At 70.4% G+C, this 56,477-nt stretch carries 51 protein-coding genes, 1 pseudogene and 1 riboswitch (2 of these 53 cut by a window edge); of the genes and pseudogenes, 26 read left to right on the forward strand and 26 right to left on the reverse strand.

Annotated elements, in window-relative coordinates:
• Window positions 1-426 carry the 3' end of a 1-aminocyclopropane-1-carboxylate deaminase/D-cysteine desulfhydrase gene (locus CP983_RS14405; RefSeq protein WP_150499821.1) on the forward strand. It extends 489 nt beyond the left edge of the window, so 426 of the gene's 915 nt are visible here — the last part of the coding sequence; its start codon lies beyond the left edge, outside the window; its stop codon occupies window positions 424-426.
• 7 nt (window positions 427-433) lie between these two features.
• Here CP983_RS14405 and CP983_RS14410 read toward each other — a convergent pair whose 3' ends face one another.
• On the reverse strand, window positions 434-2,029 hold the full coding sequence (locus CP983_RS14410) for a Na+/H+ antiporter (RefSeq protein ID WP_107902946.1): 1,596 nt from the start codon (window positions 2,027-2,029) through the stop codon (window positions 434-436).
• Between the two features lie 202 nt (window positions 2,030-2,231).
• Here CP983_RS14410 and CP983_RS14415 point away from each other — a divergent pair, with 202 nt between their 5' ends.
• From CP983_RS14415 to CP983_RS14425, 3 genes are all read left to right on the forward strand, one after another.
• A complete protein-coding gene (locus CP983_RS14415) occupies window positions 2,232-2,492 on the forward strand; it encodes a UBP-type zinc finger domain-containing protein (protein ID WP_030949271.1) in 261 nt (86 codons plus the stop codon).
• Window positions 2,493-2,762: 270 nt separating this feature from the next.
• Window positions 2,763-3,176, forward strand: coding sequence for an ATP-binding protein (locus CP983_RS14420; protein ID WP_019058277.1), 414 nt, complete (start codon window positions 2,763-2,765; stop codon window positions 3,174-3,176).
• Window positions 3,177-3,193: 17 nt separating this feature from the next.
• Window positions 3,194-4,354, forward strand: a complete 1,161-nt coding sequence (locus tag CP983_RS14425) for an RNA polymerase sigma factor SigF (protein WP_163016887.1) — start codon at window positions 3,194-3,196, stop codon at window positions 4,352-4,354.
• Between the two features lie 27 nt (window positions 4,355-4,381).
• Here the strand turns inward: CP983_RS14425 and CP983_RS14430 are convergent, their stop codons facing one another.
• On the reverse strand, window positions 4,382-4,822 hold the full coding sequence (locus CP983_RS14430) for a hypothetical protein (protein ID WP_150499822.1): 441 nt from the start codon (window positions 4,820-4,822) through the stop codon (window positions 4,382-4,384).
• A 156-nt stretch (window positions 4,823-4,978) separates the two neighbouring features.
• Here CP983_RS14430 and CP983_RS14435 point away from each other — a divergent pair, with 156 nt between their 5' ends.
• Both CP983_RS14435 and CP983_RS14440 read left to right on the forward strand, forming a co-directional pair.
• Complete coding sequence (locus CP983_RS14435) at window positions 4,979-5,947, forward strand: diacylglycerol/lipid kinase family protein (protein WP_107902953.1); 969 nt, start codon at window positions 4,979-4,981, stop codon at window positions 5,945-5,947.
• 319 nt (window positions 5,948-6,266) lie between these two features.
• Window positions 6,267-6,524 carry a WhiB family transcriptional regulator gene (locus CP983_RS14440; protein WP_006142322.1) on the forward strand — a complete coding sequence of 86 codons (258 nt, stop codon included), beginning with the start codon at window positions 6,267-6,269 and terminating at the stop codon, window positions 6,522-6,524.
• Window positions 6,525-6,729: 205 nt separating this feature from the next.
• Here CP983_RS14440 and CP983_RS14445 read toward each other — a convergent pair whose 3' ends face one another.
• Window positions 6,730-8,196 carry a sensor histidine kinase gene (locus tag CP983_RS14445; RefSeq protein WP_107902955.1) on the reverse strand — a complete coding sequence of 489 codons (1,467 nt, stop codon included), beginning with the start codon at window positions 8,194-8,196 and terminating at the stop codon, window positions 6,730-6,732.
• Window positions 8,197-8,619: 423 nt separating this feature from the next.
• Window positions 8,620-9,309, reverse strand: coding sequence for a TetR/AcrR family transcriptional regulator (locus CP983_RS14450; RefSeq protein ID WP_150499823.1), 690 nt, complete (start codon window positions 9,307-9,309; stop codon window positions 8,620-8,622).
• A gap of 95 nt (window positions 9,310-9,404) precedes the next feature.
• On the opposite strand from CP983_RS14450, the gene CP983_RS14455 reads away from it, so the two are divergent.
• On the forward strand, window positions 9,405-10,157 hold the full coding sequence (locus CP983_RS14455) for an SDR family oxidoreductase (protein WP_150499824.1): 753 nt from the start codon (window positions 9,405-9,407) through the stop codon (window positions 10,155-10,157).
• A gap of 195 nt (window positions 10,158-10,352) precedes the next feature.
• On the opposite strand, the gene CP983_RS14460 is transcribed toward CP983_RS14455, so the two are convergent.
• Entirely contained in the window at window positions 10,353-11,441 is a 1,089-nt protein-coding gene (locus CP983_RS14460) for an SIS domain-containing protein (protein ID WP_150499825.1), read from the reverse strand.
• Window positions 11,442-11,823: 382 nt separating this feature from the next.
• On the opposite strand from CP983_RS14460, the gene nagB reads away from it, so the two are divergent.
• Window positions 11,824-12,609, forward strand: a complete 786-nt coding sequence (gene nagB / locus CP983_RS14465; protein WP_030949248.1) for a glucosamine-6-phosphate deaminase — start codon at window positions 11,824-11,826, stop codon at window positions 12,607-12,609.
• 201 nt (window positions 12,610-12,810) lie between these two features.
• Here the strand turns inward: nagB and CP983_RS14470 are convergent, their stop codons facing one another.
• The 6 genes from CP983_RS14470 to CP983_RS14495 all read right to left on the reverse strand — a co-directional run bounded on the left by CP983_RS14470 (window position 12,811) and on the right by CP983_RS14495 (window position 18,320).
• Window positions 12,811-13,341, reverse strand: coding sequence for a hypothetical protein (locus CP983_RS14470; RefSeq protein ID WP_107902964.1), 531 nt, complete (start codon window positions 13,339-13,341; stop codon window positions 12,811-12,813).
• Entirely contained in the window at window positions 13,338-13,586 is a 249-nt protein-coding gene (locus tag CP983_RS14475) for a helix-turn-helix transcriptional regulator (RefSeq protein WP_030949243.1), read from the reverse strand. Before CP983_RS14475 ends, CP983_RS14470 begins: the two co-directional genes overlap by 4 nt.
• Before the next feature lie 56 nt (window positions 13,587-13,642).
• Window positions 13,643-15,127 (reverse strand): glycoside hydrolase family 3 protein, encoded by a 1,485-nt coding sequence (locus tag CP983_RS14480; RefSeq protein ID WP_150499826.1) that lies wholly within the window; start codon window positions 15,125-15,127, stop codon window positions 13,643-13,645.
• Window positions 15,128-15,137: 10 nt separating this feature from the next.
• Window positions 15,138-15,968: a carbohydrate ABC transporter permease gene (locus tag CP983_RS14485; protein WP_107902972.1), complete on the reverse strand. Its 831-nt coding sequence runs from the start codon at window positions 15,966-15,968 to the stop codon at window positions 15,138-15,140.
• The gene (locus CP983_RS14490; RefSeq protein ID WP_107902974.1) at window positions 15,965-16,963 is read right to left on the reverse strand and encodes a carbohydrate ABC transporter permease; all 999 of its coding nucleotides are present in this window, start codon (window positions 16,961-16,963) and stop codon (window positions 15,965-15,967) included. Before CP983_RS14490 ends, CP983_RS14485 begins: the two co-directional genes overlap by 4 nt.
• Window positions 16,964-17,042: 79 nt before the next feature.
• Window positions 17,043-18,320, reverse strand: a complete 1,278-nt coding sequence (locus CP983_RS14495) for an extracellular solute-binding protein (RefSeq protein ID WP_107902976.1) — start codon at window positions 18,318-18,320, stop codon at window positions 17,043-17,045.
• Window positions 18,321-18,641: 321 nt separating this feature from the next.
• Between CP983_RS14495 and CP983_RS14500 the strand changes: the two genes are divergently transcribed.
• From CP983_RS14500 to mctP, 5 genes and pseudogenes are all read left to right on the forward strand, one after another.
• The gene (locus CP983_RS14500) at window positions 18,642-19,406 is read left to right on the forward strand and encodes a GntR family transcriptional regulator (RefSeq protein ID WP_030947772.1); all 765 of its coding nucleotides are present in this window, start codon (window positions 18,642-18,644) and stop codon (window positions 19,404-19,406) included.
• A 176-nt stretch (window positions 19,407-19,582) separates the two neighbouring features.
• A pseudogene (locus CP983_RS14505) lies at window positions 19,583-21,722 on the forward strand (carbon starvation CstA family protein).
• Window positions 21,694-21,891 (forward strand): YbdD/YjiX family protein, encoded by a 198-nt coding sequence (locus tag CP983_RS14510; protein ID WP_107902981.1) that lies wholly within the window; start codon window positions 21,694-21,696, stop codon window positions 21,889-21,891. The pseudogene CP983_RS14505 and the gene CP983_RS14510 overlap by 29 nt, the downstream one beginning before the upstream one ends.
• Before the next feature lie 139 nt (window positions 21,892-22,030).
• Window positions 22,031-22,297, forward strand: coding sequence for a DUF3311 domain-containing protein (locus tag CP983_RS14515; RefSeq protein ID WP_093747244.1), 267 nt, complete (start codon window positions 22,031-22,033; stop codon window positions 22,295-22,297).
• Window positions 22,294-23,922, forward strand: coding sequence for a monocarboxylate uptake permease MctP (gene mctP / locus CP983_RS14520; RefSeq protein ID WP_150499827.1), 1,629 nt, complete (start codon window positions 22,294-22,296; stop codon window positions 23,920-23,922). The genes CP983_RS14515 and mctP overlap by 4 nt, the downstream gene beginning before the upstream one ends.
• A 36-nt stretch (window positions 23,923-23,958) precedes the next feature.
• On the opposite strand, the gene CP983_RS14525 is transcribed toward mctP, so the two are convergent.
• On the reverse strand, window positions 23,959-27,576 hold the full coding sequence (locus tag CP983_RS14525; protein ID WP_150499828.1) for an NACHT domain-containing protein: 3,618 nt from the start codon (window positions 27,574-27,576) through the stop codon (window positions 23,959-23,961).
• A gap of 156 nt (window positions 27,577-27,732) precedes the next feature.
• Here CP983_RS14525 and CP983_RS14530 point away from each other — a divergent pair, with 156 nt between their 5' ends.
• The 4 genes from CP983_RS14530 to CP983_RS14550 all read left to right on the forward strand — a co-directional run bounded on the left by CP983_RS14530 (window position 27,733) and on the right by CP983_RS14550 (window position 33,158).
• The gene (locus CP983_RS14530; protein WP_150499829.1) at window positions 27,733-28,239 is read left to right on the forward strand and encodes a GNAT family N-acetyltransferase; all 507 of its coding nucleotides are present in this window, start codon (window positions 27,733-27,735) and stop codon (window positions 28,237-28,239) included.
• Between the two features lie 52 nt (window positions 28,240-28,291).
• Window positions 28,292-28,428, forward strand: a riboswitch (cobalamin riboswitch).
• 125 nt (window positions 28,429-28,553) lie between these two features.
• Window positions 28,554-30,935, forward strand: a complete 2,382-nt coding sequence (locus CP983_RS14535; RefSeq protein ID WP_150499830.1) for a ribonucleoside-diphosphate reductase subunit alpha — start codon at window positions 28,554-28,556, stop codon at window positions 30,933-30,935.
• A complete protein-coding gene (locus CP983_RS14540; RefSeq protein ID WP_125525012.1) occupies window positions 30,935-31,948 on the forward strand; it encodes a ribonucleotide-diphosphate reductase subunit beta in 1,014 nt (337 codons plus the stop codon). The genes CP983_RS14535 and CP983_RS14540 overlap by 1 nt, the downstream gene beginning before the upstream one ends.
• Before the next feature lie 244 nt (window positions 31,949-32,192).
• Complete coding sequence (locus CP983_RS14550; protein ID WP_125525011.1) at window positions 32,193-33,158, forward strand: helix-turn-helix domain-containing protein; 966 nt, start codon at window positions 32,193-32,195, stop codon at window positions 33,156-33,158.
• Here the strand turns inward: CP983_RS14550 and CP983_RS14555 are convergent.
• The 12 genes from CP983_RS14555 to CP983_RS14610 all read right to left on the reverse strand — a co-directional run bounded on the left by CP983_RS14555 (window position 33,094) and on the right by CP983_RS14610 (window position 44,638).
• Entirely contained in the window at window positions 33,094-34,521 is a 1,428-nt protein-coding gene (locus CP983_RS14555) for a bifunctional albaflavenone monooxygenase/terpene synthase (protein ID WP_125525010.1), read from the reverse strand. The genes CP983_RS14550 and CP983_RS14555 overlap by 65 nt on opposite strands.
• Entirely contained in the window at window positions 34,518-35,603 is a 1,086-nt protein-coding gene (gene cyc1, locus CP983_RS14560; protein WP_150499831.1) for an epi-isozizaene synthase, read from the reverse strand. Before cyc1 ends, CP983_RS14555 begins: the two co-directional genes overlap by 4 nt.
• Window positions 35,604-35,901: 298 nt before the next feature.
• Window positions 35,902-36,552: a peptide deformylase gene (def, locus tag CP983_RS14565; protein WP_107902997.1), complete on the reverse strand. Its 651-nt coding sequence runs from the start codon at window positions 36,550-36,552 to the stop codon at window positions 35,902-35,904.
• 127 nt (window positions 36,553-36,679) lie between these two features.
• On the reverse strand, window positions 36,680-37,660 hold the full coding sequence (locus CP983_RS14570) for a tetratricopeptide repeat protein (RefSeq protein WP_030960437.1): 981 nt from the start codon (window positions 37,658-37,660) through the stop codon (window positions 36,680-36,682).
• Window positions 37,661-37,769: 109 nt separating this feature from the next.
• Window positions 37,770-39,011: an HD-GYP domain-containing protein gene (locus CP983_RS14575; protein WP_150499832.1), complete on the reverse strand. Its 1,242-nt coding sequence runs from the start codon at window positions 39,009-39,011 to the stop codon at window positions 37,770-37,772.
• Window positions 39,008-40,297: an HD-GYP domain-containing protein gene (locus CP983_RS14580; RefSeq protein ID WP_150499833.1), complete on the reverse strand. Its 1,290-nt coding sequence runs from the start codon at window positions 40,295-40,297 to the stop codon at window positions 39,008-39,010. Before CP983_RS14580 ends, CP983_RS14575 begins: the two co-directional genes overlap by 4 nt.
• Before the next feature lie 105 nt (window positions 40,298-40,402).
• Window positions 40,403-40,705 carry a mycothiol system anti-sigma-R factor gene (gene rsrA / locus CP983_RS14585; RefSeq protein WP_107903001.1) on the reverse strand — a complete coding sequence of 101 codons (303 nt, stop codon included), beginning with the start codon at window positions 40,703-40,705 and terminating at the stop codon, window positions 40,403-40,405.
• On the reverse strand, window positions 40,702-41,397 hold the full coding sequence (gene sigR, locus CP983_RS14590) for an RNA polymerase sigma factor SigR (protein ID WP_107903004.1): 696 nt from the start codon (window positions 41,395-41,397) through the stop codon (window positions 40,702-40,704). Before sigR ends, rsrA begins: the two co-directional genes overlap by 4 nt.
• A gap of 257 nt (window positions 41,398-41,654) precedes the next feature.
• Window positions 41,655-42,284 (reverse strand): alpha/beta hydrolase family protein, encoded by a 630-nt coding sequence (locus tag CP983_RS14595; protein ID WP_107905204.1) that lies wholly within the window; start codon window positions 42,282-42,284, stop codon window positions 41,655-41,657.
• Between the two features lie 19 nt (window positions 42,285-42,303).
• Window positions 42,304-43,119, reverse strand: a complete 816-nt coding sequence (locus tag CP983_RS14600; RefSeq protein WP_107903006.1) for an SOS response-associated peptidase — start codon at window positions 43,117-43,119, stop codon at window positions 42,304-42,306.
• A gap of 75 nt (window positions 43,120-43,194) precedes the next feature.
• Window positions 43,195-43,950 (reverse strand): dienelactone hydrolase family protein, encoded by a 756-nt coding sequence (locus CP983_RS14605; protein WP_150499834.1) that lies wholly within the window; start codon window positions 43,948-43,950, stop codon window positions 43,195-43,197.
• A 46-nt stretch (window positions 43,951-43,996) separates the two neighbouring features.
• Window positions 43,997-44,638, reverse strand: coding sequence for a hypothetical protein (locus CP983_RS14610; RefSeq protein ID WP_150499835.1), 642 nt, complete (start codon window positions 44,636-44,638; stop codon window positions 43,997-43,999).
• 248 nt (window positions 44,639-44,886) lie between these two features.
• Here CP983_RS14610 and CP983_RS14615 point away from each other — a divergent pair, with 248 nt between their 5' ends.
• The 5 genes from CP983_RS14615 (at window position 44,887) to CP983_RS14635 (ending at window position 51,666) form a co-directional block, all read left to right on the forward strand.
• Window positions 44,887-47,877 (forward strand): helix-turn-helix transcriptional regulator, encoded by a 2,991-nt coding sequence (locus CP983_RS14615; protein ID WP_229914876.1) that lies wholly within the window; start codon window positions 44,887-44,889, stop codon window positions 47,875-47,877.
• 154 nt (window positions 47,878-48,031) lie between these two features.
• Entirely contained in the window at window positions 48,032-48,754 is a 723-nt protein-coding gene (locus CP983_RS14620) for a M50 family metallopeptidase (RefSeq protein WP_107903015.1), read from the forward strand.
• Between the two features lie 125 nt (window positions 48,755-48,879).
• On the forward strand, window positions 48,880-50,199 hold the full coding sequence (aroA, locus tag CP983_RS14625; protein ID WP_107903017.1) for a 3-phosphoshikimate 1-carboxyvinyltransferase: 1,320 nt from the start codon (window positions 48,880-48,882) through the stop codon (window positions 50,197-50,199).
• 10 nt (window positions 50,200-50,209) lie between these two features.
• Entirely contained in the window at window positions 50,210-51,220 is a 1,011-nt protein-coding gene (rsgA, locus tag CP983_RS14630; protein ID WP_126898283.1) for a ribosome small subunit-dependent GTPase A, read from the forward strand.
• A gap of 122 nt (window positions 51,221-51,342) precedes the next feature.
• Window positions 51,343-51,666, forward strand: coding sequence for a DMT family transporter (locus tag CP983_RS14635; RefSeq protein ID WP_107903021.1), 324 nt, complete (start codon window positions 51,343-51,345; stop codon window positions 51,664-51,666).
• Window positions 51,667-51,688: 22 nt separating this feature from the next.
• Here the strand turns inward: CP983_RS14635 and CP983_RS14640 are convergent, their stop codons facing one another.
• Window positions 51,689-52,297, reverse strand: coding sequence for a TetR/AcrR family transcriptional regulator (locus CP983_RS14640; RefSeq protein WP_107905206.1), 609 nt, complete (start codon window positions 52,295-52,297; stop codon window positions 51,689-51,691).
• Between the two features lie 248 nt (window positions 52,298-52,545).
• On the opposite strand from CP983_RS14640, the gene hisN reads away from it, so the two are divergent.
• Window positions 52,546-53,346, forward strand: a complete 801-nt coding sequence (gene hisN, locus CP983_RS14645; protein WP_107903023.1) for a histidinol-phosphatase — start codon at window positions 52,546-52,548, stop codon at window positions 53,344-53,346.
• Between the two features lie 112 nt (window positions 53,347-53,458).
• Window positions 53,459-53,851 (forward strand): CBS domain-containing protein, encoded by a 393-nt coding sequence (locus CP983_RS14650; RefSeq protein ID WP_107903025.1) that lies wholly within the window; start codon window positions 53,459-53,461, stop codon window positions 53,849-53,851.
• 70 nt (window positions 53,852-53,921) lie between these two features.
• On the opposite strand, the gene CP983_RS14655 is transcribed toward CP983_RS14650, so the two are convergent.
• Window positions 53,922-55,376, reverse strand: coding sequence for a catalase (locus CP983_RS14655; protein ID WP_150499837.1), 1,455 nt, complete (start codon window positions 55,374-55,376; stop codon window positions 53,922-53,924).
• A gap of 151 nt (window positions 55,377-55,527) precedes the next feature.
• Here CP983_RS14655 and CP983_RS14660 point away from each other — a divergent pair, with 151 nt between their 5' ends.
• On the forward strand, window positions 55,528-55,944 hold the full coding sequence (locus CP983_RS14660) for a Fur family transcriptional regulator (RefSeq protein ID WP_030949880.1): 417 nt from the start codon (window positions 55,528-55,530) through the stop codon (window positions 55,942-55,944).
• Between the two features lie 172 nt (window positions 55,945-56,116).
• On the forward strand, window positions 56,117-56,477 hold the 5' end (the start) of the coding sequence (locus tag CP983_RS14665; RefSeq protein ID WP_125529842.1) for an ABC transporter ATP-binding protein. It continues 407 nt past the right edge of the window; only the first 361 of its 768 coding nucleotides appear in the window; its start codon is at window positions 56,117-56,119; its stop codon lies beyond the right edge, outside the window.

Consider the following 56,477-nt stretch of genomic DNA (forward strand, 5'->3'; position numbering starts at 1 on the left):
CGGGGGTGCCGGGCGCTCGGCGAGGAGCTGCGCGGGCAGGCCGACGTGGTCGCGGTCGCCTGCGGCACCGGCGGGACACTGGCCGGCCTGGCCGCCGGCCTCGACCCCGGTCAGCGTGCCCTCGGCGTGCCCGTCCTCAAGGGCGGCTTCCTGGAGGACGACGTACGGCGCTTGCAGGCCGAGGCTTTCGGCGGGCCCCGGGGCGACTGGCGGCTGGACGACCGGTTCCACTTCGGCGGTTACGCCCGTACGACTCCCGAACTGGACGCCTTCGCGCGGGACTTCGAACAGCGGCATTCGGTACCCGTCGAGGGTCTCTATGTCGCCAAGTTGCTGTATGGACTCGTCGCGCTCGCCGAGGAGGGCGCCTTCCCGCGCGGGACGGCGATCGCGGCGGTCGTGACCGGATCGCCGTTCCCCGCGTGACCGGCCCTCACTCGGCCTCCCGGTAGGCCGCCGCCTCCTCCAGGTCCAGCCTGCGCAGCATCGTGCGCAGCATCTCGTCGTCGATGTATCGACCGTCGCGCAGCCTCACGAAGACCGCGCGCTCGGCGCCGATCACGTCGCGGGACAGCCTGCGGTAGGTGTCGTCGACGGACTCGCCGGTGACGGGGTTGGCCTGGCCGAGGCGTTCCCAGACGGAGTTGCGGCGGCGCTCCAGGACGGCTCGCAGCCGGTCGGCCAGGGGCTCGGGCAGGGCGTTGCGCTCGTCGGAGAGGAGTTCCTCCAGACGCTGTTCGGCGATACGGGACGCCTGCGCCTGGGCGTTCGCCTCGGCGAGGGTCTCGGCCTGCGAGTCGCGGCCCGGCAGCTTCAGCATGCGGATCAGCGGGGGCAGCGTCACGCCCTGGACCACCAGGGTGCCGATGACGGTCGTGAAGGTCAGGAACAGGATGAGGTTGCGCTCGGGGAACTCCTCGCCGCCGTGCACGGTGAGCGGGATCGAGAAGGCGATCGCCAGCGACACGACCCCTCGCATGCCGGCCCAGGCGATGACGAACGCGCCCCGCCACGTCGGATTCGCCTCACGCTCCCGGATCCGCGCCGACATCATGCGCGGCAGGAACGTCGCCGGATACACCCACACGAACCGCGAGACGACGACCACGAGGAAGACGGCGGTCGCGTACCAGGCGGCACGGGTGCCCTCGTACTCGCCGAGGCCCTTGAGGACCACCGGCAGCTGCAACCCGATCAGCGCGAACACGGCCGACTCCAGTACGAAGGCGACCATCTTCCACACCGCCTCCTCCTGGAGCCGCGTGGCGAAGTCGACCTCCCACGCGCGGTGCCCCAGGTAGAGCGCGACGACCACGACTGCCAGCACTCCGGAGGCGTGCACCTGCTCGGCCGCGGCGTACGCGACGAACGGGATCAGCAGCGAGAGCGTGTTCTGCAGCAGCGCCTCCTTCACATGGGTGCGCAGCCAGTGGATCGGCACCATCAGCACGAGCCCCACGCCGATGCCGCCGAACGCCGCGAGCAGGAACTCCCCGATGCCGCCGGCCCAGGTGGCGCCCTCGCCGACGGCGGCCGCGAGGGCCACCCGGTAGGCGGTGATCGCGGTGGCGTCGTTCACCAGGGACTCGCCCTGGAGGATCGTCGTGATCCGGGACGGCAGCCCCACACGGCGGGCGACCGCGGTCGCGGCGACCGCGTCCGGCGGCGCCACCACCGCGCCCAGCACCAGTGCCGCGGTCAGCGGCAGCTCCGGGATGACGAGATAGACGACCCAGCCGACGGCGAAGGTCGCGAAGAGCACGTATCCGACCGACAGCAGCATCACGGGCCGCAACTGCGCCCGCAGATCGAGATACGAGCTGTCCGTCGCGGCGCTGTGCAGCAGCGGCGGCAGCACCAGCGGCAGCACGATGTGCGGGTCGAGGGTGTACTCGGGCACCCCCGGCACGTACGACACGGCCAGCCCGGCCGCGACCAGCAGCAGCGGCGCCGGCACCGGCGAGCGCCGAGCGGCCGCGGCCACGGCGGCACTCCCCGCCACCAGCAACAGCAGCGGCATCACATCCATACGACTCGCCCACCCTCACCCGCACCGTCACCGGCGCCACCGCGCCGCTGCCCACCACTCAACACGGCACGACACCCGCGCCCGCGCGCGGCCCTGCCGACGCGCCCGTCCATGGTCCTCGCCCGTCCTCGCTCGTCGCCGCCGCCCGCCCGCCCTCGATTTTCCGCGCGGGTGTGCGCGTGGCCGTCGTAACCTGGCAATCATGAAACAGTGCACGCACGCCGACGCGCTGCCGCACCCGGAACCAGGTCCGCTCGGCGAGACCTGTCCCGAGTGCCTGGCGGAGGGCTGGCACCCGGTGCAGCTGCGGCTGTGCCTCACCTGCGGTCACGTCGGCTGCTGCGACTCCTCGCCGGGCCGGCACGCCACGGAGCACCACAAGGAGTCCGGGCACCCGATCATGCGGACCTTCGAGCCCGGCGAGGAATGGCGCTGGTGCTTTGTCGACCACGTACTGGTGTGACACCGACGTACGCTGGACGACTGGGGATCCGGACGGTTCGACCCTCTGACGTCTGGGTACGTCAAACCGGCGCGCGCTCTTCCCAATTGGGCCCGCAGACCCCCTAGCCACGGAGCGTATCCGTGTGTTTACTATGAGTGACAGCAAGGGGTTGGGGTCCTGGGGACAGGAAAGTTCAGAGCGCGATAGCGTCACCGCTGAACCACACATCGCGTTACCCCGGGGGGCGACCCTCGGCCCCGAAAAGCTTGTACCACCTTGGAGGTGAGGGTGTCCCAGATCGCAGGCGAGCCCGCGACCCAGGACTTCGTGGAAGTCCGGCTGCCGGCCGCGGGTGCCTACCTGTCGGTGCTGCGTACGGCGACCGCCGGCCTCGCCGCCCGTTTGGACTTCACCCTCGACGAGATCGAGGACCTGCGGATCGCGGTGGACGAGGCCTGCGCGATCCTGCTCCAGCAGGCCGTGCCCGGCTCCGTGCTCAGTTGCGTCTTCCGGCTCGTCGACGACTCGCTCGAAGTCACCGTCTCGGCCCCGACCACGGACGGCCACGCCCCCGCCAGGGACACCTTCGCCTGGACCGTGCTGTCGGCCCTCGCGGGCAAGGTCTCCTCCGCCGTGGACGAGGACAAAACCGTTTCGATCAGCCTCTACAAACAGCGCGGCGCGGGACCCGGGCCGGCGTGAGGAACGGGGACGGGCCGGTGCGGGACGAAGAGCGCGGCACACGAGAGCTGCCGGACACTCCCCCCAGCTCGGGCGGGACCGGGAGTGCGGGAGCGGGCCCTGACGGCCCGAGCGTCTCCCGACGCATGGCGGACGGCATCGACGGCATCCCCGAGCAGGCCCGGCCGCACCCGGAGGACGACTCCGTGGTGACCGGCCTCCAGGGCGGCCCGGGGGACGACGGTGCTGTGCAGGGCGCGCCTCTGGGCGGGCGAATCGGGGTCTCCCCAGTCCCCGGGGGTCCTCCCGCTCGACCGAAGTCGAGAGTGAGGACGGAGGCGAGGGCTCGGGAGAGGGCGACGGGCGGGACGATGAGCGAGCACCAGCGAGACGCCGACCACGAGGCGACGGCCGCGCGCAGCGCGCAGGCCACGCAGCACGACCCACAGGACCGCAGCGGGGCTCGCGCCCTGTTCGTCGAGCTGCGCAAGCTGCAGGACGGCAGCCCGGAGTACGCGGAGCTGCGCAACCGGCTGGTCCGTATGCACCTGCCGCTCGTCGAGCACCTCGCACGCCGCTTCCGCAACCGCGGTGAGCCGCTGGACGACCTGACCCAGGTCGCCACCATCGGTCTGATCAAGTCGGTCGACCGCTTCGACCCGGACCGCGGCGTCGAGTTCTCGACCTACGCGACCCCGACGGTCGTCGGTGAGATCAAGCGCCACTTCCGCGACAAGGGCTGGGCGGTGCGCGTCCCGCGGCGCCTCCAGGAGCTGCGCCTCGCGCTCACCACGGCCACCGCCGAACTGTCCCAGCAGCACGGCCGCTCCCCGACCGTCCACGAACTCGCCGAGAAGCTGGCGATCTCGGAGGAGGAGGTCCTGGAGGGCCTGGAGTCCGCGAACGCGTACTCCACGCTGTCCCTGGACGTCCCCGACACCGACGACGAGTCCCCGGCGGTCGCGGACACCCTGGGCGCGGAGGACGAGGCGCTGGAGGGCGTCGAGTACCGCGAGTCCCTCAAGCCACTCCTTGAGGACCTCCCGCCGCGCGAGAAGCGGATCCTGCTGCTGCGCTTCTTCGGCAACATGACCCAGTCGCAGATCGCGCAGGAGGTCGGCATCTCCCAGATGCACGTCTCCCGCCTGCTGGCCCGCACTCTGGCCCAGCTGCGGGAGAAGCTGCTGGTGGAGGAGTAGCGGCCAGCGAGGAACGGCGGCCGTCGGCTACTTCTGATCCGGCGCGTTGCCGGGCCCGCGGATCCCGAGGGCCTCGGTCGTCGCCGGATTGACCAGGAACACGAGCGTGGCGATCGCCATCGCAGCGATCGCGATGCCCGCCGGGATGGCGATGCTGTCGGCCTGCAACAGGCTGTAGGCCACCGGCAGCGCCAGGATCTGCGTGATGATGGACGGCCCCCGGCTCCAGCTGCGCAGCGCGAACAGCCCTCGCGCGGCGAGCAGCGGCAGCAGCGCGAGCGCGACCAGGGTCACGCCGAGGGTGACGGCCTGCTGGCGGTCGTCCGGATCGCCGGTCAGCCCCAGCACCCAGACTCCCCCGACGGCGAGGCCGACGCCTTCCAGCGCGGTCAGCACGGCCGCGTACGTCAGCCGCCGCGGGCGCGGGCCGGCGGTTTCCGGGGTGGTGGGGTTCTGCTCCTTGGTCACCCCTGAAGGGTAGCTGTCCCCTTTACGGCCACCTCGGCGGAGGCTCCCGCATGAACCGGCCGTCGCGATCACCCGTGTCGAGGCTCACGCTCCTTCTCTTACTTGATCCCTACCTCGGCCTGTGCCCGGTACCCCCCAGTAGGTACGCTGCAACCCATGCGTGCACTTCTCGTGGTCAATCCGGCAGCAACCACCACAAGCGCACGTACGCGCGATGTCCTGATCCATGCGCTCGCCAGCGAGATGAAGCTGGAGGCGGTCACCACCGAGTACCGCGGCCACGCCCGGGACCTCGGCCGGCAGGCGGCGGAGAGCGACGACGTCGACCTGGTGGTCGCCCTCGGCGGCGACGGCACCGTGAACGAGGTCGTGAACGGACTGCTGCACAACGGCCCCGACCCGGAGGGCCTCCCCGGCCTCGCCGTGGTCCCCGGCGGCTCGACCAATGTCTTCGCCCGCGCACTCGGTCTGCCGAACGACGCCGTGGAGGCGACCGGCGCCCTGCTCGACGCGCTGCGCGAGGGCAGCGAACGCACGGTCGGCATGGGTATCGCGGCGGGCACCCCGGGCACCGAGGACGAGGGCGTCCCGGAGAGATGGTTCACCTTCTGCGCGGGGCTCGGCTTCGACGCGGGCGTGGTCGGCCGGGTCGAGCAGCAGCGCGAGCGCGGAAAGAAATCCACGCACGCCCTTTATCTGCGCCAGGTGGTACGTCAGTTCATCCAGGAGCCCAACCGCCGGCACGGCACCATCACACTGGAGCGGCCGGGCGAGGACCCGGTGACCGATTTGGTGCTGTCCATAGTCTGCAACACCGCTCCGTGGACGTATCTGGGTAATCGTCCGGTGTACGCGGCACCTAAGGCTTCGTTCGATACGGGCCTCGACGTACTCGGTCTCAGCCGGATGTCCACGGTCGCGGTTGCCCGGTATGCGACCCAGTTGCTCACTTCGTCCCCCGAGCGGGGGGCGCACGGGAAGCATGCGGTCACGCTTCACGACCTTGACCAGTTCACCTTGCATTCGAAGGTGCCGTTGCCCCTTCAGATGGACGGCGACCACCTCGGGCTGCGTACGAGCGTGACGTTCACAGGCGTACGCCGTGCACTGCGTGTGATTGTGTGAGCGGAACGGGCTAAAGTCCTTTCACTCGAACGTTTAGGCCAGGATCCACCCCATGGAAGTACGGCTGTGACCTAGTCGACACCGAGGAATCAAAAAAAACTTTCCGGAAGGGGTTGTATCCGTCGCTGAGGTTTGCGAGTCTCTACGTGGCGATCGGGACGGCCCGCAAGACCGGCCTCCACTGATCACCGGAACCCCTCTTCAAATCACAGGACCTCGCCAGGGAACCTGGCGGTCGGCCCTTCACTTGTTGAGGGATTCGTGAAAGCGTTCACATTCACAAGCAATCAGCACGTAATACCAAGGAGAGGTAGCAGCCATGGACTGGCGTCACAACGCCGTTTGCCGCGAGGAAGACCCCGAGCTCTTCTTCCCCATCGGCAACACCGGTCCTGCGCTGCTGCAGATCGAGGAAGCCAAGGCCGTCTGCCGCCGCTGCCCCGTTATGGATCAGTGTCTGCAGTGGGCGCTCGAGTCCGGCCAGGACTCCGGCGTCTGGGGTGGTCTCAGCGAGGACGAGCGCCGCGCCATGAAGCGCCGCGCCGCCCGCAACCGGGCCCGTCAGGCCTCCGCCTGACACACCCGCCCCGCTAAAACAGCCTGAGCTTGGCGGCGCGTACAGCGAGTACGCATCTCCCGCCCCCGAGCCGCAGCGCGCAGTACCCCCGATGCGCAGCGAATGCTGGCAACGAGCATGTTGAGCCCCAGCCCCCGAACGGGCTGGGGCTCTTTGCTGTCCGCACACCCCGGACCCGCGGTGTGCGCACACTCCGGCCCCGGACCTACTTCTGCGCCCGCACCGGGATGTCGAGTATCACCCTGGTCCCCCGCTCCGGCGCCGGGACCATGTCGAACGTGCCGCCCAACTCCCCCTCGACCAGGGTCCGTACGATCTGGAGGCCGAGGTTGCCCGCGGTGTGCGGGTCGAATCCCTCGGGCAGGCCCACGCCGTCGTCCTGGACCGTGACCAGGAGGCGCACCTGCTTCGTGGTGCCGCCGCGGACCGCCGCGACCTCGACCGTGCCGGTCTCGCCCTCGCGGAAGCCGTGCTCCAGGGCGTTCTGAAGGATCTCGGTCAGGACCATCGACAGCGGGGTGGCGACCTCGGCGTCCAGGATGCCGAACCGGCCGGTGCGCCGGCCGTTGACCTTGCCGGGCGAGATCTCGGCGACCATCGCCAGCACCCGGTCGGCGATCTCGTCGAACTCCACACGCTCGTCGAGGTTCTGGGAGAGCGTCTCGTGCACGATCGCGATCGAACCGACGCGCCGGACCGCCTCCTCCAGTGCCTCGCGACCGCGTTCGGACTCGATGCGCCGGGCCTGGAGACGGAGCAGGGCCGCGACCGTCTGGAGGTTGTTCTTCACCCGGTGGTGGATCTCCCGGATGGTCGCGTCCTTGGTGATCAACTCCTGCTCGCGGCGGCGCAGTTCGGTGACGTCCCGGAGCAGGACCAGCGAACCGATGCGGGTGCCCTTGGGCTTGAGCGGGATCGCGCGGAACTGGATGACCCCGTCGTTCGCCTCGATCTCGAACTCGCGGGGCGCCCATCCGCTGGCGACCTTGGCGAGCGCCTCGTCCACCGGCCCGTGGGTCGGGGCGAGTTCGGCGGTGGTCATGCCCAGGTGCTGGCCGACGAGGTCGGAGGCGAGGCCGAGGCGGTGGTAGGCCGACAGCGCGTTCGGCGAGGCGTACTGGACGAGGCCGTCGGCGTCCAGGCGGATCAGGCCGTCGCCGACGCGCGGCGAGGCGTCCATGTCGACCTGCTGATTGGCGAACGGGAACGATCCGGCCGCGATCATCTGCGCGAGGTCCGAGGCGCTCTGGAGGTACGTGAGCTCCAGCCGGCTCGGGGTGCGCACGGTCAGCAGGTTGGTGTTGCGCGCGATGACACCCAGGACGCGCCCGTCCCGTCGTACCGGAATCGACTCGACGCGGACCGGCACCTCCTCGCGCCACTCGGGGTCGCCCTCCCGCACGATCCGGCCCTCGTCGAGCGCGGCGTCCAGCATCGGGCGCCGGCCGCGCGGGACGAGGTGGCCGACCATGTCGTCCTGGTACGAGGTCGGGCCGGTGTTGGGCCGCATCTGCGCCACGGAGACATAGCGGGTGCCGTCACTGGTGGGGACCCACAGCACGAGGTCGGCGAAGGAGAGGTCGGAGAGCAACTGCCACTCCGAGACCAGCAGGTGGAGCCACTCGAGGTCGGAGTCGTCGAGGGCCGTGTGCTGGCGTACGAGTTCGTTCATGGAGGGCACGGGGCCGAGCGTACCTGGCGGTACGGACATCGCTGGAAACCAGCCACCGGGGGAGGGATCAGGCCCTGAAAACACCCGCGGGCCGCGGCGCCTGGGAGGGACCCTCAACCCTCCCGGCACCGCAGCCCGGAGCAATATCGGCCGTGGGGTGTGCGGTCCCGGTCGGCCGAGGATGAGGACCCGGGGCAGTCAGGGCAGAGAGCTCCGGTTCCTCGGTCCGCCTTCCTGTGCGGGGAAGACGGAAGTCGGTGCGTTCTCGTAGCCACGCACTCCTTCGCATTGTGGACTAGACCACTCTGGTGTGTCCATGCGTTGGAGCGTGTTTGCTGTTGACGTTTTCTTCGCGGGCTCCGGACCAGTTGGAGAACTGGTAGGACGCCCTGGCATACACCACGCAGCCTAACCCGTGTGGGTTCATGTGCGGGGCCAGATGGCCATGGCAATTTCCACGAGTGCCTCCAGTTCCTCCCGGCTCGCCCCGTCGCGCGCCTGTTGTGACATGCCCTGGATCATCGCGCCGGTGTGCCGGGCCAGTGCGCCGGCGTCGGCGCCGGCAGGGAGGGCACCCGCGGCGATGTCCTCTTCGATACGGCCCTCGAAGGCGGCGATGGTGGCGTTGCGACGGTCACGCAGGGAGGTCGCGACCTCCGGGGTGGTGCAGTTGATGGCCGCGTGGGCGATCAGGCAGCCGTGCGGACGGCCGGGTTCGGTGTACGCGCCGGCGGCTTCCCGCAGGGTGCGCTCGACGGCGTCGCGCGAGGTGGGCGCATCGGCGAGAGCGTGGTCGGCGAACGCTGCGTAGCGCGAGGAGTAGACGCGGACGACCTCTTCGAAGAGGGAGCGCTTGTCGCCGAACGCGGCATAGAGGCTCGGTGCGCCGATGTCCATGGCGCGCGTGAGGTCGGAGACGGAGGTCGCCTCGTAGCCCCGCTCCCAGAAGGCCAGGATCGCCTTCTCCAGGGCGGTCTCGCGATCGAAGGACCGGGGGCGGCCACGGGTCTTGGCCGCGCCGAGGGGGCGGTCGCTCGTCGGCGCCGCGGCGCGAGCCTTGCCGCCCCCCGCCTCCCCCTGCTCCGTCAGCTTCGTTTCCTTGCCGCTCACCATGGAGTGCATTTTATAGCGGGCACTAGAGAAACGTCGGTGGGCTGTTGTACGTTCTTTCTGTAGCGACTGCTAGATAATGACGAGGGGGCGTCGACATGGGCGTGCTTACGGGCAGGACGGCACTGGTCACGGGGGCGAGCAGGGGGATCGGACGGGCGATCGCCGAGCGGCTGGCGCATGACGGGGCACGGGTCGCCGTGCACTACGGCAGCAATGAGGCGGCGGCGAAGGAGACGGTCGCCTCGATCGAGGCCGGGGGCGGCAGCGCGTTCGCGATCCGCGCCGAACTGGGCGTGCCCGGTGACGCCGAGACCTTGTGGCAGGCCTTCGATCGACATGCGCAGGGCGTGGACGTCCTGATCAACAACGCGGGGATGGCTCTCTTCGCCTCCATCGGCGAGACGGACGAGGAGGCCTACGACCGCACGCACGCGGTCAACGCGAAGGCACCGTTCTTCATCATCAAGCACGGCCTACGACGGCTGCGCGACGAGGGCCGGATCATCAACGTCACGGCGGCCACGGACGCCGCCATCGCGCCGATCGCCGCCACTCACATGGCCAAGGGCGCGGTCACGACCCTGACCCGCTCACTCGCGGCCGAGCTGGCGCCTCGCGGCATCACGGCCAACTCCGTCGGGCCCGGCTTCATAGACACGGACCTGACGAGCGGGGCGCTCGCCGATCCCGGCATACGTGCGCACGCCAAGGGCGTCTCGGTCTTCGGCCGGGTCGGCACCACGTCCGACGTCGCGGACGTGGTGGCGTTCCTGGCGTCACCCGACTCCCGCTGGGTCACGGGGCAGCACATCGACGCGACGGGGGGATCGCTGCTGAGCCTGCATTAGGGGTGGCGACAGCTTGGTCCGTCCCGCCTGCCTCTACCGCTGGCCCTGGCCTGCCCTGCCCTGCCTGCCCTGCCCTGGCCTGCTGTGCCGCGCCCGTTCCGTGGGTCGCGCTGCCGGTGGCCGTCGGCGCGACCCGGCGTCCCGCTGCCGGCTTCCGGCCCCCGGCTTCCGGCTCCCGGTTCCCGGCTCCCGGCGTCAGCGAGTCTCCGTCACCTTCGCCAGAGCCCGCGGCGCGTCCGGGTCCTGGCCGCGGGCGATGGTGACCTCGTAGGCCAGGAGCTGGAGCGGGAGGATCTCCAGGATCGGCTGGAGTTCCTCGGCGACGTCCTCGGTGGGCAGGGTGAAGCCGGCCGAGGCCTGCTCGACCTGCTGCCGGGGGCCGATGACGACCAGGTCGGCTCCGCGGCCGCGGAGCCGGTCGAGGACGGGCCGGAGGGCCTCGCCGCCCTTGCCGTCGGGGACGACCGCGATGACCGGGGAGACGTTGTCGACCATGGCGAGCGGGCCGTGCAGGAGGTCGGCGCCGGAGTAGGAGAGCGCGGGGATGTAGCTGGTCTCCATGAGCTTGAGGGCGGCTTCCTTGGCCGTGGGGTAGCCGTAGCCGCGGGAGGTGATCACCATGCGCTCGGCGAAGCGGTAGCGGGCGGCGAGGGCGCGGACCTCGTCCTGCCGCGCGAGCAGTTGCTCGGCGATGTCGGGGAGGGCCTCGGCTGCGCTGCCCTCGCCGTCGCGCAGGCCTTCGACGAAGAGGTACAGGGCAAGGAGGGAGGCCGTATAGGTCTTGGTCGCGGGGAGGGCCCGTTCCGGTCCGGCCATGATGTCGAGGTGGTACTCGGAGACGCCGGCCAGCGGGGAGTCGGGGTTGTTGGTCACCGCGAGGGTGATCGCGCCGGCCTCGCGGGCGGCCTGCGTCGAGGCGACCAGGTCCGGGGAGCCGCCGGACTGGCTGACGGTGATGACGAGTACGTCGGTGAGGTCGGGGCGGGCACCGTAGGCCGTGATCGTCGACATCGAGGCCAGACCGCAGGGCAGGCCGAGGCGGATCTCCAGGAGGTACTTGGCGTAGAGCGCGGCGTTGTCGGAGGTGCCTCGGGCCGTGAGCAGGACGAAGCGCGGGGAGCGGGCGGCGATCTCGCGGGCGACCTGGTGGATGGCGGGGGCGCCCTGGGACAGGATCCGGCGCAGCACGGCGGGCTGTTCGGCCATCTCGCGGGCCATGATGCGGCCGGGGAGCTCGTTGTGCGGGGCCTGGGGGTCGGGCGGGTACGGGGTCGTGGTGGTCATGGGCCCTTCCTGCTCTCGCGCTCGTCGTGCCGGGCCGGCGCCTATCGCCTGTGGCCGGACCCAACGTGGTTGCGGCCTGGTGTCTCGGGATGTGCCCGGCGGCCTGTCGCTCGGGCGTCGGTGGGACGGGGTTCGGACGGACAGGTCGGTGGGACGGGTTCAGACGAAGAGGTCGGTGGGACCGGTTCGGACGGACACTCTCCATTCCACTCCCCCACAGGGCATGACGCCTGCCCTACGGGCTCTCGAAATGTCCGTATCGAAATGTCCGCGGGGCTTGCGTTCACCTGGGCCTCGTAGGGTCCGCTCTGTTAGATTGGTCTAAACCACATGCCCCCTTCAGGGTGCCCATCGAGACCCTCTTCAGATCGGCAGGCCCAGCGTGGAAGTTGTCATCGTTCCGGACGCCAAGGCGGGTGGCGAGCTGATAGCCGAGGCCATGGCTCAGCTCCTCGGGCGCAAGCCCGACGCCGTGCTCGGCGTGGCCACCGGGTCGACGCCGCTGCCCATCTACGCGGCGCTGGCGGCCAAGGTGCACTCCGGTGCCGTGGACGTCTCGCGGGCGCGGATCGCGCAGCTCGACGAATACGTTGGGCTGCCCGCCGAACACCCCGAGTCCTACCGTTCGGTGCTGCGGAGCGAGGTGCTGGAGCCGCTCGGGATCGGGATGGACGCGTTCATGGGGCCGGACGGTACGGCCGAGGACGTGCAGGGTGCGTGCGAGGCGTACGACGCCGCGCTGGCCGCCGCCGGGGGCGTTGACCTCCAGGTGCTGGGGATCGGGACCGACGGGCACATCGGGTTCAACGAGCCCTGTTCGTCGCTGGCTTCGCGGACGCGGATCAAGACGCTGACCGAGCAGACCCGGATCGACAACGCGCGGTTCTTCGACGGGGACATCGAGCAGGTGCCGCATCACGTCATCACGCAGGGCATCGGCACGATCCTGGAGGCGCGGCACCTGGTGCTGCTGGCGACCGGCGAGGGCAAGGCGGACGCCGTGGCGGCGACCGTCGAGGGGCCGGTCGCGGCCGTATGCCCGGCCTCGGCGCTGCAACTGCACCCGCACGCCACGGTCGTGGTCGACGAGGCCGCCGCGTCGAAGCTGAAGCTGGCCGACTACTTCCGGCACACGTACGTCAACAAGCCGGACTGGCAAGGGATCTGAGCCGGCCTCGGCTGGGCGACCGAGGCACGCGAGCCGAGGCGGCCCGGATGCGCCGACGGGCGCTCTCGGCGATGGATGCCACCACCGAGAGCGCCCGTTCTGTCTGCGCCCGCTCTGCCTGAGCCAGTGCCGCATGGCCCTTTCCACGAGCGCACGTCGGTGCATTGGCCCAGCCAAGGGGGTGCTCGGTCGGCTGCCGTCCTAAAGCGCGGCCGTCTCGTCCTCGGTCGGCTCGTCCTGGGCTGTCAGGCCTGCCACCCACAGGGGCATCAGCCAGTGGGCGACCAGGACGGCGGCGAGGGCGGGGGCCGTGTAGGTGCGCAGGGCGTCGCCGTCGAGGGCGCCCGCCGCCAGCAGGCCGGCCACGGACCCGGCCAGCAGGCAGGTCATCAGGCGGTGGGCGCGGGCGAGGACCCGGCTGCGCTCGGCCAGTTGCCGCTCGTCCAGGGCGCGTTCGCGCAGTTCGAGCAGGCCGCGCGTGGCGCCGTTGATCGCGCCCGTCGCCACCATCCAGGGCAGCAGGAGTACCGCACCCGCGACGGCGGCCCAGGTCGGCTCCGCCCGCGAGAGGCAGAAGTGGGCGAGCAGCGCCACGACGGCCACGGTGAGCGCGACATGGGCGGCGACGACCGTGCGCCGGCGCGGTGCCGTGGCGTAGAGGGGGCGGCCTCGGCGGTCGTTCATCACCCGGAGCATGCTGCGGTCGTAGCGCGTCATCCGCGTCGTCGTCATGGCTGTTTCCTCCCGTAGACCTCGTCCGTGAGCGGGCGGAACGGTTCGAGGGAGAACAGCGCCTCGACCGGCAGATCGAAGAACTTCGCGATCTTCAATGCCAGGTCGAGGCTCGGGTTGTACTGCCCCCGCTCGATGTAGCCGATGGTCTGGTAGTGGGCACCCACTGCCTCGGCCAGGCTCTGGCGCGACACCTTGCGCTCGGCACGCACCATCGCCAACCTGTTGTGCACCTGCTCGCTCATGTATAAGAAGTACTACATTCGCGAGCAGGGCTGCAACCATCGGCTGTCGAGCGGTCTCACTCTCCGGCGATGACCTCCGCCGCCGCGCGCCCGCACACCCGGGCCGCCCCGTAGGTGGCGATGTGCAGGGCGCCTCGCGGGGGTGCCTGGGGGACGCCCATCTCGACGATGACCGTGTCGGGGCGGGAGGCGAGGAGGGCGTCCAGGGCGGCCGCCATCCAGGGGTGGCGGTGTTCGTCACGGACCACGGCCACGATCCGGCGGTCGCCGGCCGCTTCGAGGGCGGCCCGGGCCGCGTCCTCGCCCGTGTAGCTGCCCGTCTCCGTGCCGGGGAGGAGGCGGGCCACCTCGGCGGCCACGCCCCACGGGGTCTCGTCGCCGACCGCGATGTTCGCGACCGGGGTGAACGCGGCGACGAAGGGCGCCTCGGTGAACGGGGTGAACGGGGACGGGGCGGTCAGCCGCAGGGCGCGGCGGGCCGCGACGAGGCCGATGTCCTCGCGCCCGGTGCCGTCGGCCGCCGGTGCCACCGTCGCCGTCCAGCGGGCCAGTTCGCGGACGCGTTCCGCCGCCTCCGCCAGCCGGGCCTCGGGGAGTTCGCCGGAGCGGACCGCCGCGACGAGCGCGTCCCGCAGGCGCCGTACCGTCTCGTCGTCCGAGAGCCCGCCGCCCACGCAGATCGCGTCCGCGCCGGCCGCGATGGCGAGGACGCTGCCGCGTTCGATGCCGTAGGTGGCGGCGATGGCCTGCATCTCCATGCCGTCGGTGACGATGAGGCCGGTGTAGCCGAGTTCGCCGCGCAGGAGGTCGGTCAGGACGGTGCGGGACAGGGTCGCCGGGTGGTCCGGGTCCAGGGCGGGGACGAGGATGTGCGCGCTCATCACCGCCCGCGAGCCGGCGGCGATCGCCGCGCGGAACGGGGCGAGTTCGCGCTCGGTGAGCACCGCGGCGTCCGCGTCGATGCGGGGCATGGCGTGGTGGGAGTCGACCGCCGTGTCGCCGTGGCCCGGGAAGTGCTTGGTGCAGGCCGCGACGCCGGCCGACTGGAGGCCGGTGACATAGGCGGCGGTGTGGCGGGCGACGAGGGCGGTGTCGGCGCCGAAGGAGCGCACGCCGATCACCGGGTTCGCCGGGTTGGAGTTCACGTCCGCGGACGGGGCCCAGTTGAGGTTCACCCCGCAGGCGGCGAGGCGGCGCCCGAGTTCGGCGGCCACCTCACGGGTCAGCTCGACGTCGTCCACCGCGCCGAGGGCGTGGTTGCCGGGGAAGCTGGAGCCGGTCCTGACCTCCAGTCGTGTCACATCACCCCCTTCCTCGTCGATCGCGACCAGCACGTCGTCGCGCTCCGCCCGCAACTGGGCCGTCAGCGCGGCCACCTGCTCGGGCGTGGCGATATTGCGGCCGAACAGGCCGACGGAGGCGAGGCCCTCGCCGAGCCGGCGCAGCAGCCAGTCGGGGGCGGTGGTGCCGGTGAAGCCGGGCTGGAGAACCGTCAGCGCGTCGCGCGTGAGGGTGTCGGTACCGCTGGCGAATGTCGTCATCGGGGTGGCGTTATCCCTTCACGGCGCCGGCCGTCAGGCCGCTGACAGCCCTGCGTTGCAGGAAGACGAAGAGGATCAGGATCGGGACGGCGAAGAGGGTCGAGGCGGCCATCGTGGCACCCCAGTCGTTGCCGAAGACGGTCTGGAAGCTGGTCAGCCACAGCGGCAGCGTCTGGGCCTCGGCGTCCTTGTTCAGCACCAGGACCAGGGCGAACTCGTTCCAGGCGGTGATGAAGCCGAACATCGAGGTGGCCATCAGGCCCGGCGCGAGCAGCGGCAGGATGACCCGGCGGAATGCCTGCATACGGGTGCAGCCGTCGACCATGGCCGACTCCTCCAGCTCCGCGGGCACTGCTGCGACGAAGCCGCGCAGCGTGAGGACGGTGAACGGCAGGATCATCATCGTGTAGAACGCCGTCAGCGGCACGAGGCTGTTGAGCATCGAGGCGTCCCGGACGATCATGTACATCGCGATGATCATGACTTCCCAGGGTGCCATCTGGGCGAGCATGAAGCCGATGATGAAGCCGCGGCGCCCCCTGAACCGCATCCGCGCCAGGGCGAAGGACCCGGCCAGCGCGATGACCAGCGAGAACACAACGGCCAGGACGGTGACGGTCAGCGAGTTGGTGACGAACGTCCAGAAGTGGTCGGCGCCGGTCGCCGTCCTGAAATGTTCGAGGGTGACGTCGGTCGGGAACCAGACCGGGTCCTCGGAGACGATGTCGCCGGTCGGCTTGAAGGCCGTGGCGATCATCCAGTACACGGGGAAGACGAAGCCGATGCACAGGACGACGGCCGTGGCGTTGGGCCAGACACGGCCGAAGAGCGAACGCTTCACAGCCCGGCCTCCTCTTGTTCCTTTTCTTGCTTGAGCACGATTCGCAGGTAGTACGCGGTGAGGCCGACCATGATCAGGATGGTCAGGAAGGCGATGGCGGCACCCATGCCGTAGTGCTGGTTGCCGACGCCCTCGATGTAGGCGTAGACGGGCAGGATCTCGGTGAGGCGGTCGGGGCCGCCCTGATTGAAGGTGTAGACCTGCACGAACGCCTTGAAGATCCAGATGATCTCCAGGAACGTGGTCGCGTAGAGGAAGGGCCGCAGGAACGGCAGGGTGACCGTCGTGAAGCTCTTCCAGGCGCCGGCGCCGTCGAGGGCGGCGGCCTCGTAGAGCTCGCCCGGGATGGTCGTCGTCGCGGCGTAGAGATTGATCGCGACGAACGGGATGGACATCCAGACGATGAGCACGGTGACGACGAAGAACGTCGACATCTGGTCGCTGGTCCAGCTGTAGTCGGCCATGGAGTGCCAGCCGAGCTTGTCCAGCACCCAGTTGACCACGCCGAAGCGCTGGGCGAAGAGCCACTGGTAGACGGTGGTGGCGGCGACCACGGGCATGGCCCAGGCCAGCACCAGGCCCATCATCAGCGTGAACCGCATGCGCTTGCCGAGCCGGGCGAGCAGCAGGCCGACGAGCCCGCCCAGGAACATGGTCAGGGCGACGTTGACCGCCGTGAACAGGATCGAGCGCAGGGTGACACGCCAGAACTCCTCGCCGGTGAGGACCTCCGTGTAGTTGTCGATGCCGTTCCACTCGGTGACGTGCTGGATCAGCTGCCCCATGTTGAGGTTCTGGAACGACAGCAGCAGGTCCTTGAGCAGCGGCCAGCCGAGCAGCAGCACGGAGGCCACGCAGGCGGGCAGCAGCAGAAGGTAGGGGGCGAGCGCTCCGATGCGGGACGCTCTCGGGTTCGGCCTTCCGGATCCCCCGCCGCCCGCCGACTTGTGGACATCCGCCGGGCCGGAGGGCGGCCGTTCGGTCTGCACGGTCATGCTCGCGTTCTCTTCCTCCTAGACCTGCCGATACGCGGGGAAGGAGGCCGCCGTGAGCGGCCCCCCTCCCCCGGTGCGTCTACTGCTGCTGGGCCAGACGCTTGTTGAACTCGTCCTCGACCTGCTTGGCCGCCTCGGCGGGCGACTTACCGTTCAGCACGGCGGTCATGTACGTCTTGACCGGGTTGGGCGCGTTCTCCACGGCCGCCCACTCCGGGATCAGCGGCGTGGTGCCACCGCCGGCGGCGGCCGGCGCGGCGGCCTCTGCGACGACGTTGCCCTTCAGGTTGCTCTGCAGGGCCTCCTTGTTCGGGATGACGCCGTTGAGCTTGGCCAGCTCGCCCTCGTACTTGTCGGACAGGGCGATCTTCAGGAACTCCTTGGCGAGCTCCTGCTTCTTGCTGCCCGCGGCGACCGCGAGGTTGGAGCCGCCGAGGAAGACACCCTCGGGCTTGTCGGCCGTGGCACCCGGGATGGTGAAGTAGCCGATCTCCTTCTCGATCTTCGGGTTGGCCTTGATGGCGATGCCGGCTTCCCAGCCCATGCCGATGAAGGCACCGACGTTGCCCTTGCCGAAGACCTCGCCCTGCTGCGGGGTGGCCTCGTCCTTGTCCTTGGGAGCCTTGGACAGCGCCTGGAACTTCTTGTACGTCTCCATGGCGGCGGCGACCTTCGGGTCGTCGAGGTTGGAGACGTACTTGCCGTCCTGCTCCTTCACCAGCTGGACGCCCTCGCCGATGGTGAGGCCGACGAAGTGGTACCAGTTCTGGCCGGGCAGGTAGATGGGCTCGGCGTCGGTCTTCTCACCGATCTGCTTGAGGTCGGCGTAGAACTCGTCGCGGGTCTTGGGGGTGTCCTTGATACCCGCGTCGGCCCAGACCTTCTTGTTGTAGAGGACGACACGGTTGGCGAAGTACCAGGGCGCCGCGTACTGCTTGCCGTCGAAGATGGAGGACTCGTTCAGGGACGCGGTCCAGTCGGCGCCGATCTCGGTCTTGAGGTCGGCGAGGTCGGCGAGGCCGCCGGTCTTGGCGTAGGCCGGGGTCTGGGTGTTACCGATCTCGAAGACGTCCGGCGGGTTCTCCTCGGACAGGGCGGTGGTCAGCTTCTGCTGGATGCCGTTCCACTGCTGGACCTCGAACTTGACCTTCGCCTTGGTCTTCTTCTCGAAGGCCGTCTGGACGTCCTTCTGCCACTGGTCGGGGGAAGAGCCGTCCATCACCCACACCGTGAGCGTCTCGCCCGCGTACCCGTCGGCGCCGGCCTTGTCGCCGCCGTCGCCGTTGTCGCCCCCGCACGCCGCCAGGGAGATCATCATGCCCGCGACACCTATCGCGGAAATCAGCTTGCGCTTCACGCCACCCTCCTCAGGGATGCCACAAACCCCCCTGCCTCCCCGCACGAGCGTTGGGCCGGGACCTGGACCAATGGTGTAGACCAGTACGGGGAGCTTGGACCAGACCAGAAAGCGTGTCAAGGGGCGCGGAATGGGGCCTGACCAGCCGTTATGCGACCTACATATGAAGGAACCTTTAAGTAAGAAGGCAGCGAAAACACCGATGCCGGAGTACTCTCGTCCGCTAGACCACTTGGCACTGTGGACTAGACCAAAAGAGACGGCGACGGTATATAGAAGGGATCACGATGTGACCCGCATCCGGAGCCGGGAAGGCGAAGCATGAGCACCGACGTCAGCAGTGCGGAGAACGAGAACGGCGCCACAGTCCGTACCGCCCGCGTGCCCAAGTACTACCGCCTGAAGAAGCACCTCCTGGACATGACGGAGACCCAGGCGCCGGGTACTCCCGTCCCGCCCGAGCGGACCCTGGCCGCCGAGTTCGACACCTCGCGCACGACCGTCCGTCAGGCCCTCCAGGAGCTCGTCGTCGAGGGGCGCCTGGAGCGCATCCAGGGCAAGGGCACGTTCGTCGCCAAGCCGAAGGTCTCCCAGGCGCTCCAGCTCACCTCCTACACGGAGGACATGCGCGCCCAGGGTCTGGAGCCGACCTCCCAGCTGCTGGACATCGGCTACATCACCGCCGACGACCGGCTCGCCGACCTGCTCGACATCACGGCCGGCGGCCGGGTGCTGCGCATCGAGCGGCTGCGCATGGCCAACGGCGAGCCGATGGCCATCGAGACGACCCACCTCAGCGCCAAGCGCTTCCCCGCGCTGCGCCGCAGCCTGGTGAAGTACACCTCCCTCTACACCGCGCTCGCCGAGGTCTACGACGTCCACCTCGCCGAGGCCGAGGAGACCATCGAGACCTCGCTGGCCACCCCGCGCGAGGCCGGCCTGCTCGGCACGGACGTGGGCCTGCCGATGCTGATGCTGTCCCGGCACTCCCTGGACCGGGACGGGCAGCCGGTGGAGTGGGTGCGCTCGGTGTACCGCGGCGACCGGTACAAGTTCGTCGCGCGACTGAAGCGACCGCAGGACTGAAGCGCGCCGGGAGCCGGGTCGGCTGGGGGTCCGGGGGTTACCCCCCGGGAGATGCAGCGTCGCGCGACTCAAGCGACCGCAGGATTAGGCGAGTTGATCTGACGCACGCGGTGTAGCGCATCCACCTTTCCTGTTCTACGTTCCTCCCGTCGCCGCATGGACGGGAGGACCACCCGGTGCGTACCGCGAACCCCCGAACCGTCGTCATCTGGACCCTGGTCGCACTGATCGGTGCGTCGGGGTGGACCGTGCTCGCGCTGTCCCGGGGCGAGGAGGTCTCGGCCGCCTGGATGGTCGCGGCCGCCCTCGGCTCGTACGCCATCGCCTATCGCTTCTACGCCAAGTTCATCGCGTACAAGGTCCTGAAGGTCGACCGGACCAGGGCCACCCCGGCCGAACGCCTGAACAACGGCATCGACTTCCACCCCACCGACCGCCGGGTCCTGCTCGGCCACCACTTCGCGGCGATAGCGGGCGCCGGACCGCTGGTCGGCCCCGTGCTGGCCGCGCAGATGGGCTATCTGCCGGGCACGATCTGGATCATCGCCGGCGTCATCTTCGCGGGCGCGGTCCAGGACATGGTGGTGCTGTTCTTCTCCACCCGCCGCGACGGGCGTTCGCTCGGGCAGATGGCGCGCGAGGAGATCGGCCCGTTCGGCGGCGCGGCCGCGCTGGTGGCCACGTTCGTCATCATGATCATCCTGCTCGGCGTGCTGGCCCTGGTCATCGTAAACGCCCTCGCGCAGTCCCCCTGGGGCACCTTCTCCATCGCGATGACGATCCCGATCGCCCTGCTGATGGGCTTCTACCTGCGGGTGCTGCGCCCCGGCCGGGTCACCGAGGTGTCCGTCATCGGCGTCGCCCTGCTGCTGCTCGCCCTGGTCGCGGGCCCCTGGGTCGCCGAGTCGTCCTGGGCCGACACCTTCACCCTCGCGCCCGCCACACTGGTCGTCTGGATGGTGGCCTACGGCTTCATCGCCTCGATCCTGCCGGTGTGGATGCTGCTCGCGCCGCGCGACTACCTGTCCACCTTCATGAAGATCGGCACGATCTTCCTGCTCGCTCTCGGTGTGATCGTCGCCCTGCCGACGCTGAAGATGGACCCGATCACGGACTTCGCCTCCCGCGGCGACGGCCCGGTCTTCGCGGGATCGCTGTTCCCGTTCGTCTTCATCACCATCGCCTGCGGCGCCCTGTCCGGCTTCCACGCGCTCATCTCCTCCGGCACGACGCCGAAGATGATCCAGAAGGAGACGCAGGTCCGGATGATCGGCTACGGCTCCATGCTGATGGAGTCGTCGGTCGCCGTGATGGCGCTGGTCGCGGCGAGCATCATCGACCCGGGCCTGTACTTCGCGATGAACGCGCCCGCCGGGGTCATCGGCGACACCGTGCAGAACGCCTCGCAGGTCGTGGGCAGTTGGGGCTACCAGATCTCCCCCGAGGCGCTGGCGAAGGCCGCGGAGAACGTCGAGGAGGCGTCCCTGCTCTCCCGGACCGGCGGCGCGCCCACGCTCGCCATCGGTGTCTCGGAGATCTTCTCGCAGGTCACCGGGGGGCGGCCTGCGCGCCTTCTGGTACCACTTCGCGATCATGTTCGAGGCGCTGTTCATCCTGACCGCGCTGGACGCCGGCACCCGGGTGGGCCGGTTCATGCTCCAGGACATGCTGGGCAACGTCCACCGGCCCTTCAAGAACGTCAGCTGGAAGCCGGGACTGGCCATCACCAGCGCCATCGTGTGCGGCCTGTGGGGCTACTTCCTGTGGGTGGGCGTCCACGAGCCCCTCGGCGGCATCAACCAGCTCTTCCCGATCTTCGGCATCTCGAACCAGCTGCTCGCGGCCGTCGCGCTCGCCGTCTGCACGACCCTGCTGGTGAAGTCCGGGCGCCTCAAGTGGGCCTGGATCACCGGGGTTCCGCTCGTCTGGGACGCGACGGTGACGCTGACCGCCAGCTGGCAGAAGGTGTTCTCCAGCGACCCGAAGGTCGGCTTCTTCAAGCAGCGCCAGGTCTTCCAGGACGCCATCGACCGCGGCGAGGTACTGCCGCCCGCCAAGTCCATGGACGACATGCACACCGTGGTCACCAACTCCACGGTGGACGGCGTCCTCACCGCGTTCCTCGCGCTCCTGATCGTCGTCGTGATCGCCGACGCCACCCGCGTCTGTGTCCGGCACATCCGCCGCCCGGCCCTGTCCACGCTCAGCGAGGCGCCGTACGTCGAGTCGGAGATCATCGCTCCGGCGGGGCTGTTCCCGACCAAGGAGGAGAAGGAGGAGGAGCGCGATGCGCTCGCTTCGGCGCGTACTCCGTAGCGTCCGCTGGTATCTGCGGGAGCTGACCGACGAGTCGGCGTACGACCGCTATGTCGCCCATGTACGGCAGGGGCATCCGGACGCCCGGGTGCCCTCCCGGCGCGACTTCGAGCGGATGCGGACGGACCGTCAGGAGGCAGACCCGCGACGGGGGTTCCGCTGCTGCTGAGCGCACCGGCGCGCGACGGTTGCCATGCACACCAATCCTCCACATCCGATATGCGGACAGGGTCTTCCGCTGTCGTTGCACCGTCACCTACATTGCCCGGGCGTTTCTCAGGTGATCAGTGAGGGGACGGAGCCGTCAGATGTCAGATGCCCCAGAAGTGAACAGAGAGCCGGTGGTGACGCCCGTACGGGTCGTCATCGCGCTCTGTCTGCTCGCGCCGTTCGTGGCGATGCTGTGGGTCGGTTCGTACGCGAAGACCGACCCCGCGTTCGCCGGCATCCCGTTCTTCTACTGGTACCAGATGCTGTGGGTGCTGCTCTCCACGCTGCTGACGATGGTGGCGTACAAGCTGTGGCAGCGTGACCAGCGCGCCCGTGCCTCGCAGAAGGGCGGTGCGGCGGAATGAACGACGGCGTGAACGGCGTCGCACTCGGCGTCTTCATCTTCTTCTTCCTGGCCGTCACGGTCATGGGCTTCCTGGCCGCGCGCTGGCGCAAGGCCGAGAACGAGAACAGCCTCGACGAATGGGGCCTGGGCGGACGGTCGTTCGGCACCTGGGTCACCTGGTTCCTGCTCGGCGGCGACCTGTACACGGCGTACACCTTCGTGGCGGTCCCGGCGGCGATCTACGCGGCCGGCGCGGCGGGCTTCTTCGCGGTGCCGTACACGATCCTCGTCTACCCGCTGATCTTCACGTTCCTGCCCCGGCTGTGGTCGGTGTCCCACAAGCACGGCTATGTGACGACGTCGGACTTCGTGCGCGGACGCTTCGGCTCCAAGGGACTGTCGCTGGCGGTCGCGGTGACCGGCATCCTGGCGACGATGCCGTACATCGCGCTCCAGCTCGTCGGCATCCAGGCCGTACTCGACGTGATGGGCGTCGGCGGCGGCGAGAACACCAACTGGTTCATCAAGGACCTGCCGCTGCTCATCGCCTTCGGTGTGCTGGCCGCGTACACCTACTCGTCCGGTCTGCGCGCCCCCGCGCTGATCGCGTTCGTGAAGGACACGCTGATCTACATCGTCATCGCGGTGGCGATCATCTACATCCCGATCAAGCTGGGCGGCTTCGACGAGATCTTCGCCAGGGCGAGCGAGGCGTACAGCCAGACCAACCCGGCCACGGGCGCGCCGCGCGGTGCGCTGGTGCCGGCCGAGGCGGGGCAGTGGACGTACGCCACCCTGGCGCTGGGCTCCGCGCTCGCGCTGTTCATGTACCCGCACTCGATCACCGCGACGCTGTCCTCGCGCAGCCGTGAGGTGATCCGCCGCAACACCACGATCCTGCCGCTGTACTCCCTGATGCTGGGTCTGCTGGCGCTGCTGGGCTTCATGGCGATCGCAGCCGGCATCAAGGTGCAGAACGGCCAGCTGGCGATCCCGCAGCTGTTCGAGACCATGTTCCCCGACTGGTTCGCGGGCGTGGCCTTCGCGGCGATCGGCATCGGCGCGCTGGTACCGGCGGCGATCATGTCGATCGCGGCGGCGAACCTGTTCACCCGCAACATCTACAAGGACTTCATCAAGCCGGACGCCACGCCCGCGCAGGAGACCAAGGTCTCCAAGATCGTGTCGCTCCTGGTGAAGGTGGGCGCGCTGGTCTTCGTCCTGACGATGGACAAGACGGTCGCGATCAACTTCCAGCTGCTGGGCGGCATCTGGATCCTGCAGACCTTCCCCGCCCTGGTCGGCGGTCTGTTCACCCGCTGGTTCCACCGCTGGGCCCTGCTGGCCGGCTGGGCGGTCGGCATGATCTACGGCACGGTCGCCGCGTACGGTGTCGCCTCCCCGACCCAGAAGCACTTCGGCGGCTCGGCGAAGGAGATCCCGGGCATCGGCGAGATCGGCTACATCGGTCTCACGGCGTTCGTGCTCAACGTGGTGGTCACGGTCGTGCTCACCTTCGTGCTGAGGGCGGCGAAGGCCCCGGACGGCGTCGACGAGACCAGGCCGGAGGACTACACGGCCGACGCCGGCGACCCCGGAGTCCAGGTCGAGCTGCCCCCGGCGACAGCGGGCACCGGTCACTGACCGGGACTCAACCGCACGACGGCCGGGCGTACCCCACTAGTTGCGGGTACGCCCGGCCATCTGCTGCCAGAAGGCGTCGAGTTCGCGGACGCGCATGCCGACCCAGCTCGGTGTCTTCCTGTGCAGCAGCCTGGGCAGATGGCGGCGCATCCGTCCCGGCAGCAGGGCCTGCTGCTGACGGCAGAACGGCTCCCGGATCTCCCCGCGCGGCACACAGCCCCGGGGCGGGTAGGGGCAGAGCTGGAACTTGCAGTCGGGCAGGCAGGTCGCGCCGGGTGTGGGCGGGTCACCCATGCCGGCCCGCAGGCCGGGGCTCAGCGGGCCGCGGTCGCCGCTGATGCAGGGCGGCAGCGACGTCCCCGGCTGTTCCGCGCGGGTCATCCGCTCCTCGACCTCGTCCGGATGCCCGTCCCGCTCGATGAGGTTCAGCATCACCAGCACATCGGCGACCAGGCACTGGGCACGCGCGTCGAGGGTGCTCCAGCCGACCGAGGGCGGGATCCAGAGGTTGTGCCTGCGGTAGCAGTCGCGGCTGCCGGTGCGGGCGCCGATGTTGTCGGCGACGCCCTTCTCGTCGATCCAGAGGTAGCGCTCGGGCTGCCCGGTCTCCAGCGCGAGGGCCACCAGGTCGCCCGCCTCGGCGACGAACGGATGCAGGGACTGCCGGGGCGAGGCGCCGTTCGCCTCGGGATGCCCGGGTGGCCGGTTCACGGTGCCGGCCATCGACAGCCAGCGCTCGACGGTCTGCACGGCGGTCGCCCCGCCCAGCGTCCGGGGCGGCTCGCGTCCGCCGGCGTGCCCGTCCCCGCCCGGCGTCGTGTGCGCCTGCTGCTCATGGACGCCCACGATGTCGGGGAGCTTCCACAGGCACAGCGCCTGGAGCAGCATGACCTGCGCGTACCAGCACCGGGACTGCTGGAGCACGGTCTCCGCCTGCCGGATCAGGTCGTCGCGGCCGCCCTGGTCGGCCTGCGGATGCCGGATCCGGCGGTTGGCCGCGTACTTGAAGCCCTGGGCCAGCGCAGCCTCCAGGGCGAGCGGCAGATCGGGGGTGCCGCCGGTGGCCTTGGGGTCCAGGTGGCGCAGCCACTTGGTGAGGCGTTCGCGGGCCTCGTCACGGTGCGCCGCGTCGACGGAGCCCAGCAGCATGGGGATCATCCACGCACGCATCACGAACTCCCGGAACAGAACGACCCGTTTCCTGCGGTACTCCTGGTTGAGCGTGCGCCGGTCCTGCTGGAGCCGGGCGATGCGCTCGGTCCTGGCCCGGGAGGGCACGCCCGCGGCCCGCGCCCGTGCCATGCGCTCGGCCCAGTGCTCGTACTCCCGCCGCTTCCAGGCCCGCAGCTCGCCGAGCCGGTCGTTGTACTCCTCCACGGGGTCGGTGCTCAGCCCGATCCGGCCGCGGATCACGGCGAACGCCGGGTTGCCGCCGGTGCCGAACTCCTGGGCGGCGGCCAGGCGTATCGAGTAGGAGGGTTCCCTCACGCCGATCCGCACGAGCTGCTGGTACAGCGGTGTGGTGTCGACCCGGTCGGAGACGCTCCGCAAGGCGGCCCCGAGTTGCCTGAGCAGCCTCAGTTTGGCGTCGTCGAGGCTGCGCCGGTCGCCCTTGAAACCGGCCCAGGTCCCGCGCACCTCGTCCAGGATGTGCCCGAGCAGCCGCGGCGCGTCCTCCACGCTCTCGATCTCCACGGCGGCCGCGTAGAGGTCGAGCGCTTTCGGATCGTCCGTACGGCGTTCCGCGGCCCGGCAGAGCCGGTGGGCCAGGGTGTGCCCGCGCACCCGTGAGCGGCGGAGCCGTTCCTCGATCTCCTTGGTCACCTCGGCGCGGACGCCTTCCCGGCGGGCCCTGACCCCGGCGGCCCGGCGGCGCGACAACAGCACCAGAGCCATGAGCAGTTCACGGCTGGGGCCGGGCGGCTGGAGCACGTGCTCGACGAGTTCCCCCGCGCCCCGCTCCCCCAGCTGCCGCAGCACGCGGTAGCCGAAGTAGGCCTGGATGATGCTGTGCGGGAAACGGACCTTGCGCTCGAAGCCCTCCACCAGGCCCAGCCTGTCGGCGTTGCGCGCGATCCGGGCGAGGGCGGCGCGGCACTGGTCCATGTTGCCCCCGCGCAGCCGCTTCCTCTCGTCCGGGCCGATCCGCCGGCACAGCACGTCCCAGATCTGCTGCCGGTGCCACTCGGAGAAGACGTTCCCGCGCCTGCCGTACCGGTCGAAGCCGCGTCCGCCGGCCCACAGGTGCCCGGCGCGGGCCTGCGCGCGCCGCATCGGACCGGGGTGGACGTCCGAGTCGAGCAGTTCCCCGAGGCCGACCTCCAGCTTGTCCTGGAGCAGTCCCACGCAGGCCAGGGCGGAGACCACCTCGACGGCGTCGCGGCGCTCGCGCCGGCTGAGGGCGACGTCCCGGCGCAGCCGGCCCTCGCACAGCGCCTCGTCCCACGTCTCCAGCAGCCACAGCCGCAGCATGCCGCGGTCACGGCTGCGGGTGTTCATGTGCTGCGGGTCGTTGTCCGGCCGGTCGTGCTCCAGGGCGCCGTGGCGGTGCAGTTCGCGGGCGATCTGGAGGTAGACGGGCGACTCGGTCACCTCCGCCGTCTCCACGATCCAGTCGACGCGGCGTTCGTCCGTCTCCGGGACGCGTGCCTGCACGAACCGCAGGGCCTCCTCCTCGCTGAGCGGTTCCAGCTCCACGATCGCGGCCGGGGTGCTCTCCAGCGGGCTGTGCGGCCGGGAGGCGATGACGAGGGGCAGCTTCTCCTCGTAGGCCCGCTCGATGGCCCGCCGGATGATGTTGTCCCGGTTCTGCTGGAAGCCGTCACCGAGGAGGGCCTCCTCCAGTCCGTCGGCGATGACGACCGGCTTGTCGTCGGCGAGGAGTTGCTGCCAGACCCGCTCCGTCTTGCCGCGCGCGAGGATGCCCCGGGGTGCCTCGTCGATGAAGCGCTGTTTGGCCATGCGCTCGAAGTTCAGGTCGCTGCCGCCGTTCGCGTCCCGCAGCCGGATCGGCACGGGTACGGCGTTCTGCTCAGCCAGCAGCTCGGTGAGCCGTACCAGGACGGCGGTCTTGCCCACGCCGACGCCGCCGACGAGCAGATAGGGCCGACGGGTGGAGCGGTCCCGCAGTCGCTCGGCGATGACCTGGGCGATCTCCTCCCGGCCCACGATCTCGGCCGTGTCCGGGCCGGCCGTGAGGACCATCCCGTGAGGGTCGTCCCGTGCCTTGGTGAGATAGCGCCGCTTGGTCCACCGGTACCACCAGAACAGGAAGAGCGTGGCGGCGATCGACGCGGCGAGCACCGGGCCGACGAAGCGCATGACCGTCTCGAACCCGGGGTTGCCCTGCCGCCATCGCTCGAAGCCGGTCGTGTTGCTCGAAATCAGGATGTACAGGCCCTCCACCACCCAGGCGAACAGGGCCAGCGCGGCCACCGTCCAGATGGCCCGGGTGACATTGGTGTAGGTGAACCACCTGCGCCACTTCTTGGGGCGGGCGGTGCCTCCGCGGGACTCCAGGCGGATCGCCATCCTGTGCCGGTGGCCCACGAACCCCTGCCTGACCCGGTCGGCCGCCCGCCTCGGAGCCAGCGTCGCCATCGGCGCGTTGCGCGGCCGCTTCTTGCCGGGCGGACTGCCGACAACCCTCGTCATCGTTCGTCTCCTTCCGAGAACGACTCTCGAAACGGAGCGACCGCGGGGCGCCGACACCTATCTCCATGGAAGCACTCCCGGAACTCCCCGCAACCCGGCGGCCCTCGGCGGAAAACCCCGGGCCCGCCCGCCCGGCCGTCCGGCAGACTCGGGCCCATGGACATCGCGATCAGGCCGGCGGAACCCGACGAGTTCGACGCGCTCGGCGAGATCACCGCCCGGGCCTATCTCCACGACGGACTCCTCGACTTCGGCGAGAGCGACGAGTACCTGGGCGAGCTCAGGGACGTGGCCAAGCGCGCGGCCGCCGCCGAGGTGCTCGTGGCCGTCGCGGACGGCCGGCTGCTGGGCGGGGTGACCTTCGTGCCGAGCGGCGGCCCCATGGCCGACATAGCGCGCTCCGGCGAGGCCGAGATCCGGATGCTGGCCGTCGACCGGGCGGGCCGTGGACGCGGCGCCGGCGAGGCCCTCGTCCGCGCCTGCGTCGAACGCGCCCGGGGCACGGAGGGGTGCGTACGGATCGTCCTGTCGACCCAGCGCACCATGCACGGCGCCCACCGCATCTACGAACGGCTGGGTTTCGTTCGCACACCCGAGCGGGACTGGAATCCGATCCCGCAGCTCGTCGACATCACTCTTCTCACCTATGAGTTGACGCTCTGAAACCAGCGCGACACAACATCTGGGGGTGGCGTGGCGGGTGAGCACAAGATGTATGCTCATGCTCGCTGTCGCCGCAGGGGAATCCGGTGCGAATCCGGAACTGTCCCGCAACGGTGTACTTGTGCATGTCTGTTCCCGCAGTCGTGCCCAGGAGTCAGTCCGAGGACCTGCCGACAGCGCGCCCGGCCGACCGGCCGGTGCGCCCTGACGTCCGGGCCTCGTGGAATGGGCCGGTGGACGCGACGCCGTGTGCGCTCGTGTGCTGCCCCCTGCCCTCCGCAAGGCCCCCGTGCCGAGCGAGGGAGAGCCCCCACGTGACCATCGCGCCAGCAGACCCGGCCTCAGCCGTCTCACCGGTCCCCACCGACGAGGACGGCCCCGGAACCGCGTTGCTGCGGCTCCTGGCCGAGCTGACCGCCGACCTCCCCGACGCCGACCCCGGCCGGGTGGCCGCCGCCGCGTTGCGCGGCCGGTCCGCCCGGGCCGACGAGGCGGAGCTGCGCGAGCTGGCCACCGAGGCGGCGGCCGGTCTCATCTCCGAGGACCCCGCCTACAGCAGGCTCGCCGCCCGGCTGCTGACCATCTCCATCGCCGCCGAGGCCGCCTCGCAGGGTGTGACGTCCTTCACCGAGTCGGTCGCGGTCGGCCATCGCGAGGGCCTCATCGCCGACCGCACCGCCGAGTTCGCGCGTCTGCACGCGGCCCGCCTGGACGCCCTGGTGGACACGGCCGCCGACGACCGCTTCGGGTACTTCGGCCTGCGCACCCTGCACAGCCGGTACCTGCTGCGGCACCCCATCACCCGCAAGGTGATCGAGACGCCCCAGCACTTCATGCTGCGTGTCGCCGCCGGTCTCGCCGAGGACGACACCACCCGCTCCGTCGACGAAGTCGCCGCGCTCTACGGCCTGATGAGCCGCCTCGACTACCTGCCGTCCTCCCCCACGCTCTTCAACTCCGGCACCCGGCACCCCCAGATGTCGTCCTGCTACCTCCTGGACTCCCCCAAGGACGAGCTCGACTCCATCTACGACCGCTACCACCAGGTCGCCCGCCTCTCGAAGCACGCCGGCGGCATCGGACTGTCGTACTCCCGCATCCGCTCCCGGGGTTCGCTGATCCGCGGCACCAACGGGCACTCCAACGGCATCGTCCCGTTCCTGAAGACGCTGGACGCCTCGGTCGCCGCCGTGAACCAGGGCGGCCGGCGCAAGGGCGCGGCCGCGGTCTACCTGGAGACCTGGCACTCCGACATCGAGGAGTTCCTGGAGCTGCGGGACAACACCGGTGAGGACGCCCGCCGTACGCACAACCTGAACCTCGCGCACTGGATCCCGGACGAGTTCATGCGCCGGGTCAACGCCGACGCCCAGTGGTCCCTGTTCTCCCCCGCCGACGTGCCCGAGCTGGTCGACCTGTGGGGCGAGGAGTTCGACGCGGCCTACCGCAAGGCCGAGGAGCGAGGGCTCGCGCGCAAGACCATCCCGGCCCGCGATCTGTACGGCCGCATGATGCGCACCCTCGCGCAGACCGGCAACGGCTGGATGACCTTCAAGGACGCCGCCAACCGCACCGCCAACCAGACGGCCCTGCCGGGCCATGTCGTGCACTCCTCCAACCTCTGCACGGAGATCCTGGAGGTCACCGACGACGGCGAGACGGCGGTCTGCAACCTGGGTTCGGTCAACCTCGGCGCCTTCGTCAGCGGCGGCGACATCGACTGGGAGCGCCTCGACGAGACGGTCCGCACGGCCGTCACCTTCCTCGACCGCGTCGTCGACATCAACTTCTACCCGACCGAGCAGGCGGGCCGCTCCAACGCCAAGTGGCGGCCGGTGGGCCTGGGCGCGATGGGCCTCCAGGACGTCTTCTTCAAGCTGCGGCTGCCGTTCGACTCGGCCGAGGCGAAAGAGCTCTCGACGCGCATCGCCGAGCGGATCATGCTCGCCGCGTACGAGGCGTCCGCCGACCTCGCCGAGCGCAGCGGCCCGCTGCCGGCCTGGGAGAAGACCCGTACCGCCCGGGGCGTGCTGCACCCCGACCACTACGGTGTCGAGCTCACCTGGCCGGAGCGCTGGGCGGCGCTGCGCGAGCGGATCACGACGACGGGCCTGCGCAACAGCCTGCTGCTCGCCATCGCACCGACCGCCACCATCGCTTCCATCGCCGGTGTCTACGAGTGCATCGAGCCGCAGGTGTCCAACCTGTTCAAGCGCGAGACGCTCTCGGGCGAGTTCCTCCAGGTCAACTCCTACCTGGTCGCCGAGTTGAAGGCGCTGGGCGTCTGGGACGCCCGCACCCGCGAGGCGCTGCGCGAGGCCAACGGCTCGGTGCAGGGCTTCGCCTGGATCCCGGCGGACGTACGGGCGCTGTACCGCACGGCGTGGGAGATCCCGCAGCGCGGCCTGATCGACATGGCGGCGGCCCGCACCCCGTTCCTCGACCAGTCGCAGTCCCTGAACCTGTTCCTGGAGACGCCGACCATCGGCAAGCTCTCCTCGATGTACGCGTACGCCTGGAAGTCGGGCCTGAAGACGACGTACTACCTGCGCTCGCGCCCGGCGACCCGTATCGCCCGCGCCGCCCAGGGCCAGGCCGCCCAGTCCGAGAAGACCATCCCCGTCCAGCAGGTCGCCGAGCCCGACGCCGTCGCCTGCTCCCTGGAAAACCCCGAGTCCTGCGAGGCCTGCCAGTAATGAGTACCCGTAACGCCAATCTCCTCGACCCGGGCTTCGAACTGACCCTGCGTCCCATGCGCTACCCGGACTTCTACGAGCGCTACCGGGACGCCATCAAGAACACCTGGACCGTGGAGGAGGTCGACCTCCACTCGGACGTCGCCGACCTCGCGAAGCTGTCCGAGGGCGAGCAGCACATGATCGGCCGGCTGGTCGCGTTCTTCGCGACGGGCGACTCGATCGTGGCGAACAACCTGGTGCTGACGCTGTACAAGCACATCAACTCCCCGGAGGCGCGCCTGTACCTGTCGCGCCAGCTCTTCGAGGAGGCCGTGCACGTCCAGTTCTACTTGACGCTTCTTGACACCTACCTCCCCGACCCGGAGGACCGGGCGGCCGCCTTCGACGCCGTCGAGAACATCCCCTCGATCCGCGAGAAGGCCGAGTTCTGCTTCAGGTGGATCAACGAGGTCGAGAAGCTGGACAGCCTGCAGACCAAGGCCGACCGGCGCCGCTTCCTGCTCAACCTGATCTGCTTCGCCGCGTGCATCGAGGGCCTGTTCTTCTACGGCGCCTTCGCGTACGTCTACTGGTTCCGCAGCCGGGGCCTGCTGCACGGTCTGGCCACCGGCACCAACTGGGTGTTCCGCGACGAGACCATGCACATGTCGTTCGCGTTCGACGTGGTCGACACCGTCCGCAAGGAGGAGCCGGAGCTCTTCGACGACGAGCTCCAGCAGCAGGTCACCGACATGCTGAGGGAGGCCGTCGAGGCCGAGCTGCAGTTCGCGCGCGACCTGTGCGGTGACGGCCTCCCGGGCATGAACACCGACTCGATGCGGCAGTACCTGGAGTGTGTCGCCGATCAGCGTCTGACGCGGCTCGGCTTCGCTCCGGTGTACGGCTCCGAGAACCCCTTCTCCTTCATGGAGCTCCAGGGTGTTCAGGAGCTCACCAACTTCTTCGAGCGGCGTCCGTCGGCGTACCAGGTCGCGGTGGAGGGCACCGTCGACCTGGACGAGGACTTCTGAGCCTCGGCCCTGTCGCGCTCCTGGGCCTCCCTGATCTGACGGTCGATGCGCCGGTCGTGCACGATCCCGATCAGTGACGGGAGGACCAGGACTGCGAACATTCCCAGCACGACGACCATGGCGAGCAGTGTCTGTGTCTGTTCTGTATTCATGACACCACTCTCGCGCCGGACACTCCTTACGAACAGTGGCAGGACTGCCGCGCACCCTCGATTTACTGCCAACGGCGAGGCACACTGGCAGTATGTTGAAGAACGTCGCCGCCGTCCTCCTCGACGGTGTTCACCCCTTTGAACTGGGCGTCGTCTGCGAGGTGTTCGGCATCGACCGCAGCGACGAAGGGCTACCCACGTACGACTTCGCCGTCGTCTCGGCGGAGGGGCCGACGCTGGGCACCCATGTCGGCGGACTCACCGTCTCCACGCCGTACGGTCTGGAGCGGCTGGAGGAGGCCGATCTGATCGCGCTGCCGGCCGGCCGCGACTATGTCGTGCGCGACTATCCGCCCGAGCTGCTGGACTGCCTGGTCAGAGCGGTCGAGCGGGGTGCGCGGGTGCTCAGCGTGTGCTCCGGCGTCTTCGTGCTGGGCGCGGCCGGGCTGCTCGACGGGCGGCGGTGCAGTGCGCACTGGAAGCACGCCGATGAACTGTCCCGACAGCACCCGGGAGCGATCGTCCAGCCCGATGTGCTGTACGTCGACGAGGGGCCGGTGGTCACCAGCGCCGGCACCGCCGCCGGCATCGACGCATGTCTGCACATCGTGCGCCAGGAGCAGGGGCCGGAGGTCGCCAACAAGATCGCCCGGCGCATGGTGGTGCCGCCGCACCGGGACGGCGGGCAGGCCCAGTACATCGAGCGCCCGCTGCCGCGCTCCCAGTGCGACACGGTCGGCGAGGTGCTGACCTGGATGGAGCGCCACCTCGACGAGGACGTCACGGTCGAGCAGCTCGCCGAGCGCGCGCTGATGTCCCCGCGCACCTTCGCCCGCCGCTTCCAGCAGGAGACGGGGACGACTCCCTACCGCTGGATCCTGCGTCAGCGTGTGCTGCTGGCGCAGGAGTTGCTGGAGGCGACGGACGAGACGGTGGACGCGATCGCGGGCCGGGCGGGCTTCGGCACCGCGGCCGCGCTGCGCCATCAGTTCGTCACGGCGCTGGGGACGACACCCCAGGCGTACCGCCGGACGTTCCGGGGGCCGAGCGCCGCATAGGCCGCAGCAGCAGGGTGTGCGGGTGCAGCGTGATCCCGACCCGGGTCGCGTCGTCGGAGCCGGACGCCTGCTCGAAGCGGTACTCCGTGGCGAGGGCCGACGTGATCAGTGTCAGCATCGCCATGGAGAAGTGGTCGCTCGGGCACTTGCGGTTCCCGACGCCGAACGGGCTCATGGCGTATTTCGGCACCTCCTTCGCGCGTTCCGGAAGCCAGCGATCGGGGTCGAAGTCGAGGTTGCGCGCGTACGACTTCGGGTCGCGCTGGACGGCGTAGGGGCTGTAGACGATGTCGGCTCCGGCCGGAATGCGATAGCCACCGAGTGACGTATCGGTCACCGCCCGTCGCGTGAGAATCCAGATCGCCGGGCGCAAACGCATCGTCTCCACCACGACATTGTTCGTGTGCCGCAGGCTGCGGACGTCCTCGAATGCCACGGGCCGCCCGCCGGTGACGGATTCGACCTCCGCGCGCACCTTGTCGGCGTGTTCCGGATGTTCCGCGAGCACATGGAGCAGCCACAAGATCGTGGAGGCCACGGTTTCGGCGCCCGCGGTGAATATCGCGACGACCTGATCGTGGATCTCCTGCTCCCCGATGGGGTCGCCATTCTCGTCCTTCGCCTCCAGCAATGCCGTCAGCAAATCGTCCGGCTTTTGACCGGATGCCCGGCGTTCGGCGACGACCTCGTCGACCAGGAGATGGAAATCGGCCAGGGCTCGGTTGAATGTGCGGTTGGCTGGGAGAGGCAGCTTGTAAAGCGGCCCGAGCGGGATCACCATCCGCTGGTACATACCGCGGAAGAGGGAGTCGAGCGCGGCGCACAGCCGGTCGGCCCGCTCGTCCATGTACGCGCCGCGCAGCAGACACCTGGCGACGATCCGCACGGCGATCCGGAAGGACTCGGCGGTGCAGTCGATGGTCTCGCCGGACTGCCAGCGCCCGGTCAGCGCATGCGCCTCCTCGGCCATGATCGGCCCGTACCCGGGGATCGCGTCGAGCCGGAACGCGGGCTGGATGGTGCGCCGCTGACGCCGGTGGCGGGGCCCGTTGGCGGTGGCCACGCCCTCCTTGCCGAGCAGGCTCTCCAGGGACTCCCACAGCGGCCCGGCTATCTCGAAGTCGGTGCTCAGCGCCAGCGCGCCGGTGAGTTCCGGCGTGGTGACGGCGTACACCGTCTTCGGTCCGAGCTTGATCCGTACGACGTCGCCGTGATCGCGCAGCGTCGCCATGAAGGCCAGCGGGCCGCGCACCATGCGCCACCCGTGGCCGAGAAGCGGAACTCCCCCGCCCGCGAGGGGCGGTTCACGCAGTTGGGCAGCCGCAACCGGCTGGGCCTCGGGACGTACCGACTCGACGGTCATTTCTCACCTGCCGCTTCGTTGTTGACGTACGGGGGCGTGGACCGGTCGTCCCAGCTGTCGACCCGGTAACGGCCGGACTCGTGGTGGAACCAGTAGACGGAGCTGAACCAGTTGCGCATATTGCCGACGCAGGCGCGCACGGCGGCAGCGAGTTGCGTTCCCCACAAGGTGCCGTCGGCGAGCAGGTCCGCGAATTGCAGGGCCTCTCGTTCGGCCACCAGGAAATCGGAGACGCAGTCCTCGACCCGTCGCCTGACTTCCGTCACCGTCTCTTCGAGCGTCAGCCCCTTGTGGGTGATGAGACTGATTCCGAGATTGTGCACCTCGTCGCCCGCTATTTCCTTCGGGAATGAACACAGATCGTTGTACCAGGCGGCGAATTCTTGACTCAGCAGGGCCGCCCGTCTAAATGCGGGGTGCTGTCGCACGGAGTCCGGCAGTTCCATTCCTGCGCTCGGCTCCAGCAGATCGGTCCAGATCGCGTGGGCGAATGTGAGCCGGCGCAGTTCGAGGTATTCCTCGACGGTGGGTATTATCCCTTCGATACGGTTGTGGAATTCCTGGTCGTACGCCTCGATCACGGCGTGGAAGTGCCGGGCGAACCGGCTGTTCCAGGAGTCGGGCAGGAACGAGTACAACCGCGTCACACTGTCCGCGAACCCCGCGACCAGCGGGTCCGCGTGGTGCAGATGGTCCTCCGGGGAGTCGAGCGCCACGTGCAGGAGGCCTCTGAGCCGCCGCCAGGCGGCGGGGCGCCGGTGGACGATGTCGCGGTCGTGCCGGTCGTCCCAGACGAAGAACCACGCGCTGTAGTCCGCAATCGCCTGGAGCACCTCGTCGGGGGCGCCAATGTAGTACCCCGCCATCAGGTCCGTGTAGCAAAGGCCGTCGGCATATTCTTCGACCTTGTCGGCCGGCATCAGACGTTTTTCCAGCAGCCAGGCGCGGGTCTTCTCCTGGAGCTGGGGCCAATACGGATGCAGTTGCCTCGGAAAGGCCGCTTCGATCATCGGGAGAGAGAGCGACGGTGGAACCGGGACCGCCGTCGGTGTCGCTGTGGTGCTGTCCGAGAAAGCATGCACGAACAAACTCCTCTCAGCCGCCAGTTGTGCAGTCGTGCACGCCCCTCCCGCTGTGCCGGGCGTGCGCCGTCGCGTATCCCCGCACTTCCATTCAGCACCATAACTGACCGTTTTGGGAACGCATTTGCTTCTTTCACTACCCCCGAGTGCCGAGATTCTCCCTCTTTGTGACTGGATCTGGATCACTACTTGCGTGTATGGGTTCGAACATGCGACGGACATACGAACGGCGCCTGGTCAGGAGGGGGAACCTGACCAAGCGCCGTGCGTAAGTGACTTGTGGGGCCGAAGGGCCGTCTCAGTCGTTGGCGACCACGGGGTAGCGGGGCTCGTTCTCGGCCATCTGCCGCAGCGCGTCCTTGCGCTCGCGCTTGGAGAGCCGGTCGATGTAGAGGTAGCCGTACAGGTGGTCCGTCTCGTGCTGCAAACACCGAGCGAAGTAGCCCGTGCCGCGCACCTTGATCGGGTTGCCCTTCTCGTCCTGCCCGGTCAGCTCGGCGTAGTCGGGCCGGGCGAGCGGCGCGTACGCGGTCGGCACGGACAGGCAGCCCTCGTTGCTGTCGTCCAGCCGGCGCAGGTCGGCGGGCAGCTCGACGAGCTTGGGGTTGCACACCACGCCGACGTGCCGCTTGCCCTCGTCGTCCATGCAGTCGTAGATGAAGACCTTCAGGTCGACGCCGATCTGGTTGGCGGCCAGGCCCACGCCCTCGGCGGTGCGCTGCGAGGCGAACATGTCCGCCACCAGCTGGTCCAGCTCGGCGCCGAACTCGGTGACGTCCTTGCACTCCTTGTGCAGAACCGGGTTCCCCACCACGGTGATCGGCCGCGAGGTGCCGCGCTCACGCCAGGCGTTCTCGCGCTCCTCCGTCTCCTCGGTGTCGACGACGAACCCCTCGTCGTCCACGGGGAGCACGCCCGCGTGCTGCTGCTCGGTGTCCTGCTGGGCCATGACCGACGTATGCCTTCCTCAGAAAAACAGGGGTGTGGTGCTGATACAGGGTACGGGGAGTCGCGCCCCCGAAGGGGCGCGGGGAACTGCGCGACCAGCCACCACGGTGCCGCGGCCGACCACGGACCTAGCAGACTTCTTCCAGGTCCCGCCAATCCCTGGAATCAGGGCTGTCCGCGACCCACCCGTCCAGCAACCCCCGGACCAGCGCGGCCGGCGCAGCCACCCCGCACTCGCGCTCCGGCACCCACAGCTGCCCGTCGGTCCGATGCCCCAGCGGCCCGGGGTGCCCCGGCTCACTGTGGTCGTGCGGATCCAGATGCTCCCCGTCGCCCTCGTCGGACGGCATCCGCGACTCGGAGCACATCCGGCACAGCAGCCGCACGGACGACGACCAGTCCTCCGCCGCGAACCCGGCGTCCGCGGCAAGCTGCTCCAGCGCGTCCCGGTCGGCCTCGGTGGCGGCCTCCAGGAGAACCACCCAGGTGGGCACGGGTGACGGTGCCCACAGCTCGATCTCGTCGAAGACGGGGAAGGCGTGCCCGGCCGCCGTGGTCCGCTCGCCGTGGGGCACCCCGTCGTGCAGCACGACCTCGCCCCAGCGCCGCCCGGAGGACGGCAGCGGGATCGACAGCACCTCGATCCGGGCGGGGTCGAGGCGCCGCCCCCACACCACCTCGGCCTCCCCCTCCGGGGACAGCCGTACGGCCGCGCTGCCGAGGTCCATGCCGACCGGCTCACCGGACTCGGTCGCCCCACCGGGCACCCGCAGCCCGTACGCCTGCCAGGCCCGCCGGGCCAGCGGCCAGTCCTGGAGTGCGGTGGCCGCGATGCCGACGTTCCACCAGTCGGGCGCCCCGGTCTCCCGGTCCAGCAGCGCCACGGCACGCAGTCCGGCCGCCCGGGCCTGTTCCCAGTCGTGCCGGAACTTGTGCAGCAGCGCGAGGTTGAACCAGGACTCCGAAAGCCAGGGCTCCAGATCGGCGGCACGTGTAAGCAGCGCGCCTGCGTCCTCGTACCGGCCGTCGCCGATGAGCGTGAACGCCCGGTCGGTGGCCTGCCGCCAGGAGGCGGAGGGCCGGTGCCGTCCCTTGCCGAAGATCCTCACGATTCCCGCCTGCCAGTTCCGTGGAGTGGGCTGGCTAGTGCTCGCCCCCGGACACACTCTCATTCGCATCCAACCACGTACGGCTGGAAGGGCGCTCATTACCCATGGGTTACCCAGCACCAGGCCTTGTCAGACAGTCTCTGGACAGGACCATCGCCAGTGATCCCACCACCTCCGGCGAGTAGTCCCCGGCGGTGCCCAGCCGCAGCTCCTCCAGGGCCTTCAGCGGCCCGTCGGGCCCCGCGTCCCGGGACTTCTCCTCGTAGGCGTTGACCGTCCGCACGATCCGCGCGGCGACCGGCTGCTCAGGACCGGGGTCGGCGAGCCGCTCCACGATCGTCGCGACCTGCGGACTCACCCCGGTCTGCCGTACGACGGCCCCGCCGAGCAGCGCGATCCTGCGCTGCTCCTCGACGGGCAGTACGGCGGTGGCACCGGCCGGCACCGGGTCGACCAGGCTGAGCTGCCCGATGTCGTGCATGAGGGCCGCGTACTCCAGCACGGTGAGCTCGGCCTCCGACAGGCCCAGCTCCCGCCCGACCTCCCGGCTGAGCGCGGCCACCCGCCGGGCGTGTCCCACCGGGGTGTACCCGGCGATCTCGGTGGCCCGGGCGAGGGAGGCGATGGTCTGCCGGTAGGTGGCCCGCACGGCGGCGTACCGGCGGACGGACATCTGGGTGACCAGCAGGGGGAGCGAGAAGACGGGCAGCGCCCACAGCCCGACCACGGCGACCGCCAGCGCCATCACCGCGCCCGTCGCGCAGACGGCCGACCCGACCCCGAGGGTCGCCCGCAGCTCGTCCCGCAGCAGCGGCCAGAACGGCCACCGGGTGCGTGCGTGCGCCAGCGCGGCCGCGAGTACGGCGTCGCACAGGGTGGTGAGGGTGAGGATGGCGAGCAGGAGCAGCGCGTAGGAGGTGCCCCAGCCGTGGAACGTGCCCTGGTTGAACAGGGGTTGGAAGCAGGCGGCGGCGAATCCGACGGTGAGCATGCGCCGGGCGAGGTGGTCGAGCACGGGACGGCCGCGCGCGATGTGCGGGACGCTGCCGAGCAGCGAGGCGGCCAGGACGACGCCGACGACCTGGGCGACACCGTGCCGGGTGGGATCACCGCCGCTCTCCCCCAGCAGGGCGTACGACAGCGCGGCGGCGGCTCCGAGTGGGGCGGCCTCCCTGCCTTCGGCGCCGGTCCAGCGGGTCAGCTCACCGAGGGTGACGAGAGCCCCGAAGGCGAGGGCGGTCCCGCGGTCGACGAGGCCGCTCCCGAGCATGCCGAGGAGACAGCCCGTGGCGAGGAGGGCGGCGCTGCCGCGGACGGCGGTGAGCAGGACCGGTGGCCGCGGGCCGCTCATCGGGGCGCTCCGGGCGCGCCCGCGACCTGCGGGTGAAGCGCGGGTACGGCGGTCTCGTCCGCGGTCACGGCGGGGTGCCAGCCGTGCTGGTCGACGGCGCGGACGAGGGCGCCGACCATCCGGGGGTCGAACTGGGAGCCCGCACACTTCTCCAGCTCGCGCAGGGCGACGGACACCGGCCGGGCCCGTGAGTAGGACCGGGTCGACGTCATCGCGTCGAAGGCGTCCGCGACCGCCACCACCCGCGCCGACTCCGGGATCTGACTCCCGCTCAGCCCGTAGGGGTAACCGGTGCCGTCCAGCCGTTCGTGGTGATGCAGTACGGCGGCCCGTGCCTCGCCGAGGAAGGAGATCCCGCGGACCATCTCGTGTCCGTACTCGGGGTGCAGCTCGATGACCCGCCGCTCCTCGGGCGTCAGCGGCCCGTTCTTGCGGAGCAGCCGGGTGGGCACGCCCAGCTTGCCGACGTCGTGCAGGATCCCGGCGAAGCGGAGCACCTCGACGCGCTCGTCGGCGAGGCCCAGCTCACGGGCGATCATCATGGTGGCGCTGCCGACGCGCTCGCTGTGGCCGCGGGTGTAGCCGTCCTTGATGTCGACGGCCTGGACGAGTGCCCTGATGGTGGCCTGGTGGGCCGCGTTTTCCCGGTGGTACTGGGCGAACGCCCACCACGACACGCACATCGGCAGCAGCACGAGCAGCGCGGACACGGGGCCGTAGGGACTGCGCCACAGCACGGCCATCATCAGCCCGGCGAGACCGTGTACGGCGATCGGCGCGAGCGATCTCAGGAACAGCTCGTGCCAGGTCCGGCGCAGCGGACGGCGCTCGGCGAGCGCGAGGATCCCGCCGTCCAGCGCGGTCAGGACCAGGCAGAACGCCAGGACCGCGGCTCCGGCGTGCACGAGCACATGCGGGAACTCGGCCGCCACTACGGCGTCCCGCTCGTCCAGCAGCCGGTAGACCCACGCCGCCGGCCACACCGCGACCGCCAGCTGGGACGCGCGCCACACCCGCCGCAGCGGCTGCGGCCGGCCGCCGGCCGGGGCGATCAGCGCCCCCGGCACCGCGACCAGCGCGGCGGCGGACGGTGGCAGCAGGAAGGCACCGGCGAGGAGCACCGGGTAGAACGAGCCGGACAGTCGCTCGCCCCCGGCGTAGAGCGCGGCCAGCAGGGCCACGGCCCACCAGGGGATGTGCGTCGACGGCAGGGCGTGCATGGAGCACAGGGCGCCGAGGGCGACCAGGCCGATACAGACACGGGCCCGTAAGGGTGTCGACTCCATACGCCCCTCCCCGGCCGCGCGCTTCAGGCAGGGAGCCTAGGGCGGCGAGGGAGGTTCGCGGTCCTACGACCGGGGGATTAGCACGTTCGAGTGACGGGCGTGCGTTCAGGATTCCTGTGGCGCTGCCGTGACGTCGTGCTCGGGCACGGCCTGCCCGGAACGGATCAGGTCGAGCCGTCCGAGAACCTTGGCACGCAGGTCGGTGGGCACGTCGTCATGTCCGCAGCACCGCTTGACCAGCTTCTTCACGGCCTCTTCGAGACCGTACTTCTCCAGGCACGGCGAGCACTCCGTGAAGTGCTGCTTGAACTTGTCGCGGTCGACGTCCGGCATCTCGCTGTCGAGGAACTCGTAGAGATGATCGAGTACCTCAGAGCAGTCCGTCTCGTGCGGCTCTCCGCAGCTCATGAGCCCGAGCCTTTCGCTTCGTTCGACTCTCCGGCGCCGGCCGGGACCAGTCCGCGCTCGCGGGCGTAGTCCTCGAGCATGCCGCGCAGTTGACGGCGGCCCCGGTGCAGCCGGGACATCACCGTACCGATGGGTGTCCCCATGATGTCCGCGATCTCCTTGTACGCAAAGCCCTCGACGTCGGCCAGATACACGGCGATCCGGAATTCCTCGGGGATGGCCTGGAGTGCTTCCTTCACGTCCGAGTCCGGCAGATGGTCGAGTGCCTGCGACTCCGCGGAGCGAAGGCCCGTCGACATGTGCGACTCGGCGCGCGCGAGCTGCCAGTCCTCGATCTCCTCGGCCGCGGAGCGCTGGGGTTCACGCTGCTTCTTGCGGTACGAGTTGATGAAGGTGTTGGTGAGGATCCGGTACAGCCAGGCCTTGAGGTTGGTGCCCTCGCGGAACTGGTGGAAGGACGCGTACGCCTTGGCGTACGTCTCCTGCACCAGGTCCTCCGCGTCGGCAGGGTTGCGCGTCATGCGCAGTGCGGCCGAGTACATCTGGTCGAGGAATTCGAGTGCGTCCCGCTCGAAGCGCGCGGTGCGCTCGGCGGTCGACTCCGCGGGCGTGTCCACGCCCGTGCCCTGGCCCTCGGGCTGCTCCGCCTGGCCGTTGTCGGTCCCTGCGTCGGTACCGGGAACCGGACCCACCTCCTCAAGATTGCGGGCAGGGCCGAAACCGGCCCCACCTGAATCGGAGGATAGACGACCTGCCGTACCCGCCGCCCCTCGAATAGGAGCGGTCTTGGCCGCGTGCAGCACCGTCCAGTCCAGGTCGGCGAGGCTGCTGCGGCTCTGGCAGTGGGTCGAACCCATGCGGCGGACTTCCTCTCCCACGACGTCGGCGCTGGTGCTTCAGCACCCGTGTCCGCCACAACCAAGGCCGGGTCCGCAACATTCCCGAAGCTTTACCCCAGTGACCCTGCCCACTTCAGAGCCGCGTCCGTGACGATCGCCACGGCCTCGTCCTGGCCGAGGGGCGCCCGCTTGGCCACGGCGAACCCGTGATCGCCGTAGGGCACCTCGACCAGCTCGTAGTCACCGGCGGGGAACTCCTCGGGGCTGCCGAAGGGGTCGTTGCCGCCCTGGACGACGAGGGTGGGCACCCCGGCGCCGAGCAGTTCCTCGGCGCGGGACTTCTCGGGCTTGCCGGGCGGGTGCAGGGGGAAGCTGAGTGCGAGCACGGCGTGCGCCCCGAGTTCGACGGCGGTACGGCAGGCGACGCGGGCGCCGGCGCTGCGGCCGCCGGAGATCACGGGTAGCCCCGGTGCGGCGAGCGCGGGCCACACGCCCCGCCAGCCGACGTCCAGCGTCTTCGGCGCGGGCGCCACCTTCTTGCCGGCCACCCGCCAGGGCTGCTCGACGAGGGCGACGGTCACGCCGTGGGCGGGCAGCACCTCGGCGAGTGCCACGAGGTCACGCGCCCCGATGCCGCCTCCGGCGCCGTGGCTCGCGGCCAGGACCAGCCGTGCCTTCTTCGCAGGGTGCCAGGTGATGCGGGCGTCCCCCGCATCCGTACCGATGATCTCGGTCGTCACATCAGACTCGGTCGTCACGTCAGAAAAGTGTGCCCTCTTCGGGGCCGTCCAGCTCCTTCAGCAGCTCCGGGCCGTTGTTGCGGACGTTGCTGACCAGCGTGGAGACGGGGTAGGCGCGCATCCGTCCGACGGGCGGCGGGGTGAGCAGCGTGCGCAGTTCCTCGGGGTCCTTGCGGGAGGGGTCCAGCCAGGCGTCCCAACGGTCCGGCGTCAGCATCAGCGGCATCCGGGGGTGGATCTCGGCGAGGGTGTGCGGGCCCTCCTCGGGCGCGACGGCCAGCGGGGTCGTCTCGGCCTCCGTGGTGATAACCGAGCAGGTGACCCACCAGGCCTGCGGGTGCTCGTCGGGCAGTGTGGAGTCCCGCCAGAACTCGTACAGCCCGGCCATCGCGAACACCGAGCCGTCGGCGGGCAGCACGAAGTACGGCTGCTTGCGGGGCCGTTTCCGCTTCCCCTCGACCTCCAGGTCCCGCTCCTGCCGGCCGGTGACCCACTCGTAGTAGCCGTCGGCGGGGATGATGCAGCGGCGGGAGGTGAACGCCCGCCGGTACGACGGCTTCTCGTGCACCGTCTCCGCGCGGGCGTTGATCATCTTGAAGGCGCTCTCGGGGGTCTTGGACCAGCTGGGCACCAGTCCCCACTTCAGCTTGCGCAGTTGCCGGACCGGCCGCGGGTCGTCCGCGTCCTTCAAGGGGCGGTCGAGGACGACGTGGACCTCCTTGGTCGGAGCCACGTTGTAGTCGGCCTCGAGGGTCTCCTCGGGCTCCCACTTCTCGATCTCGAAGATTCCCGCGAGATCCTCGGGCCCACGACTGGCCGCATACCGTCCGCACATCTGCAATCACCCCTCCGAGCTGACGTTCAAGAGTGGCAGACGGCTTCCGCACGGGCCACGGCGCTCCGCCGTCGATCAGCCTGTCCGGTCCTCCGCTGTGAGGTGTGCGGCGAAGAAGTCGTCGATGCGCCGCCAAGCGTCGACGGCGGACTCCGGGTGCGGCCTGATCCCGGCGACACGCATCAGCGGACGCAGGGCGCGCGGCCCGACCTCGGCGTCGTTGAGGAAGGAGTGCCCGGCCTCCGGGTACTCCTTGACGTCGTGGACGATGCCGAGCCGGTCGAGCGCAGCCTCCAGCCTGGGGGCGGCACCTGGAAGCGTACGGTCGCGGGCTCCGTAGCTCGCGACGACGGGGCAGGCGCCGTCGAGTGTCTTGTCGAGATCCTTGGGCGGACGGCCGTAGTTGACGGAGGCGGCGTCGAACTCGCCGTCGCTCAGGGCGAGGAGGGCGAAGGAACCGCCCATGCAGAAGCCGATGATGCCGATCCGCCCGGTGCAGTCGGGATCCTGGGCGAGGCGCATGCGGGCCGCCCCGATGTCGCGGAAGGCACGGCCCTGTCCGGACAGGGCCGCCCGGAAGGTCGGCACCAGGCAGCGCACGGCCCCGCCGTCGGTGAACAGGTCCGGCATCAGGACGAGGTACCCGGCGCTCGCCAGCCGGTCCGCCTGACGGTGCATCACATCATTGACGCCCAGCGCCTCGTGGACCACGACGACGCCGGGCCAGGGGCCCGGCCCGGCGGGCCGGGTGAGATGGCCGGTGAGCCGACGGGAGCCGCCGCGGGCGGCACTGAACCCGGTGAGGTCGACGGTGCTGGTCGTGACGGGCATGCGGTCCTCCACAGGAGAGGTGTGGACGGGACGGCCGTGGTGCAGCCTACGGCGCGATGAAGGGCCGGACGTTCTTGCGGAAGTCCTTGGGCCGCACCTCGTTGTAGTACTTGTCCGCGTCCTCGCCGTCCGAGGTGAGCATGTACACCGGGCACTCGTCGGACCTGGCCTCCCCCTTGTGCCGGTACAACTCCTTGCCGGTGCGCGCCTCGACGACCTTCAGGAGGTACGAGGTGTTGTACGTGCGCACCTTGAACGGCTTGCCGCCGTCGCCCTCCATGTCGCACACCTTGCCGGTCGCGGTCGCCTTGGTGCGCTCGACGCAGACGACCAGCTCGGCCCGGGCCGGCTTGGCCGAGTAGCCGAGGAACCAGCCCTTGGGGTAGTCGCCGGCGGACGGCTCCGACTGCGACCAGTCGTCACCGGACCTGCTCATGAGCATCGCCGGGTGCACGGTCTTCTTCTTACGGTCGTAGGCGGGCAGCCCCGAGAAACCGAGCCCCTCCGTGCACACCCGCTCCAGGTCCGCGGCGAACGCCGGTACGTCCGGGCCGTCCGCAGCCGAGCCCGTCGACGACGATCCGCCGGAATCCCCTCCCGTACCGGCGGTGAGCGACGAGCACCCGCACAGCGCCACGCCCAGAAGCCCGGCGGTGATCCATCTGACGCCACGCGGCGGTGAAGACATGTCGGCATCCCCCGATCGAAGAAAGAACAGCAGGCAGGGCATGTCCCCCGAGTCATGCCCTGTCCCCCGTGCCCTGCTGGAGGAAAGCGTGCCGCCCGCCGGCCACCGCGGACATCGGGGAAGAGCCCCCATGTAGTTGTGCGGCCCCTGTGACTCGTGGGTACTACGCTGTACGCGCTCGAAGGAGTATTCGACGGGGACCGGCGGGGACATCCCGGAAAAGGGCGCAGGGGGCCTGAGTGTCGTCGTTGTCGTCATCCGCACTGGTCGGCAGAGAACCGGAGCGGGGCCTTCTGACCGCGGCGGTCGCATCGGCGGGCGAGGGGCGGGGCTCGTCGGTCTTCGTGCTGGGCGAGCCGGGCATCGGCAAGTCACGCCTCGTCGAGGAGACCGCTGCCGCCGCCATGAGCTCCGGATTCCGGGTGCTGCGCGGGCGGGCCGCGTCCGCCGGCCGCGCGGTGCCGCTGCGGCCGCTCGCGGAGGCCGTGTTCTCCGGACTGCGCGGCGAAGGCGCACCCGGGGACGGGGACCTGGGCCCCTACGAACCGCTCCTGTCGCGGCTGTGCGGGCTGGCGCCGCAGGACGGTGCGCCGCTGGTGGGCTACGCAGAGGCGGTACTGCGACTCCTGGGGGCCCTCGGACGCTCCGGCGGCTGTGTCCTGGTGCTGGAGGACCTGCACGACGCGGACGCCGACACGCTCACCATCGTCGACTACCTCACGGACAACCTCCCCGGCCGGCGGGCCGTCCTGCTGGCCACCCTGCGCGGTGGGCCCGGTCCCGCGCTCGACCTCGCCGAGGCCGCCGCTTCCCGGCGTGCGGCGCGCACCGTGCGCCTCGCCGGGCTCGGCCCCGCGCACACCGCGGAACTGGCGGCCCGCTGTCTGGCCCACGACGACCCGGGCGAGGTGCCGGAAGCCGTACTGGACCGGCTGCACGCCGTCTCCGAAGGCGTCCCCTTCGTCGTGGAGGAGCTGCTGACCGCCATGGTCGACGGCGGCAGCCTCGTCCGGCGGCCGGGCGACGGCTGGACGGTGACCGGCTCACTGGACGCCGGTGTGCCCGCGACGGTCGCCGCCGCCGTCCTGCAGCGCGTGGACCACCTGGAACCCGCCGGCGTCGCCCTTCTGGAAGCCGCTGCCGTTCTGGGCAGGCGCTTCCCCGTGGACATCGCCGCCCGCGTCGCCGGGATCGACCGGACGACGGCGCTCCGCCAGCTGCGGCAGGCGGCACACGCCCATCTGGTCACCGACGGCACGACCGCGGAGGAGCCCGGCTGGCACTCCTTCCGGCACGCCCTGACCGCCGACGCCATCACCCACCGGCTGCTGCCCGCGGAGCGCGCGGCGCTCTGCCTCGCCGCCGCCGACGCCATCGAGTCCGCCGACGCGGCAGCTCATCGGCCGCGGGGTGCCGGGGAGCCCGAGGGTCTGATCGGCGGCGGCCCGGGCGACGACCTGTACCGCCTGGCCGCGGAGCTGTGCGTCACCGGCGGGCAGCGGGCACGGGCGGCCGTACTGCTCACCCGGGCGGGCCGGCAGGCGGTCCTGCGGGGCGCTCTGCTGACCGCGGTGGAACTCCTCGACCGGGGGCTGGAGCTGACCGCCGACGCGGCGGACGCCCCGCCCGAGGCCGTGGCCGGGCTCCTGGAGGAACTGCTGGGTGCGCTCGTCCTCACGGGCGACGTCCGGCGCGTACCGGAGCTCGGCGACCGGCTGGACCGTGTGCTGGCCGTGTGGGGCGCGCCGCCCGCCCGCCGCGCCGCGGGTTTCCTGATCCGGGCCAGGGCCGCGGCCACCGCGCAGCAGTGGGAGGCGGGCCTGACCTCCGTACGGCGGGCACGGGAGCTGCTCGGAGCCGAGCCGGACCCGGCGTCCCGCGCCGCCCTGGACTCGGTCGCCGCGCACCTGGTGCTCAACTCGCAGCGCCCGGACCGGCTGGAGAGCGCCAGGGCCCTGGCCGAAGGGGCCGTGGCGACCGCGGAGGCGGTGGGGCTGCCGGAGGTGAGCTGCAAGGCGCTGAACATGCTGGGGTACTGCCTGCGGCCCCTGGACCTGGCCGAGACGGAGAGGGTCTTCGAACGCCTGGTGGCCACGGCCGACGCCCATGCGCTGCCGGTCTGGCGGATACGCGGCCTGCTGGAGCTCGGCGTACTGGACCGGATCCGGATCACCGGGACGGATCGGCTGCTGGCCGCGCGGAGGGCGGCCGAGGAGACCGGTGCCGTCCTCATGACGGCCTGGGCCGACATGCATCTGGCGCAGGCCCATGTGCTGCGCGACGAGCAGGACCGGGCCCTGGAGGCCGCCGGGCGGCTGCGGACGACGGCCCGCAGACTGCGGCTGGGGGAGGTGCAGCTGATCGGCGTCGGAGTGGACGCCATCATCGCCGCCTCCCGAGGCGAGCGGGAGAAGCTCCAGGCCGCGCTGCAAGCCATGGAGAGCGCGCTGGCCGGGCGGAGCGCCGGAGCGCTCTGGGGCTACGCCGACACCTCGGTGTGGGGCTGGGCCCAGGGCATCTGCTCCCTGCTGCGGGAGGAGCCCGACCGTGCGCTGGCCGAGTTCACGGAGGCGGACCGGGCCATGCGCGCGCTGCCCAGCACCCGCGGGGTCACCGGATTCCTGGGCCCGTACCTGCTCCTGCGCACCGTGCGGGGCGCGGCCGGCTGGGCGGAGCTGGACGGAGCCGTCGCGGACCGGCTCAGCCAGGTCCACTGGGACCGGCCCTTCGCGGGCTGGTCCCGGGCCGTGCTGCTGGGCCGCGAAGGCCGGGCCGGAGAGGCCGCCAAGGCGGCCGAGGAGGCGCTGGCCGGGACCGAGGCCATCCCCCTGGCCCGTCACCTGTGTCTGCGCCTGGGCGCCTCCGCGGCGCTCGCCGACGGCTGGGGGCACCCCGTCGAGTGGCTGTCCGCCGCCGAGCAGTTCTTCCACGACCGGGGCACGACACGGGTGGCGGCGGCCTGCCGCGCCCTGCTGCGGGAGGCGGGCTCGCCCGTTTCCCGCCGCCGCCGGGGTCACGACACGATTCCGCAGGAGCTGCGGCGGGCGGGGGTGACCGCGCGGGAGTACGAGGTGCTGCGCCTGCTCGGCCGGGGCCTCGGCAACCAGGAGATCGCCGAGCACCTCTTCCTCTCGCCACGGACCGTCGAGAAGCACCTCGCGAGTCTCAGGAACCGCACGGACCGCAGCGGCCGGGCCGCCCTGATCGCCCTGGCCCGCCGGTACTCCGACGGGCAGTGACCCCGCCCTTCTCGGATCGTTCCCGACTCCGACGCCGTGACCTGCGCGTTCGACGCCAGGAACGATCGCTGCCGGGCCGGCGTCTCAGCTAACGCCCACGCACGCGTGCCACACTGCCAGATTCCGTCCGACCCCAAGGGAGCCCAAGCCTTACATGGACAGCACCGCATCCGCCTCGCTCGCCTCCCTCTGGGACGAGGTCTCCGGTACCCAGCCCGACCCGGATCTGTGGGTGGTGATCGCCACACTGGTCGTCGCGCTCGTCGTGGTCGTCCCGCACGGCCTGTGGCGCCTCTCGCGCAACGCCATCACCATCGCCCACGAGGGCGGCCACGGCCTGGTCGCGCTGCTGACCGGCCGGACGCTGACCGGCATACGCCTGCACTCCGACACCAGCGGCCTCACGGTCAGCCGGGGCAAGCCGCACGGCATCGGCATGATCCTCACCGCGGCAGCGGGCTACACGGCTCCCCCGCTGCTGGGCCTGGGCGGTGCCGCGCTGCTGGCCACCGGCCGGATCACCCTGCTGCTGTGGCTGGCGACGGCCCTGCTGGTGGCGATGCTGGTGATGATCCGCAACGCGTACGGCGCCCTGACGGTGTTCCTCACGGGCGGCACGTTCGTGGTGGTCTCGTGGCTCGCGGGACCCCAGGTCCAGGCGGCGTTCGCGTACACCGTGGTCTGGTTCCTCCTCGTGGGCGGAGTGCGGCCGGCCTTCGAACTGCAGGCGAAGAGGTCGCGGGGCGGCGCGGGCGACTCGGACGCGGACCAGCTGTCCCGGCTGACGCATGTGCCGGCGGGCTTGTGGCTGTTCCTGTTCCACGCGGTGTCGCTGTGCTCGCTGATAGGCGGGGGCAGGTGGTTGCTGGAGCTGTGACGCGCCCCGAAGGGGCAGCGTCTCCAGGGGCGCGGGACCTGTATCGATGTGCGGCTCCGCCGCGTGCGCGCGACCAGCCCCAACGGTGCCGCACCCGAACCACACGCTCCTTATAAAGTGAACCCATGGCCCAAAACCCCGCCGCACACACCGCCCTCTGGCCCGCCCCGCACGCGAGCGGACCCGTCGACGCGACGGTCCACGTGCCGGGGTCCAAGTCGGTCACCAACCGCGCCCTCGTCCTCGCCGCCCTGGCGAGCGAGCCCGGCTGGCTGCGCCGCCCGCTGCGTTCCCGCGACACCCTGCTGATGGCCGGTGCCCTGCGCACCATGGGCGTCGGCATCGAGGAGGGCGTCGGCCCCGAGGGCACCGGCGAGGCCTGGCGGGTGCTCCCCGCGGGCCTGCGCGGCCCGGCCACGGTCGACGTCGGCAACGCCGGCACGGTCATGCGCTTCCTGCCGCCGGTCGCCGCGCTGGCCGACGGCCCCGTCCGCTTCGACGGCGACCCCAGGTCGTACGAGCGTCCCCTGCACGGAGTGATCGACGCCCTGCGCGCCCTCGGTGCCCGGATCGACGACGACGGCCGGGGCGCGCTGCCGCTCACCGTCCACGGCGGGGGCGCCCTGGAGGGCGGCACGGTGGAGATCGACGCCTCGTCGTCGTCCCAGTTCGTGTCGGCCCTGCTGCTGTCGGGCCCGCGTTTCAACCAGGGCGTCGAGGTCCGGCACATCGGCTCCTCGCTGCCGTCCATGCCGCACATCCGGATGACCGTCGACATGCTGCGGGCCGTCGGCGCCCAGGTCGACACCCCGGAGTCGGGCGGCGAGCCCAACGTCTGGCGGGTCACGCCGGGCGCCCTGCTCGGCCGCGACCTGACCATCGAGCCGGACCTGTCCAACGCCCAGCCGTTCCTGGCCGCCGCGCTGGTGACCGGCGGCAAGGTCCTCGTACCGGACTGGCCGGCCCGCACCACGCAGCCCGGTGACCGACTGCGCGAGATCTTCACCGAGATGGGCGGTTCCTGCGAACTCACCGAGTACGGGCTCGTGTTCACCGGTTCGGGTGCGATTCACGGCATCGACGTGGACCTGAGCGAGGTCGGCGAACTCACGCCGGGCATCGCGGCCGTGGCGGCCCTCGCGGACTCCCCCTCCACCCTGCGCGGTGTCGCGCACCTGCGGCTGCACGAGACGGACCGCCTGGCCGCGCTCACCAAGGAGATCAACGAACTCGGCGGTGACGTGACCGAGACCGCCGACGGCCTGCACATCAGCCCGCGCCGGCTGCACGGCGGCGTCTTCCACACCTACGAGGACCACCGCATGGCGACCGCCGGCGCGATCATCGGCCTCGCGGTCGAGGGAGTACGGATCGAGAACGTCGCGACGACGGCGAAGACCCTGCCGGACTTCCCCGAGCTGTGGACCGGGATGCTCGGGGCGTAGGGACACCGCCATGCGCCGCTACGGCAAGCACACCGACGAGGACGACATCCGCACCCGCCCCGGCCGCCGGAACACCCGGCCCCGGACGAACATCCGCCCCAAGCACGAGGACGCCGCCGAGGGCATGGTCCTGACCGTCGACCGGGGCAGGCTCACCTGCCTGGTCGACGACCGCGTCGTGATGGCGATGAAGGCCCGCGAACTCGGCCGCAAGGCCGCGGTCGTCGGGGACCGGGTGGCCCTCGTCGGCGACCTGTCCGGCAAGAAGGACACCCTCGCGCGCATCGTGCGGATCGAGGAGCGCGATTCGGTGCTCCGCCGCACCGCCGACGACGACGATCCGTTCGAGCGGGTGGTGGTCGCCAACGCCGACCAACTCGCCATCGTCACCGCCCTCGCCGACCCCGAGCCGCGGCCCCGGCTGATCGACCGCTGTCTGGTCGCGGCGTTCGACGGAGGGCTCGAACCGCTGCTGGTGCTGACCAAGTCGGACCTCGCGCCACCGGACGAAATCCTGGAGCTGTACGGGGCGTTGGACATCCCCTACGTCGTCACGAGCCGCGTGGAACTGGAGACCGGGGACGCCGCGGACCGGGTGCGCGAGCAACTGGACGGCCGTGTCACGGCGTTCGTCGGGCACTCGGGCGTGGGCAAGACGACCCTGGTGAACGCCCTGGTGCCGCAGGACCGCCGGCGTTCGACGGGGCATGTGAACGCGGTGACGGGACGCGGCCGGCACACGACGACGTCGGCGCTGGCGCTGCCGTTGCCGGAGATGGAGGGCTGGGTGATCGACACCCCCGGGGTGCGGTCGTTCGGCCTGGCGCACATCGATCCCTCGCGTGTGATCCACGCGTTCCCCGACCTGGAATCGGGAACCGAGGGCTGTCCGCGTGCGTGCAGTCATGACGAACCGGACTGCGCGCTGGACGACTGGGTCGCACAGGGTCACGCCGACCCCGCGCGGCTCTACTCGCTGCGACGGTTGCTGGCCACGCGTGAACGCAAGGAAGGCGACTGAGGAAGGCGGTTGACCTTCGCGTTGTTTGTCTTGCTGTGAGTCCGGTAAGGGCATAATCGCACCGAGCCGGATCCAAGCCTGACGAAGCGGTCACAGAACGTGGGGATACGGGAGGACAGCACATGGCGTGGCTGCTGGTCATCGTGGCGGGGCTGCTCGAAACCGGCTTCGCCGTCTGTCTGAAACTGTCGCACGGGTTCACCCGGCTCTGGCCGACCGTCGCCTTCTGCATCTTCGCCCTCGGCAGCTTCGGGTTGCTGACGATCTCGCTGCGGAAGCTCGACGTGGGGCCCGCGTACGCGGTGTGGACGGGGATCGGCGCGGCGGGCACGGCGATCTACGGGATGGTCTTCCTCGGGGATCTGGTGTCGACGTTGAAGATCCTGTCGATCACGCTGGTGATCGTGGGCGTCATCGGCCTCCAGCTGTCCGGATCGGCGCGCTGAGACCCGTACCGGCCACGCCGGTTCAGCCCGGCAACTGCCGGTACAGCGCGCTGCGTACGAGGTCGGAGACGCCTCCTTCGCCGGGCGGGGCGGCGACACAGGACAGGGCCAGCCGCACGACGAGTTCGCAGGAGCGGGCGAGCTCGGCGGTGTCGGGCTTGGCGGCGCCGGGCCCGGTCAGGACGACCACGGCGCGGTCGCGCACGATGGCCACGAAGTCGCCGGGTGACGGCAGGGGGCCGTCGGCGCGGCGCTGCGCCGGTACCGCCGAGGAGGACGGGACGGCGGACAGGGTCGGCGAGGGCAGGCGATCGCTCCAGCAGCCGGTGAGCATGGCCCGCACCAGGGCGTTGTCCCGGGCGAGGCCGGCGGTCCACTCCGCGGCGGCGGTGAGGCGGTCGCGGGCGTCGCTCGGGGTGGCGAGGGCGCGGTCGACGCCGGCGAGGTAGCCGTCGGCCTCCCTGCGCACCAGCGCCCGCGCGAGCCCTTCCTTGCTGCCGAACTCGTTGTAGAGCGTCTGCCGGGACACTCCGGCCGCCGCGGCCACGTCCACCATCCGCACGGCGGACCACGGCCGGCGCGCCAGCGCCGTGTATGCGGCGTCCAGCAGGGATTCCCGCGCTGCAGGCATCATCGCCTCCCGGAGACGAGCGGCTCTGCGCCCAGATTTGACGCGCACAGCGTCACTGTCAAGGGTTCGCGAAGGCGTGCGGGGGCGCCATTCGTCCGGGGCGCGCGGGTGTTCGAGGCCCGAGCGGGCGGTCGCGGGGCGCGCGCACCGATCGTATGCACGTCGGCACCCCGCCAACCGTGGGCAACCCGCCCGAGGGCCCCCGGCCTAGTAGCCCCAGCCCGACCACGGCAGATAGCGTTCGTCCCATGCCGGACTACCTCGACGATCTTCGCCTCGCCCACGTCCTCGCCGACGCCGCCGACGCCACCACCATGGACCGATTCAAGGCCCTCGACCTCAAGGTCGAGACGAAGCCGGACATGACGCCCGTGAGTGAGGCGGACAAGGGCGCCGAGGAGCTGATCCGGAGCCAGTTGCAGCGGGCCCGTCCGAGAGACGCGATCCTCGGCGAGGAGTACGGCATCGAGGGCACCGGGCCCCGCCGCTGGGTCATCGATCCGATCGACGGCACCAAGAACTACGTGCGCGGCGTCCCGGTCTGGGCCACCCTCATCTCGCTGATGGAGGCCGTGGAGGGCGGGTTCCAGCCGGTCGTCGGCCTTGTGTCCGCGCCCGCGCTCGGCCGGCGCTGGTGGGCCGCCAAGGGGCACGGCGCCTTCGCCGGCCGCAGCCTGTCCTCGGCGTCCCGGCTGCGGGTCTCCCAGGTCTCGAAGCTGTCGGACGCCTCGTTCGCGTACTCCTCGCTCGGCGGCTGGGAGGAGCAGGGCAAGCTGAACGGTTTCCTCGATCTCACGCGCGAGGTGTGGCGCACGCGCGCGTACGGCGACTTCTGGCCGTACATGATGGTCGCCGAGGGTTCGGTGGACATCTGCGCCGAGCCCGAGCTGTCCCTGTGGGACATGGCCGCCAACGCGATCATCGTGACGGAGGCGGGCGGCGCCTTCACGGGCCTCGACGGCCGCCCCGGCCCGCACAGCGGCAACGCGGCCGCCTCCAACGGCCTGCTGCACGACGAGCTCCTGGGGTACCTCAACGAGCGCTACTGAGCGCCCCCTTGTTGACCCCCTCTTTACCTGTCACTCTGAGAGTCCCCCCACTTGTGAATTTGTGAATCCATGAACAATCGGTGCGGGGGCACTTCAGGAGGTGGCTCCATCCATGCTCGTACGTGACGCCATGAGCACCGTGGTCCTCACCATCGGCCCCACCCACACCCTTCGCCAGGCAGCCGCACTCATGTCCACCCGCCGGGTCGGCGCGGCCGTGGTCCACGACCCGGACGCGGGCGGCATCGGCATCCTCACCGAACGCGACATCCTGATCTCCGTCGGCCTCGGCCAGAGCCCGGACGCCGAACGCGCCCATGACCACACCACCACCGACGTCGTGTTCGCCGCCCCGGCCTGGACCCTGGAGGAGGCGGCCCGCGCCATGGCGCACGGCGGCTTCCGGCATCTGATCGTCCTGGACCGCGGCGAGCCCGTCGGCATCGTCTCGGTCCGCGACATCATCCGCTGCTGGGCACCCGTACGACAGCACGTGCCCGCCTGAGCGCGCACGACGGGCCGGGTCCCCGAAGGAACCCGGCCCGTCCGCCACGGCAGGCGATCCAGTGCTGGTGTCAGCCGCGCAGGGCCTGGACCGCGGCCTCCAGCCGCTTGCCGAAGTCGTCGTCCGCCCGGCGGAAGTTGCCGATCGCCCGCTCGACGATGTCCTGGTGCGAGACCGGCGCCATGGCACCCGCCAGGTTGGTGATCAGCCGCTCCTTCTCGTCCTCCGACATCAGGCGGTACAGGTCGCCCGCCTGCACGAAGTCGTTGTCCTCCGCGTGCGCGGGGGCCTCGTGGTTGCCGGTGCCGGCGGTGAAGCCGGTCAGCGGCTGCCACAGCGGACGGTCCGTCTGGGCCGGGCCCCCGAAGCTGTTCGGCTCGTAGTTCTTCGCACCGCCATGACGGCCGTCGTACAGGACGCCGTCACGGGAGTTGGTGCGCGCCTCGGTGGCGTGCGGGCGGTTCACCGGCAGGTGGTCGGCGTTGATGCCGACGCGGTAGCGGTGGGCGTCGCCGTAGGCGAAGAGGCGTCCCTGGAGCATCTTGTCCGGGGAGGGGCCGATGCCGGGCACGAAGTGCGCCGGGGAGAAGATCGACTGCTCGACCTCGGCGAAGACGTTGTGCGGGTTGCGGTTGAGCTCCAGCCTGCCGATCTCGATCGGCGGGTAGTCCTCGTGCGGCCACACCTTGGTGAGGTCGAACGGGTTGAAGCGGTACGTCGCCGCGTCCGCCGCAGGCATGATCTGCACCTGCACGGTCCAGCTCGGGAACTCCCCGCGCTCGATGGCCTGACGCAGGTCACGCTGGTGGGAGTCGGGGTCCTCACCGGCGAGCCGGTTGGCCTCTTCCTGCGTGAGGTTCCTGATGCCCTGGTCGGTCTTGAAGTGGTACTTGACCCAGAAGACCTCGCCGGCCTCGTTGTTCCACTGGTAGGTGTGCGAGCCGTAGCCGTTCATGTGGCGGTACGACGCCGGGATGCCGCGGTCGCCGAACAGCCAGGTCACCTGGTGCGTCGACTCGGGGCTCAGGCTCCAGAAGTCCCAGACGTTGTCCGGCTCGGTCGAGCCCGTGTAAGGGTCGCGCTTCTGGGTGTGGATGAAGTCCGGGAACTTGATGGCGTCCTTGATGAAGAACACCGGGGTGTTGTTGCCGACGAGGTCGTAATTGCCCTCCTCGGTGTAGAACTTCAGCGCCCAGCCGCGCGGGTCACGGACGGCGTCCGCCGCGCCGAGATTGCCGGCCACCGTCGAGAAGCGCAGGAACGTCTCCGTCTGCTTGCCGACCTCGGAGAGGAAGGCGGCGCGCGTGTACCGGCTGACATCGGCGGTCACCGTGAAGGTGCCGTAGGCGCCGGCGCCGCGCGCGTGCACCACGCGCTCCGGGATGCGCTCCCGGTTGAAGTGGGCGAGCTTCTCCAGCAGGAGCTGGTCCTGGACCAGGACCGGGCCGCCGATCCCCGCGGTCTCGCTGTTCTGGTTGTCGGCGACCGGAGCTCCGGCCTCCGTCGTGAGCGGTCCCTGGGTCACGTGCGCCTCCTGCGTCGTTTCGAGCAACTCCGGCCACTTCTGTCCATTGGCCAAAGACGATCTCGATCCTATCTTGGACATTGTCTAAGTCAAGCTGACCTCCAAAGTCACACCCATTCGGAACCTGGTCCTCCTCTGTTAAGGTGTCTGCATGAGTGACCTTCTGGAACGGCTGCGCGGACGCGGATGGCGGATGACCGCGCAGCGCCGCGTCGTGGCCGAGGTTCTCGCCGGCGATCACGTCCACCTGACGGCGGACGAGGTGCACGCGCGGGCCGTCGCCAAGCTGCCCGAGATCTCCCGGGCGACCGTCTACAACACGCTGGGCGAGCTGGTCACCCTCGGCGAGGTCCTCGAGGTCTCCACCGACAAGCGCGCCAAGCGGTACGACCCGAACGCCCACCGGCCCCACCACCACCTGGTCTGCGCCCAGTGCGGCTCCATCCGGGACGTCCACCCCACGGGCAACCCGATGGCCGACCTTCCCGCCTCCGAGCGCTTCGGCTTCACGGTCTCGGACGTCGAGGTGACGTACCGCGGCATCTGCCCGAACTGCGCGAAGGCCTAGCCGGCCACCTTCTCCGAGCCCCGGCACCGACGAGTGCCGGGGCTTTGTGCTGCCCTGGCTGCAGGAGGGCGGGGTGAGGGGCCGGGTTGCGGGCGGGGTTCCAGAATCTGACGGACCGTCATATGGTCAACGACACCCACACGTCCGTACCGCACTCCGCAAGGAGACAGAAGTGGGAGAGCCGTACCCCAAACTCAGCGCCAACGACCTGACCCGCACCTTCGGCCGAACCCCCCGCACGGTCGACGCCCTCGGCCCCCTCGATCTGACCGTCACCCACGGCGAGTTCGTCTGCGTCGTCGGCCCCTCCGGCTGCGGCAAGTCGACCCTGCTGCGCATCGCCGCGGGCCTGCTCCGCCCCAGCACCGGCACCCTGGAGATCCGCGCCACGAGCCCGCGACCGGCGGCGATGATCTTCCAGGACTACGGCATCTACGACTGGAAGTCCGTCCGCGCCAACGTCCGCTTCGGCCTGGACATCCAGCGCGTCCCGCGCCGCGAGGCGAACGCCCGCGCCGACGACTGGCTGGCCC

This window comes from Streptomyces chartreusis (assembly GCF_008704715.1).
In the GTDB taxonomy this organism is placed as follows: domain Bacteria; phylum Actinomycetota; class Actinomycetes; order Streptomycetales; family Streptomycetaceae; genus Streptomyces; species Streptomyces chartreusis.

Bases quoted from the DNA above. Each gene is read 5' to 3' on its own strand.
- CP983_RS14410 (WP_107902946.1), bottom strand. From the start codon at position 2,029: ATGGATGTGATGCCGCTGCTGTTGCTGGTGGCGGGGAGTGCCGCCGTG.
- CP983_RS14415 (WP_030949271.1), top strand. From the start codon at position 2,232: ATGAAACAGTGCACGCACGCCGACGCGCTGCCGCACCCGGAACCAGGT.
- CP983_RS14435 (WP_107902953.1), top strand. From the start codon at position 4,979: ATGCGTGCACTTCTCGTGGTCAATCCGGCAGCAACCACCACAAGCGCA.
- CP983_RS14440 (WP_006142322.1), top strand. From the start codon at position 6,267: ATGGACTGGCGTCACAACGCCGTTTGCCGCGAGGAAGACCCCGAGCTC.
- CP983_RS14445 (WP_107902955.1), bottom strand. From the start codon at position 8,196: ATGAACGAACTCGTACGCCAGCACACGGCCCTCGACGACTCCGACCTC.
- CP983_RS14450 (WP_150499823.1), bottom strand. From the start codon at position 9,309: ATGGTGAGCGGCAAGGAAACGAAGCTGACGGAGCAGGGGGAGGCGGGG.
- CP983_RS14455 (WP_150499824.1), top strand. From the start codon at position 9,405: ATGGGCGTGCTTACGGGCAGGACGGCACTGGTCACGGGGGCGAGCAGG.
- CP983_RS14460 (WP_150499825.1), bottom strand. From the start codon at position 11,441: ATGACCACCACGACCCCGTACCCGCCCGACCCCCAGGCCCCGCACAAC.
- CP983_RS14470 (WP_107902964.1), bottom strand. From the start codon at position 13,341: ATGACGACGACGCGGATGACGCGCTACGACCGCAGCATGCTCCGGGTG.
- CP983_RS14475 (WP_030949243.1), bottom strand. From the start codon at position 13,586: ATGAGCGAGCAGGTGCACAACAGGTTGGCGATGGTGCGTGCCGAGCGC.
- CP983_RS14480 (WP_150499826.1), bottom strand. From the start codon at position 15,127: ATGACGACATTCGCCAGCGGTACCGACACCCTCACGCGCGACGCGCTG.
- CP983_RS14490 (WP_107902974.1), bottom strand. From the start codon at position 16,963: ATGACCGTGCAGACCGAACGGCCGCCCTCCGGCCCGGCGGATGTCCAC.
- CP983_RS14500 (WP_030947772.1), top strand. From the start codon at position 18,642: ATGAGCACCGACGTCAGCAGTGCGGAGAACGAGAACGGCGCCACAGTC.
- CP983_RS14510 (WP_107902981.1), top strand. From the start codon at position 21,694: ATGCGCTCGCTTCGGCGCGTACTCCGTAGCGTCCGCTGGTATCTGCGG.
- CP983_RS14515 (WP_093747244.1), top strand. From the start codon at position 22,031: ATGTCAGATGCCCCAGAAGTGAACAGAGAGCCGGTGGTGACGCCCGTA.
- mctP (WP_150499827.1), top strand. From the start codon at position 22,294: ATGAACGACGGCGTGAACGGCGTCGCACTCGGCGTCTTCATCTTCTTC.
- CP983_RS14525 (WP_150499828.1), bottom strand. From the start codon at position 27,576: ATGACGAGGGTTGTCGGCAGTCCGCCCGGCAAGAAGCGGCCGCGCAAC.
- CP983_RS14530 (WP_150499829.1), top strand. From the start codon at position 27,733: ATGGACATCGCGATCAGGCCGGCGGAACCCGACGAGTTCGACGCGCTC.
- CP983_RS14540 (WP_125525012.1), top strand. From the start codon at position 30,935: ATGAGTACCCGTAACGCCAATCTCCTCGACCCGGGCTTCGAACTGACC.
- CP983_RS14550 (WP_125525011.1), top strand. From the start codon at position 32,193: ATGTTGAAGAACGTCGCCGCCGTCCTCCTCGACGGTGTTCACCCCTTT.
- CP983_RS14555 (WP_125525010.1), bottom strand. From the start codon at position 34,521: ATGACCGTCGAGTCGGTACGTCCCGAGGCCCAGCCGGTTGCGGCTGCC.
- def (WP_107902997.1), bottom strand. From the start codon at position 36,552: ATGGCCCAGCAGGACACCGAGCAGCAGCACGCGGGCGTGCTCCCCGTG.
- CP983_RS14575 (WP_150499832.1), bottom strand. From the start codon at position 39,011: ATGAGCGGCCCGCGGCCACCGGTCCTGCTCACCGCCGTCCGCGGCAGC.
- CP983_RS14580 (WP_150499833.1), bottom strand. From the start codon at position 40,297: ATGGAGTCGACACCCTTACGGGCCCGTGTCTGTATCGGCCTGGTCGCC.
- rsrA (WP_107903001.1), bottom strand. From the start codon at position 40,705: ATGAGCTGCGGAGAGCCGCACGAGACGGACTGCTCTGAGGTACTCGAT.
- CP983_RS14600 (WP_107903006.1), bottom strand. From the start codon at position 43,119: ATGTGCGGACGGTATGCGGCCAGTCGTGGGCCCGAGGATCTCGCGGGA.
- CP983_RS14605 (WP_150499834.1), bottom strand. From the start codon at position 43,950: ATGCCCGTCACGACCAGCACCGTCGACCTCACCGGGTTCAGTGCCGCC.
- CP983_RS14610 (WP_150499835.1), bottom strand. From the start codon at position 44,638: ATGTCTTCACCGCCGCGTGGCGTCAGATGGATCACCGCCGGGCTTCTG.
- CP983_RS14620 (WP_107903015.1), top strand. From the start codon at position 48,032: ATGGACAGCACCGCATCCGCCTCGCTCGCCTCCCTCTGGGACGAGGTC.
- aroA (WP_107903017.1), top strand. From the start codon at position 48,880: ATGGCCCAAAACCCCGCCGCACACACCGCCCTCTGGCCCGCCCCGCAC.
- rsgA (WP_126898283.1), top strand. From the start codon at position 50,210: ATGCGCCGCTACGGCAAGCACACCGACGAGGACGACATCCGCACCCGC.
- CP983_RS14635 (WP_107903021.1), top strand. From the start codon at position 51,343: ATGGCGTGGCTGCTGGTCATCGTGGCGGGGCTGCTCGAAACCGGCTTC.
- CP983_RS14640 (WP_107905206.1), bottom strand. From the start codon at position 52,297: ATGCCTGCAGCGCGGGAATCCCTGCTGGACGCCGCATACACGGCGCTG.
- hisN (WP_107903023.1), top strand. From the start codon at position 52,546: ATGCCGGACTACCTCGACGATCTTCGCCTCGCCCACGTCCTCGCCGAC.
- CP983_RS14650 (WP_107903025.1), top strand. From the start codon at position 53,459: ATGCTCGTACGTGACGCCATGAGCACCGTGGTCCTCACCATCGGCCCC.
- CP983_RS14660 (WP_030949880.1), top strand. From the start codon at position 55,528: ATGAGTGACCTTCTGGAACGGCTGCGCGGACGCGGATGGCGGATGACC.